The sequence below is a fragment of the Arthrobacter sp. zg-Y750 genome, from assembly GCF_020907365.1.
Lineage (GTDB): Bacteria > Actinomycetota > Actinomycetes > Actinomycetales > Micrococcaceae > Arthrobacter_B.
Window position 1 is genome coordinate 1 of sequence record NZ_JAJJOC010000022.1, and the last position, 56191, is coordinate 56191.

The 56191-nt window shown below is 66.7% G+C and carries 54 protein-coding genes (1 of these 54 cut by a window edge); 10 read left to right on the top strand and 44 right to left on the bottom strand.

The genetic code is table 11. The features are described from left to right. Positions 1-572: 572 nt before the first annotated feature. The 3 genes from tyrS to LOC57_RS14045 form a co-directional block, all read right to left on the bottom strand. Positions 573-1895, bottom strand: a complete 1323-nt coding sequence (gene tyrS, locus LOC57_RS14035; RefSeq protein ID WP_283998027.1) for a tyrosine--tRNA ligase — start codon at positions 1893-1895, stop codon at positions 573-575. 13 nt (positions 1896-1908) lie between these two features. Further along, on the bottom strand, positions 1909-4176 hold the full coding sequence (locus LOC57_RS14040; RefSeq protein WP_227927249.1) for a HelD family protein: 2268 nt from the start codon (positions 4174-4176) through the stop codon (positions 1909-1911). A gap of 140 nt (positions 4177-4316) precedes the next feature. Continuing rightward, entirely contained in the window at positions 4317-4871 is a 555-nt protein-coding gene (locus tag LOC57_RS14045) for an adenine phosphoribosyltransferase (protein WP_227927250.1), read from the bottom strand. A gap of 181 nt (positions 4872-5052) precedes the next feature. Between LOC57_RS14045 and LOC57_RS14050 the strand changes: the two genes are divergently transcribed. Then, positions 5053-6045: an aldo/keto reductase gene (locus tag LOC57_RS14050; RefSeq protein WP_229960503.1), complete on the top strand. Its 993-nt coding sequence runs from the start codon at positions 5053-5055 to the stop codon at positions 6043-6045. Positions 6046-6116: 71 nt separating this feature from the next. Here the strand turns inward: LOC57_RS14050 and LOC57_RS14055 are convergent, their stop codons facing one another. The 10 genes from LOC57_RS14055 to argC form a co-directional block, all read right to left on the bottom strand. After that, complete coding sequence (locus tag LOC57_RS14055) at positions 6117-6776, bottom strand: DNA-3-methyladenine glycosylase (RefSeq protein WP_229960505.1); 660 nt, start codon at positions 6774-6776, stop codon at positions 6117-6119. Positions 6777-6811: 35 nt separating this feature from the next. Next, complete coding sequence (locus LOC57_RS14060) at positions 6812-7330, bottom strand: pyridoxine/pyridoxamine 5'-phosphate oxidase (RefSeq protein WP_227914052.1); 519 nt, start codon at positions 7328-7330, stop codon at positions 6812-6814. Between the two features lie 23 nt (positions 7331-7353). Continuing rightward, positions 7354-8811, bottom strand: coding sequence for an argininosuccinate lyase (gene argH / locus LOC57_RS14065; protein ID WP_229960507.1), 1458 nt, complete (start codon positions 8809-8811; stop codon positions 7354-7356). Positions 8812-8815: 4 nt separating this feature from the next. Continuing rightward, complete coding sequence (locus tag LOC57_RS14070; RefSeq protein WP_227914050.1) at positions 8816-10024, bottom strand: argininosuccinate synthase; 1209 nt, start codon at positions 10022-10024, stop codon at positions 8816-8818. Between the two features lie 82 nt (positions 10025-10106). Continuing rightward, positions 10107-10643, bottom strand: coding sequence for an arginine repressor (locus LOC57_RS14075; protein ID WP_227914049.1), 537 nt, complete (start codon positions 10641-10643; stop codon positions 10107-10109). Beyond that, entirely contained in the window at positions 10640-11605 is a 966-nt protein-coding gene (argF, locus tag LOC57_RS14080; protein ID WP_227914048.1) for an ornithine carbamoyltransferase, read from the bottom strand. Before argF ends, LOC57_RS14075 begins: the two co-directional genes overlap by 4 nt. Next, positions 11602-12831, bottom strand: coding sequence for an acetylornithine transaminase (locus LOC57_RS14085; RefSeq protein WP_227927255.1), 1230 nt, complete (start codon positions 12829-12831; stop codon positions 11602-11604). The genes argF and LOC57_RS14085 overlap by 4 nt, the downstream gene beginning before the upstream one ends. Continuing rightward, complete coding sequence (gene argB / locus LOC57_RS14090; protein WP_229960512.1) at positions 12828-13751, bottom strand: acetylglutamate kinase; 924 nt, start codon at positions 13749-13751, stop codon at positions 12828-12830. The genes LOC57_RS14085 and argB overlap by 4 nt, the downstream gene beginning before the upstream one ends. A 13-nt stretch (positions 13752-13764) precedes the next feature. Then, entirely contained in the window at positions 13765-14970 is a 1206-nt protein-coding gene (gene argJ, locus LOC57_RS14095) for a bifunctional glutamate N-acetyltransferase/amino-acid acetyltransferase ArgJ (protein ID WP_229960514.1), read from the bottom strand. Next, positions 14970-16001 (bottom strand): N-acetyl-gamma-glutamyl-phosphate reductase, encoded by a 1032-nt coding sequence (gene argC, locus LOC57_RS14100; protein ID WP_227927258.1) that lies wholly within the window; start codon positions 15999-16001, stop codon positions 14970-14972. Before argC ends, argJ begins: the two co-directional genes overlap by 1 nt. Before the next feature lie 107 nt (positions 16002-16108). On the opposite strand from argC, the gene LOC57_RS14105 reads away from it, so the two are divergent. Next, positions 16109-17071, top strand: a complete 963-nt coding sequence (locus tag LOC57_RS14105) for a quinone oxidoreductase family protein (protein ID WP_229960516.1) — start codon at positions 16109-16111, stop codon at positions 17069-17071. A gap of 63 nt (positions 17072-17134) precedes the next feature. Here the strand turns inward: LOC57_RS14105 and pheT are convergent, their stop codons facing one another. Together pheT and pheS are read right to left on the bottom strand one after the other, a co-directional pair. Beyond that, complete coding sequence (pheT, locus tag LOC57_RS14110; RefSeq protein ID WP_229960519.1) at positions 17135-19672, bottom strand: phenylalanine--tRNA ligase subunit beta; 2538 nt, start codon at positions 19670-19672, stop codon at positions 17135-17137. Next, positions 19673-20770 carry a phenylalanine--tRNA ligase subunit alpha gene (gene pheS, locus LOC57_RS14115; protein ID WP_227927261.1) on the bottom strand — a complete coding sequence of 366 codons (1098 nt, stop codon included), beginning with the start codon at positions 20768-20770 and terminating at the stop codon, positions 19673-19675. It abuts the gene before it with no gap. A gap of 117 nt (positions 20771-20887) precedes the next feature. On the opposite strand from pheS, the gene LOC57_RS14120 reads away from it, so the two are divergent. Together LOC57_RS14120 and LOC57_RS14125 are read left to right on the top strand one after the other, a co-directional pair. Continuing rightward, a complete protein-coding gene (locus LOC57_RS14120) occupies positions 20888-21373 on the top strand; it encodes a hypothetical protein (protein ID WP_229960522.1) in 486 nt (161 codons plus the stop codon). A gap of 32 nt (positions 21374-21405) precedes the next feature. After that, a complete protein-coding gene (locus LOC57_RS14125; RefSeq protein ID WP_229960524.1) occupies positions 21406-22479 on the top strand; it encodes an Rv2578c family radical SAM protein in 1074 nt (357 codons plus the stop codon). Positions 22480-22483: 4 nt separating this feature from the next. Here the strand turns inward: LOC57_RS14125 and LOC57_RS14130 are convergent, their stop codons facing one another. Continuing rightward, on the bottom strand, positions 22484-22915 hold the full coding sequence (locus LOC57_RS14130) for a (deoxy)nucleoside triphosphate pyrophosphohydrolase (RefSeq protein WP_331460680.1): 432 nt from the start codon (positions 22913-22915) through the stop codon (positions 22484-22486). 302 nt (positions 22916-23217) lie between these two features. Here LOC57_RS14130 and LOC57_RS14135 point away from each other — a divergent pair, with 302 nt between their 5' ends. Next, positions 23218-24441 (top strand): MFS transporter, encoded by a 1224-nt coding sequence (locus LOC57_RS14135; RefSeq protein WP_227914069.1) that lies wholly within the window; start codon positions 23218-23220, stop codon positions 24439-24441. Here LOC57_RS14135 and LOC57_RS14140 read toward each other — a convergent pair. Beyond that, positions 24380-25321: a cation diffusion facilitator family transporter gene (locus tag LOC57_RS14140; RefSeq protein ID WP_227914038.1), complete on the bottom strand. Its 942-nt coding sequence runs from the start codon at positions 25319-25321 to the stop codon at positions 24380-24382. The two genes, LOC57_RS14135 and LOC57_RS14140, sit on opposite strands and share 62 nt — an antisense overlap. Positions 25322-25424: 103 nt before the next feature. Beyond that, entirely contained in the window at positions 25425-26105 is a 681-nt protein-coding gene (locus LOC57_RS14145; RefSeq protein ID WP_227914037.1) for a TetR/AcrR family transcriptional regulator, read from the bottom strand. Between the two features lie 129 nt (positions 26106-26234). Between LOC57_RS14145 and LOC57_RS14150 the strand changes: the two genes are divergently transcribed. Next, complete coding sequence (locus tag LOC57_RS14150; protein WP_229960526.1) at positions 26235-27161, top strand: NAD-dependent epimerase/dehydratase family protein; 927 nt, start codon at positions 26235-26237, stop codon at positions 27159-27161. Positions 27162-27202: 41 nt separating this feature from the next. On the opposite strand, the gene LOC57_RS14155 is transcribed toward LOC57_RS14150, so the two are convergent. From LOC57_RS14155 to infC, 4 genes are all read right to left on the bottom strand, one after another. After that, positions 27203-28111, bottom strand: coding sequence for a TrmH family RNA methyltransferase (locus LOC57_RS14155; protein WP_229960528.1), 909 nt, complete (start codon positions 28109-28111; stop codon positions 27203-27205). A 22-nt stretch (positions 28112-28133) separates the two neighbouring features. Next, positions 28134-28784 (bottom strand): 50S ribosomal protein L20, sunset domain variant, encoded by a 651-nt coding sequence (rplT, locus tag LOC57_RS14160; RefSeq protein ID WP_227914034.1) that lies wholly within the window; start codon positions 28782-28784, stop codon positions 28134-28136. Between the two features lie 121 nt (positions 28785-28905). After that, positions 28906-29100 carry a 50S ribosomal protein L35 gene (rpmI, locus tag LOC57_RS14165; RefSeq protein ID WP_146363238.1) on the bottom strand — a complete coding sequence of 65 codons (195 nt, stop codon included), beginning with the start codon at positions 29098-29100 and terminating at the stop codon, positions 28906-28908. 108 nt (positions 29101-29208) lie between these two features. Beyond that, positions 29209-30210 carry a translation initiation factor IF-3 gene (gene infC / locus LOC57_RS14170; protein WP_229960529.1) on the bottom strand — a complete coding sequence of 334 codons (1002 nt, stop codon included), beginning with the start codon at positions 30208-30210 and terminating at the stop codon, positions 29209-29211. A gap of 386 nt (positions 30211-30596) precedes the next feature. On the opposite strand from infC, the gene LOC57_RS14175 reads away from it, so the two are divergent. Further along, positions 30597-31025, top strand: coding sequence for a DUF1844 domain-containing protein (locus LOC57_RS14175; RefSeq protein WP_227914033.1), 429 nt, complete (start codon positions 30597-30599; stop codon positions 31023-31025). A gap of 70 nt (positions 31026-31095) precedes the next feature. Here LOC57_RS14175 and LOC57_RS14180 read toward each other — a convergent pair whose 3' ends face one another. From LOC57_RS14180 to LOC57_RS14215, 8 genes are all read right to left on the bottom strand, one after another. Beyond that, positions 31096-32406, bottom strand: coding sequence for an MFS transporter (locus LOC57_RS14180; protein ID WP_227927268.1), 1311 nt, complete (start codon positions 32404-32406; stop codon positions 31096-31098). Between the two features lie 34 nt (positions 32407-32440). Further along, positions 32441-33289 carry an SseB family protein gene (locus LOC57_RS14185; RefSeq protein ID WP_229960532.1) on the bottom strand — a complete coding sequence of 283 codons (849 nt, stop codon included), beginning with the start codon at positions 33287-33289 and terminating at the stop codon, positions 32441-32443. Positions 33290-33291: 2 nt separating this feature from the next. Beyond that, complete coding sequence (gene priA, locus LOC57_RS14190) at positions 33292-34041, bottom strand: bifunctional 1-(5-phosphoribosyl)-5-((5-phosphoribosylamino)methylideneamino)imidazole-4-carboxamide isomerase/phosphoribosylanthranilate isomerase PriA (RefSeq protein ID WP_227914030.1); 750 nt, start codon at positions 34039-34041, stop codon at positions 33292-33294. Between the two features lie 23 nt (positions 34042-34064). Further along, entirely contained in the window at positions 34065-34223 is a 159-nt protein-coding gene (locus tag LOC57_RS14195; protein WP_227914029.1) for a hypothetical protein, read from the bottom strand. 5 nt (positions 34224-34228) lie between these two features. Beyond that, positions 34229-34867 carry an imidazole glycerol phosphate synthase subunit HisH gene (gene hisH / locus LOC57_RS14200; protein ID WP_227914028.1) on the bottom strand — a complete coding sequence of 213 codons (639 nt, stop codon included), beginning with the start codon at positions 34865-34867 and terminating at the stop codon, positions 34229-34231. Continuing rightward, complete coding sequence (gene hisB / locus LOC57_RS14205; protein WP_227914027.1) at positions 34864-35481, bottom strand: imidazoleglycerol-phosphate dehydratase HisB; 618 nt, start codon at positions 35479-35481, stop codon at positions 34864-34866. The genes hisH and hisB overlap by 4 nt, the downstream gene beginning before the upstream one ends. A 133-nt stretch (positions 35482-35614) precedes the next feature. After that, a complete protein-coding gene (locus LOC57_RS14210) occupies positions 35615-36715 on the bottom strand; it encodes a histidinol-phosphate transaminase (RefSeq protein WP_229960534.1) in 1101 nt (366 codons plus the stop codon). Positions 36716-36779: 64 nt separating this feature from the next. After that, complete coding sequence (locus LOC57_RS14215) at positions 36780-37166, bottom strand: LysM peptidoglycan-binding domain-containing protein (RefSeq protein WP_227914025.1); 387 nt, start codon at positions 37164-37166, stop codon at positions 36780-36782. 435 nt (positions 37167-37601) lie between these two features. Between LOC57_RS14215 and lexA the strand changes: the two genes are divergently transcribed. Then, entirely contained in the window at positions 37602-38393 is a 792-nt protein-coding gene (gene lexA, locus LOC57_RS14220; RefSeq protein ID WP_442860342.1) for a transcriptional repressor LexA, read from the top strand. 105 nt (positions 38394-38498) lie between these two features. On the opposite strand, the gene LOC57_RS14225 is transcribed toward lexA, so the two are convergent. Both LOC57_RS14225 and hflX read right to left on the bottom strand, forming a co-directional pair. After that, positions 38499-40535 (bottom strand): ATP-dependent DNA helicase, encoded by a 2037-nt coding sequence (locus LOC57_RS14225; protein WP_227914024.1) that lies wholly within the window; start codon positions 40533-40535, stop codon positions 38499-38501. Next, on the bottom strand, positions 40528-42093 hold the full coding sequence (hflX, locus tag LOC57_RS14230) for a GTPase HflX (protein WP_442860734.1): 1566 nt from the start codon (positions 42091-42093) through the stop codon (positions 40528-40530). The genes LOC57_RS14225 and hflX overlap by 8 nt, the downstream gene beginning before the upstream one ends. A gap of 192 nt (positions 42094-42285) precedes the next feature. Here hflX and LOC57_RS14235 point away from each other — a divergent pair, with 192 nt between their 5' ends. Then, entirely contained in the window at positions 42286-42900 is a 615-nt protein-coding gene (locus LOC57_RS14235; protein WP_227927273.1) for a class I SAM-dependent methyltransferase, read from the top strand. 13 nt (positions 42901-42913) lie between these two features. Here the strand turns inward: LOC57_RS14235 and dapF are convergent, their stop codons facing one another. The 8 genes from dapF to LOC57_RS14275 form a co-directional block, all read right to left on the bottom strand. Next, entirely contained in the window at positions 42914-43840 is a 927-nt protein-coding gene (gene dapF, locus LOC57_RS14240; RefSeq protein WP_227914066.1) for a diaminopimelate epimerase, read from the bottom strand. Positions 43841-43875: 35 nt separating this feature from the next. Then, positions 43876-44811: a tRNA (adenosine(37)-N6)-dimethylallyltransferase MiaA gene (miaA, locus tag LOC57_RS14245; RefSeq protein WP_229960538.1), complete on the bottom strand. Its 936-nt coding sequence runs from the start codon at positions 44809-44811 to the stop codon at positions 43876-43878. Between the two features lie 12 nt (positions 44812-44823). Next, positions 44824-46338 carry a tRNA (N6-isopentenyl adenosine(37)-C2)-methylthiotransferase MiaB gene (miaB, locus tag LOC57_RS14250; RefSeq protein ID WP_229960540.1) on the bottom strand — a complete coding sequence of 505 codons (1515 nt, stop codon included), beginning with the start codon at positions 46336-46338 and terminating at the stop codon, positions 44824-44826. Positions 46339-46434: 96 nt separating this feature from the next. After that, positions 46435-47211 carry a hypothetical protein gene (locus LOC57_RS14255; protein ID WP_229960542.1) on the bottom strand — a complete coding sequence of 259 codons (777 nt, stop codon included), beginning with the start codon at positions 47209-47211 and terminating at the stop codon, positions 46435-46437. Positions 47212-47319: 108 nt separating this feature from the next. Continuing rightward, positions 47320-48603 (bottom strand): hypothetical protein, encoded by a 1284-nt coding sequence (locus LOC57_RS16540; protein ID WP_331460677.1) that lies wholly within the window; start codon positions 48601-48603, stop codon positions 47320-47322. 80 nt (positions 48604-48683) lie between these two features. Beyond that, positions 48684-49484: a regulatory protein RecX gene (locus tag LOC57_RS16545; protein ID WP_331460678.1), complete on the bottom strand. Its 801-nt coding sequence runs from the start codon at positions 49482-49484 to the stop codon at positions 48684-48686. Positions 49485-49596: 112 nt separating this feature from the next. After that, complete coding sequence (gene recA, locus LOC57_RS14270) at positions 49597-50649, bottom strand: recombinase RecA (RefSeq protein ID WP_227914019.1); 1053 nt, start codon at positions 50647-50649, stop codon at positions 49597-49599. A gap of 247 nt (positions 50650-50896) precedes the next feature. Beyond that, complete coding sequence (locus LOC57_RS14275) at positions 50897-51121, bottom strand: DUF3046 domain-containing protein (RefSeq protein ID WP_227914018.1); 225 nt, start codon at positions 51119-51121, stop codon at positions 50897-50899. 55 nt (positions 51122-51176) lie between these two features. Here LOC57_RS14275 and LOC57_RS14280 point away from each other — a divergent pair, with 55 nt between their 5' ends. Beyond that, positions 51177-51674, top strand: coding sequence for a MarR family winged helix-turn-helix transcriptional regulator (locus tag LOC57_RS14280; RefSeq protein ID WP_227914017.1), 498 nt, complete (start codon positions 51177-51179; stop codon positions 51672-51674). A 161-nt stretch (positions 51675-51835) separates the two neighbouring features. On the opposite strand, the gene LOC57_RS14285 is transcribed toward LOC57_RS14280, so the two are convergent. From LOC57_RS14285 to LOC57_RS14300, 4 genes are all read right to left on the bottom strand, one after another. Next, on the bottom strand, positions 51836-52261 hold the full coding sequence (locus LOC57_RS14285; protein ID WP_269437448.1) for a helix-turn-helix domain-containing protein: 426 nt from the start codon (positions 52259-52261) through the stop codon (positions 51836-51838). A gap of 141 nt (positions 52262-52402) precedes the next feature. Further along, the gene (locus LOC57_RS14290) at positions 52403-52930 is read right to left on the bottom strand and encodes a CinA family protein (protein ID WP_229960544.1); all 528 of its coding nucleotides are present in this window, start codon (positions 52928-52930) and stop codon (positions 52403-52405) included. Continuing rightward, on the bottom strand, positions 52927-53517 hold the full coding sequence (gene pgsA, locus LOC57_RS14295) for a CDP-diacylglycerol--glycerol-3-phosphate 3-phosphatidyltransferase (RefSeq protein WP_227914015.1): 591 nt from the start codon (positions 53515-53517) through the stop codon (positions 52927-52929). The genes LOC57_RS14290 and pgsA overlap by 4 nt, the downstream gene beginning before the upstream one ends. 20 nt (positions 53518-53537) lie before the next feature. After that, on the bottom strand, positions 53538-56191 hold the 3' portion of the coding sequence (locus LOC57_RS14300; protein ID WP_229960546.1) for an FtsK/SpoIIIE family DNA translocase. It continues 256 nt past the right edge of the window; the window shows 2654 of its 2910 coding nt (coding positions 257-2910); the start codon falls outside the window, past its right edge — the gene reads right to left on this strand; it ends in the stop codon at positions 53538-53540.

Genomic DNA, 56191 nt, shown 5'->3' on the forward strand with positions numbered 1-56191 from the left:
TGTTCATACAGACACAATGCCGGGGCCAAGGAAAATTGGCCGCCAGGCACTGCACTAAATTCGAAACCAGCTAAAAAAACCATTCCAGCCCACGGGGTGGGCGGAACAGTCGATTCAACCAATTAAAATAAATTGGTATCAATAAACTTGGCACACTATTGAGTTCTCAAACAACAGACGCAATCCGAAAATACTCGGGAAAACAATGTTTTCCTTTTCTTCTTCGCTGCAAGGTTTTCCATCTTATTCCATCCAGGCGTTTTCCGCAATTCCCGGTTTTCCTCATCGGAAGCCCGGGAAAGCGTGTCAACCGCCGTTCCGGCCCAGCAAAAAACCCGAGTCTTTCCTGCCGGCCCCGTGAAGGGCGCACCAGAGAAACTCTGTTTTTTGGTGGGTTTGGCCGCCATGCTTCGGGCGCTTATTTCAGCGTCCCGGCCGCGGCGACTCGTCTATCTTTGCATACCCGGCCCGGTCCTTGCAAACCGTTCCGAGGTGACCTGCCGCACGCTCCCCCGGCAGCTGCCGGGGGACACGAAGCGGAAGATCTTTGCCTCCCGAAGGAGGCAATAAAACTATACGGCGGTCACTTCAACCGTTGCAAGGTTCCGCTTGCCGCGCCGCAGCAGCAGGTACTTGCCGTGCAGCAGCTCAGCCGGGTCCACCACGGTGTCCGCATCGGCCACCTTGACGTTGTTGACATAGGCACCGCCTTCGGAAACGGTCCGGCGGGCTTCGGACTTGCTGCCTGAGAGGCCGGAGGCGACCAGCAGGTCGATGATCCCCAGCCCGTCCGCGGATACCGTCACGGCCGGCAGTTCAGCCGTGGCAGCCTTGAGGGTTGCCTCGTCCAGGTCTTTTACTTCGCCCTGGCCGAAGAGCGCGGCGGAAGCGGCAATAACCTTTTCGGTTGCCTCCGCTCCGTGGATCAGCGATGTCACGTCGAACGCCAGGGCACGCTGCGCTTCGCGCTTATGCGGCGCTTCGGCGACCGAGCGTTCCAGCTCCTCGATCCGGGACCGGCTCATGAAGGTGAAGACCTTCAGACGGTCCACCACGTCCTTGTCCGAGGTATTGAGCCAGAACTGGTACATGGCGTACGGGCTGGTCATTTCCCCGTCGAGCCACACTGCATTGCCCTCGCTCTTGCCGAACTTGGTGCCGTCGCTGTTGGTGACCAGCGGGGTGCCCAGTGCGTGGACAGTCTTACCCTCAACCTTGCGGACCAGTTCGGTTCCGCTGGTGAGGTTGCCCCACTGATCCGAGCCGCCGGTTTCCAGCACACAGTTGTAGTTGCGGAACAGCTCCAGGTAGTCCATCCCCTGCAGCACCTGGTAGCTGAACTCGGCGTAGCTGATGCCTTCATCGGAGTTCAGGCGGGAGGAGACGATTTCCTTTTTGATCATGGTGCCCACCCGGAAGTGCTTTCCGATGTCACGCAGGAAGTCGATGGCGCTCATTGGCGCCGTCCAGTCCAAGTTGTTCACCATGCGGGCGGCATTGTCACCCTCGAAGCTCAGGAAGCGCTGGACCTGGCCCTGCAGGTAGCCCACCCACTCGCTGACCGTTTCCTTGGTGTTCATGGTGCGCTCGGCCGTCGGCCGGGGATCCCCCACCAGCCCGGTGGATCCGCCCACCAGCGCCAGCGGCCGGTGTCCGGCCAACTGCAGGCGGCGCATGGTCAGCAGTTGCACCAGATTGCCCAGGTGCAGGCTCGGCGCCGTCGGGTCAAACCCGCAGTAATACGTGACGGGTCCCCCGGCGAGGAGCTTTTCCAGCTCCGCCTCATCGGTGGAGACCTGGACCAGGCCCCGCCACTTGAGCTCCTGCCAGATGTTGGCAAAGGACGGATCGTTCTGCTGGGCTACAAGGCCCCGGGAGTTCACGTTTTCTGACACGCTTTCTAAATTATCAGGATTCTTCTTCGGGAATGCCTGCGGGGATACCGTTGGCGGCGATCAGGCGCAGCCGCTGGGTGGGCCGGGTCATGGCCACGTAGAGGTCTCCGACCTTGCCGGCGGCAGCCGTCAGCAGTTCCGACGGCTCGAGGATCACAACGCCGTCGAACTCCAGGCCCTTGGCCTCCCGGGGCGACGTCACCACGATGTCCTGCTCCAGGCCACCGGCACCGGAACCCACGCGCGGACCGTAGGCTTCAGTCACCGCACGCCGTACCTCCGCGAGCCGGTGATCCTCGGCAATGATTGCCAGCAATCCGCCGTCGAGCGCTTCGAGGTCTGATGGGAGGGTTTCGAGCAGGCGCTCAATGAGCCCTCCGTGGGGCACCTCATCAATGAACGGCGCCCAGCGTCCCTCACGGACGGCCTTGGGCGCGGACACCACCAGTCCGGCGGCGTTGGCCATGCGCACGGCAGCCTCGGCAATCTGCGCCGGGGTGCGGTAGTTGACCGTCAGCTCTTCCAGCGTCCACCGCTCCCCTACAAAGGGAGCCAGCGCTCCCTGCCAGGAGGTGGCGCCCGCAGCGGAGCTGGTCTGGGCGATGTCGCCCACGACGGTGAAGGACTTCAGCGGGCACCGGCGCATCAGCAGGCGCCACTGCATGGCGGACAGTTCCTGCGCCTCGTCCACCACTATGTGCCCGAAGGCCCAGGTGCGGTCGACGGCGGCACGGTCGGCGGCGGTGAGCCGCTGCTCCCCCACCGCGTTGTGGTCGGCGAGGTCCTCGGCGGACAGGATGCCATGGGCACCGGAGTCCTCGAGGAACCCCTCGGTATTGGCGATGGCGCTTTCGGCGTTGGCCAGGTCCCGCTTGCGCTGTTCTTCCCGCGCGGCGTTCTCCCGTCCGGCAGATGCGTCCAGCTCGCCCAGCAGTTCGGCGGCCTCATCCAGCAGCGGTACGTCGGACTCCGTCCACGGTGCATCCGCACTGCGGCGCAGCAGGTCCAGCTCAGCGTCGCTAAGGTCCGGTGCGGCGGCTTCGAGCTGGCCGGGCTTGCTGAACAGGTCAGAAATCAGCTTCTCCGGCGTCATGGGCATCCAGCACAGGTTCAGCGCCACGCGTACGTCGCGGGCGCTGCGCACGTCTTCGGCCAGGTACGCGCGGTCGGTGCTGTTGCCCGCTCCTGCGGACTCTTCGAGCTGTTCGGTCAGCTGCTCGGTGAGCTCACGCAGCAGGATCTTCACGAACGTTACGCGCGCCTCGTTGTGCGGCTTGCCGGTGGCACGGGCCTTGTCCCGGGCACGCTGGACCTGCCTGGGCGTCAGCGTAAGGATGGTGCCTTCGACATTGAGTTTCCGCGGACCCGCGGGCAGGCGCTGGCGGTTGGCCACCGCGCGGGCCACGACGTCGGCCATGTACAGCCGGCCCTTGACCTCCGCGGCAGCGGCGTCTTCCTCATGGGTGGCGCTGATGCCGGGCATCAGCTGGCCCAGGCTGGACATCACCACGCCGGTCTCGCCCAGCGAAGGCAGGACCCGCTCGATGTAGCGGATGAAGGCGTTGGAGGGGCCGACCAGCAGCACGCCGGCGGACTTCAGCCGTTCGCGGTGCGTGTACAGCAGGTACGCCGCACGGTGCAGCGCGACGGCGGTCTTGCCGGTGCCCGGCCCGCCCTGCACCACCAGCGTCCCGGCCAGGGGTGCACGGATGATGCGGTCCTGCTCGGCCTGGATGGTGCCGACGATGTCGGACATTTGGCCGGTCCGCTTGGAGTTCAGTGCCGCCAGCAGCGCGCCTTCGCCCTGCAGCGCCTGCTCGTCTTCCAGCATGGAGTAATCCAGCACATCGTCCTCGATGGCCTGCACATCGCGGCCCTTCAGGATCAGGTGCCGGCGCCGCCGGACGCCCTGGCGTTCAAATGCGGTGGCCTGGTAGAAGGTGCCTGCCTCAGGGGCACGCCAGTCCACCATCAGCCGCTGCAGGTCCTCCGTGGACAGACCGATGCGGCCGATGTAGCGCTTCTCGCCGTCGTCGAGGTCCAGGCGCCCGAACACCAGCCGTTCATCGACGGCGTTCAGTTGCGCCAGGCGGTCCTCGTACATAGTGGCGAAGGCGTCCCGCTCGGACCGGTTCTGGTGGGAACCCGCGGAGTGGCTGCGCCGGATCGCGGCGAGCTGCTCCATCTTTTCGGCGCGCAGTTCGTCCAGCCGGTGGTATAGACCGGCCACGTACTGACGCTCGTGTTCCAGCTCGTTTGAAGCTGAAGGTGTTTCAGGCATGTTCGCGTTCCCTCTCGCAAAGGCAGAGCGTCAATCTTACAGTGCATTTGGACTTTTGCAGGTCACTAATGTATGCGGTTTCTCTCTCAGCTGCTGCCTGCCCTCACGCGTGTCGTGCCGGCGGCCGCGCCGGGGCGCGGTTAGTAGCGGACGAGCGCGGTGACGGGGGTGTCACCCAGTCGTTCGCGGCCGCCCAGCTCGCCCAGTTCCAGCACGACGCCGAACCCGGCCACCTGCGCGCCGGCCTTGCGGATCAGGCGTGCCGCGGCACCCAGGGTTCCTCCGGTGGCCAGCACGTCATCGAGGATGAGGACGCGGGAGCCGGCGGGCATGTCGTCGCGGTGCAGTTCCAGGCTGCTCTCGCCGTACTCCATCGAGTAGCTCTCAGAGAAGACCTCGCGGGGCAGCTTCCCGGGCTTGCGGACGGTGATGACGCCCTTGCCCGAGGCATAGGCGGCAGCTGCGGCCAGGAGGAAGCCGCGCGCTTCAACGCCTGCCACGAAATCGAACTGGCCCTCGAACGGGGCGATCAGTGCGTCCACCACGCCGCGCAGCGCCGGACCGTCGGCAAACACCGGGGTGAGGTCGCGGAACACGACGCCGGGCTTGGGGTAATCGGGAATGACAGCGCCCAGGCGTTCGATGGTTTGTGCAATGGACTCGTTGTTTACCGGTTCTGCCGGGGCATCTTTCACGCGTCCACCTTACCCGCTCAGGCCCGGCGTCCCCTGACCGGACCGGCACGCTGTGGCACTTCTCTCGCGGGCATATCCGGGCAGGTTGCCGGAATAAAGGGTGCCTAAAGACAGTTGCCGACAGATAAGGGGCCCCTCACCGGGCCCCGGATTTTCGATAAGAAGTCAAGGATTGGAACATATGTCTAACCTGCACGAAGTGCTCAAGAACAAGATCGGATTCGGCACAGCCCCGCTGGGAAACATGTTCCGGGACATTCCCCAGGACGAAGCGTTGGCCACGGTTGAGGCCGCTTGGAACGCAGGCATACGTTACTTCGACACGGCCCCGTTCTACGGCGCCGGCCTCGCAGAATCCCGGCTGGGTGAGGTCATCTCGCAGCACAACCGCGATGAGTATGTGCTGAGCACCAAAGTGGGACGGCTGATCCTGGATGAAGAAGAGGAAAAGAGCGACGGCCTCTTCAACCACGGACGCTCGAACAAGATCGCCACGGACTACACCGCCGATGCCACGCTGCGCTCCATCGAGGAAAGCCTTGCACGGCTGAAGACCGACCGGCTGGACTTCGTGTTCATCCACGACACCTCCCGGGACTTCCTCGGTGATGAGTGGGTGGCCAAGTTCAACGAGGCTCGAACCGGCGCGTTCCGCGTCCTCGCCCGGCTGCAGGATGAGGGCGTCATCAACGGCTGGGGCCTGGGTGTAAACACCACCGAGCCCATCGAGCTGGCCATGGACATGGATGAGGCCGCACCGACGATGAGCCTTTCCGCCACCCAGTACACGCTGCTGCAGCACGACCGTGCCCTGCAGCGCATGATGCCCACGGCGCAGGAAAAGGGTGTGGGCATCGTCGTCGGCGGCCCCTTCAACTCCGGTGCCCTGCTGGGCGGCGACCACTTCGACTACGGAGACATCCCCCCGGTGATCAAGCAGAAGATCGCCGCGATGACTGAGATCGCCCGGCGGCACGACGTGAGTCTGAAGGCTGCTGCCCTGCAGTTCTCCACCGCCCACCCCGCCGTAACTGCGGTCATCCCGGGTTCCAGCCGGCCCGAACGGGTCTGGGAGGATATCGCCGCGATGAGGGCTGACATCCCGGGTGCGTTCTGGGACGAGCTGCTCGAGCAGAAGCTCATTTCCGCTCACGCTCCCCTGCCCCGCTCGTAGCGGGAAGCAGCTAACCCCCTAAGGGGCAGCACCGCCGAACGGCGTCCGGGATGATTCCATCCCGGACGCCGTTATGCGTTTTGCGGATTCCCGGCCGGCGCAGCTGCTGCCCGGCGGGGCCGGGGCACAGCCCGACGGTACTTCGAGACAGTTGGATCCCCGGTCAGCCAGTACCGCCAGGGATACTCGTCTGTCCCCCCGGGGCCGCTGACGCCGACCCGCGGACCGGTGGATACCAGCTCGTCGGGCACGGGTTCGTCTGGCAGCGTGAGCCGCAGCGGATCGGCGAAGACATCTGCACCGTCCAGTGGCCGTGCTATCCCCAGGGCCTGGGCGAGCCGGGCCGGGCCGCGCGCCAGATCCAGGTGCGTGCGCGGGTTCCCGCGCCGCAGCGCCGCCGCCTCGGCCCCCTCGACCACCTCACCGGCACGCAGCAGCAGCCCGGTCGCGAAGCCTTCGGTGCCGCAGACCACGTTGGCGCAGTAATGCATGCCGTAGGTGAAGTAGACGTACAGGTGCCCGGCCGGCCCGAACATGGTGGCGTTCCGTGCGGTCTGTCCACGGAAGGCGTGCGAGCCGGGGTCCACGTCGCCCATGTAGGCCTCAACCTCGGTAATGCGCACGCTCACGCGCTCTCCGTCGACGTCGTGGGTCAGCACCGCCCCCAGCAGGTGGCGTGCCGCTTCGGTGGCCGGCACGGCCAGCCGTTCTCTTTCACTCGCATAAGCCATACTCCGACGTTAGCAAGATCGGCACGGCAGCAAGATCAGCGGGCCAAGCGGTGCCGGATATGGTGCCGGTCGGCGCGGGCCTGCCAGAACTCGATTTCCCGCGGCTGCAACGCGTACAGCTGCCAGTTCGGATTCGGGCTGCCGTCCGCCGCCGGCCGCGCCTGCCAGTCGGCAGCCGAGGCCTGCGCGGAGAGCAGCACTACGCCGCCGGCCACCCGCACCTGCCGGCCCAGTTCGGGCCAGTAGAAATTCATGGCGGCGTTCGGGTTCTCCGCCAGTTCCCCGCCCTTGCGCGAGGTGCGTGCCGTGGCGAACTGCCAGCCGTCGTCGTTAATGTCCTTGAGGATCAGCATCCGTGCCGAGGGGTGCCCGGCAGCGTCGGCCGTGGCCAGCGAAAAGGCGTGCGGTTGCCGCACTCCGGCCGCCAGTGCATCGGCCAGCCAGCTCCGGAAAAGTTCCGCGGGATCCCCGGGCGCCGTCTGCGGATCGAAGGACGGCATATCGTCTGGAAAGTCCGGCAGGGCACGCAGCTGGGCGCGGAAGTCGCTGATCATGGGCCGAGCGTAGCCTGTCAGCGTCAGCCGGCGTAGCCGCGCACTGCCTCCAGCTGCCGGTGGAGCTCAGCAAGCTGCGCTTCGACGGCGGACCGCGCGGTGCCGCCCTGGGAGCTGCGGCTGTCGAGTGAGCCTTCGGTGCTGAGCACGGTACGCACCTCCGGTGTCAGGTGGGGCGAGATCCCGGCGTAATCCTCGTCGGTCAGGTCCCACAGTTCGACGCCGCGTCCCTCGGCCAGCTGCACGGCCGCACCGGATAGTTCATGTGCCTGGCGGAAGGGGACGCCCTGGCGGACCAGCCACTCGGCAATGTCCGTAGCCAGGGCAAAGCCCTGCGGGGCCAGCGACTGCATCCGGCCGGTTTTGAACTTGAGCGTGGCGATCATGCCGGAGACGGCGGGCAGCAGCAGTTCCAGGGTGTCCGCCGCGTCGAAGACCGGTTCCTTGTCTTCCTGCAGGTCGCGGTTGTAGGCCAGCGGCAGTCCCTTGAGGGTGGCTAGGAGCCCGGTCAGGTCGCCGATCAGGCGTCCCGCCTTGCCGCGGGCCAGTTCGGCCACGTCCGGGTTCTTCTTCTGCGGCATGATGGACGAGCCGGTGGAGTAGGCGTCATCCAGGGTGACGAAGGAGAATTCCTTCGTGGCCCAGAGAATGACTTCCTCGCTGATCCGGGACAGATCCACGCCGATCATAGCCGCCACCCAGGAAAATTCCGCGTACACGTCGCGCGAGGCGGTGCCGTCAATGGAGTTCCACACCGCGGAGTCGAACCCGAGGTCCGCGGCGACGGCGTTCGGATCCAGGCCCAGGGAGGAACCGGCCAGGGCGCCGGAACCGTAGGGAGATACCGCGGCACGCTTGTCCCAGTCCGCCAGCCGCTGCACATCACGCAGCAGGGCCCACGCGTGGGCCAGCAGGTGGTGGCTGAGCAGGATGGGCTGGGCATGCTGCAGATGCGTGCGGCCCGGCATGGCCACCCCGAGGTGCGCCTGCGCCTGGCCCACCAGGGCATCGATCACGGACAGCACCCCGGCGCCGATGATCCGTGCGTGGTCCCGCAGGTACATCCGGCCGAGCGTGGCGATCTGGTCATTGCGGGACCGTCCGGCCCGCAGTTTGCCGCCCAGCTGGGCACCGGCGCGCTCAATCAGGCCGCGCTCCAGGGATCCGTGCACATCCTCGTCGGACGCGGCCGGGACATACGCGCCGGACTTCACGTCGGCGTCGAGCTGGTCCAGGGCTGCGAGCATCCCCGCCAGCTCGCCGTCGTCGAGCAGGCCGGCTTTGTGCAGCACGCGGGCGTGGGCACGGGAACCGGCGATGTCATAGCCGGCAAGCCGCCAGTCGAAGTGGGTGGATTTGCTCAGCGCGGCAAGGGCGTCCGCCGGACCGCCGGCGAACCGGCCGCCCCACAGCGCGCCCTGGACGGTTGATCCGGCGGACCCGGAACCCGTTGCTTCTTCTGGCGACTTGCCGTCTGTCATCTTCTTACTTACCTTCTGCTAGGCGCTGGTCGCGGCCGGAGGCCACCTTGGAGGACATGCCGAACAGCTCAATGAAGCCGCGGGCCATGGACTGGTCGAAGCTGTCACCGGTGTCGTAGGTGGCCAGGTTGAAGTCATACAGCGAGGAATCCGAACGCCGGCCGGTCACTACCGGGCGGCCGGCATCCAGCGTCATGCGGATGTCGCCGGAAACGTACTTCTGGGTGTCGCCGATGAAGGCATCCAGGGACTGCTTCAGCGGGGAGAACCACTGGCCGTCGTAAACCAGTTCGGTCCAGCGCTGGCCAACCGTCTTCTTGAAGCGGGCCTGCTCGCGCTCCACCGTGACGTTTTCCAGTTCGCGGTGCGCGGCCATCAGTGCCATGGCGCCGGGCGCTTCGTAGATTTCGCGGCTCTTGATGCCCACCAGGCGGTCCTCGACGATGTCGATCCGGCCGATGCCCTGTGCGCCGGCACGGCGGTTCATTTCCTCGATGGCCTGCAACGGAGTGACGGGCTTGCCGTCGATGGCCACCGGCACACCTTCCTTGAACGTGATGACCACTTCGTCGGGCGCCGGAGCGGACGCCGGGTCCGAGGTGTACTCGTAGACGTCCGGCGTGGGGCCGTTCCAGATGTCTTCCAGGAAGCCGGTCTCCACGGCGCGCCCCCAGACGTTGGCATCGATGGAGAACGGGTTCTTCTTGGTGGTGACGATCGGCAGGTTCTTCTCCTCGGCAAAGGCAATGGCCTTGTCGCGGGTCAGCGCGAGGTCACGGACCGGGGCGATGCACTTCAGGTCCGGCCCCAGCGTCTGGATGCCAACTTCGAAGCGGACCTGGTCGTTGCCCTTGCCGGTGCAGCCGTGGGAAACGGTGGTGGCGCCGAACTGGCGGGCTGCAGCAACCAGGTGCTTGACGATCACCGGGCGGGACAGCGCGGAGACCAGCGGGTAGGCGTCCATGTACAGGGCGTTGGCCTTCAGTGCCGGCATGCAGTATTCGCTGGCAAACTCTTCGCGGGCGTCCGCCACGTAGGCTTCCACGGCACCGCAGTCCAGGGCGCGCTGGCGGATGGTTTCCAAGGACTCGCCGCCCTGTCCCACGTCCACCGCCACGGCGATGACTTCGGCGCCGGTTGCCTCGGCAATCCAGCCGATGGCCACTGACGTATCCAGGCCACCTGAGTAGGCCAGAACAATACGTTCGCTCACGAAATGCTCCTCTTGCATTGGTTCGCGGCCCGCGGGGCCGCTGGTTGGTTGAAGTATGGGGGTTGCAGCTGCCGGGAAGCAGCTACAGGATCCGGCTCTCGGGTGCCGAGCCGTTGTTGCTGGCTTCGTCGGCTATCCGCAGGAAGCGGGCCGCCAGATCCGGTCCGCCGTCGGGGTCACGCGTCACCATCATGACGGTGTCGTCGCCGGCAATGGTGCCCAGGACCGACGGAAGCACGGAGTGGTCGATTGCCAGGGCCAGGAAGTTGGCCGCTCCCGGCGGGGTGCGCAGCACCACGATGTTCGCGGACGCTTCGGCGGTGACCAGCAGTTCCCCGCATAGCCGGGCCAACCGGGCGTCCAGCACCTCCTGGGTGACCCCGGACTTCGGGGCCCGCTCCCCGCCCTCGGACGGGACGGCGTACACCAGGGCGCCGTCCTTGCCGCGCATGCGCACGGCGCCCAGTTCCACGAGGTCGCGGGACAGCGTCGCCTGCGTGACCTGCACGCCGTCGTCGGCAAGCAGCGCGGCGAGTTCGGCCTGGGACCGGACCGAAAGCCCGGTCAGCAGCGTGCGGATGCGCGCCTGGCGCGCAGTCTTTGTGGCTGGCATGGTCATGCGCGTGCCTCCGGGGTTCCGGTCAGGCCCGAACGCGCCATCAACCAGACCATCAGGGCCTTCTGCGCGTGCAGGCGGTTTTCGGCCTCTTCCCACACCAGGGACTGCGGCCCGTCAATCACGTCTGCGGAGATCTCGTAACCGCGGTAGGCGGGCAGGCAGTGCAGGACGACGGCGTCGTCCGCGGCCTGTGCCATGGCCTCGCCGTCCACGGCGTAGCTGCGGAACAGTTCCTGCCGGGCAGCCTTTTCGGCTTCCTGGCCCATGGACACCCACGTGTCGGTGGCGACGACGTCGGCTCCCGCCAGCGCTTCGGCGGCGTCGGTGGTGATCATCACCGATCCGCCGGTCTCTTCGGCGCGGGCGGCTGCGGCGTCGACAATCTTGGGATCCGGCAGGTAGCCCAGCGGCCCGGCCACCCGCACGTGCATGCCGGCGGTGACACCGGCGAGCAGGTAGGAGTTGGCCATGTTGTTGGCGCAGTCGCCCAGGTAGGTCAGGGTCAGTCCGGCGAGGGTGCCCTTGTGCTCGCGGATGGTCAGCAGGTCCGCAAGCAGCTGGCAGGGGTGGTAGTCGTCGGAAAGCGCGTTGATGACGGGCACCGCGGAGTTCGCGGCCATTTCCTCCAGGCCGGACTGCGCGTAGGTGCGCCAGACGATGGTGGAGACCATGCGGTCGAGCACCTTGGTGGTGTCCGCCACGCTTTCCTTGTGCCCCAGCTGGGAATCCCCCGCGCCGATGATCAGGGGTACGCCGCCCAAGTCCGAAATGCCGGCGGCAAAGGAGACCCGGGTGCGGGTGGACGTTTTGTCGAAGATGACGGCCACGGTCTTCCGGCCGGTGGACTCGCCGGCGAACGGCTGGTACTTGTAACGGTCCTTTTTCAGGACGGCAGCCAGATCGAGGACCTCGGCCTGCTCCGCCTGGGTGAGGTCGGTGTCGACCAGGAAATGACGGGTCATGGTTTTCCTTCAGGGGTTGTGCCGGACGGGCCGGGGACGGTGGCGGCGCGGTGCAGGATGCCGGGCAGTGCGGCCAGGAAGGTCCCGGCCTGCTCGGCGGTGAGGATCAGCGGCGGTGCCAGGCGCAGCGTTGCCGGTCCGGTGCTGTTAATGATGAACCCGGCTTCCAGTGCCGCTGCAACTGCAGCCGGAGCAATCGGGGCATCCAGGTCGATGCCGATCAGGAACCCATCGCCGCGCACCTGAGCCACACCGTCCAGTGCGGCCAGTTCCCGGCGCAGGTACTTGCCGGTGGCCGCGGTGTTGGCCAGCAGTTCCTCCGACTCCAGGACCGAGAGCGTGGCCAGCGCAGCTGCGGCTGCTACGGGGTTTCCGCCGAACGTGGTCCCGTGCATGCCGGGGCTGAGCAGGCCGGAAACCTGTTCACCGAAGGTCAGCAGCGCCCCCACGGGGAATCCGCCGCCCAGCCCCTTGGCCAGGGTCATCGCGTCCGGCTGGACGCCCTCGGAGGCGAACCACTTGCCGGTCCGGCCGATACCGGTCTGCACCTCGTCGATGATCAGCAGCGCGCCGGCGGCGCGGGTGGCCTCACGTGCCGCCTGCAGGTAGCCGTCGGGGAGCATCCGTACGCCGGCCTCGCCCTGAATGGGTTCCAGGAACACCGCCGCGACGGTGGAATCCACCGCGTTGACCAGGGCGTCGGTGTCACCGAAGGGAAGGTGCTCCACTCCCCCGGGCAGCGGTTCGAACGGCTCGCGGTAGGCCGGCTTGGCGGTGAGTGCCAGTGCCCCCATGGTCCTGCCGTGGAATGCGCCCTCCAGGGCAAGGATGCGGGTCCGGCCGGCCGCGGGGTCCGCGTTGCGGCGGGCCAGCTTGAAGGCCGCCTCGTTGGCCTCGGTGCCGGAGTTCACGAAGAACGCCTTGGAGCCCTCCGGTGCGCCGGCCAGTTCCAGCAGGCGCTCGGCCAGGAGCACCTGGGCCGGGCTGGTGAAGAAGTTGGAGACGTGTCCGAGTGTTCCCAGCTGCCCGGAGACGGCCGACACCAGGGCCGGATGGGCGTGCCCGAGGGCGTTGACCGCTATCCCTGCAAGCAGGTCCAGGTACTGCTTTCCGTCGGCGTCCTCCACGTAGCAGCCGCTGCCGCGCACCAGGACGCGCTGCGGGGCACCGAAGACGCCCATCAGGGCCGTGTCGTAGCGGTGCAGCCAGTCTGCGGAGCTGCTCATTTCGCCTCCTCGGGGACAACCTGGGTGCCGATTCCGGCCTCGGTGAAGATTTCCAGCAGCATCGAGTGCGCCATCCGCCCGTCCACGACGGCGGCGCGCTCCACCCCGCCGTCCACGGCGGCCAGACAGGCCTGCATCTTGGGGATCATCCCGGATTCGAGCGACGGCAGCATGGCCCGCAGTTCCCCGGTGGTCAGCGAGGAGATGAGCGAGGATTTGTCCGGCCACTGCTCGTACAGCCCTTCCACATCGGTGAGCACCACCAGGCGGGAGGCCCGCAGGGCAACGGCCAGTGCCGAAGCGGCGGTATCGGCGTTGACGTTGAGCACCTGGCCGGTGGGTTCGCCGTCGGCGTTGACCTCGGGAGCCACGGTGCTGATGACCGGGATGCGTCCGGCGGCCAGGAGGTCCAGGATGGACCCCGGGTTGACGCCCACCACCTCCCCGACCAGGCCGAGGTCGACTTCTTCTCCGTCAATCACCACGCCGGTCCGTGTTGCCTGCAGCAGTGCGGCGTCTTCCCCGGACAGCCCAACGGCGTAGGGGCCGTGGGAATTGATCAGTCCCACCAGTTCCCGCCCCACCTGGCCGGTCAACACCATCCGGACAGCGTCCATCGCTTCAGGAGTGGTCACGCGCAGGCCGCCGCGGAACTCGGATTCGATTCCGAGCCGCTCCAGGAAGGCGTTGATCTGCGGACCGCCGCCGTGCACCACCACCGGGTGCACACCGGCATGGTGCAGGAAAACAATGTCCTCGGCGAAGGCACGGCGCAGCTCCTCGTTGACCATGGCGTTGCCGCCGTATTTGATCACCATGGTGGTGCCGGCGAACCGCTGGATCCAAGGCAGTGCCTCGATCAGCGTTGCCGCCTTGTCCTGTGCATGCAGCCGTTCCCCGGCTGCTGCTGGTGTGCTCATGGTTCTCCCCCGCTCAGCTGCTGTAGGCCGAATTCTCGTGGACGTAGTCCGTGGTCAGGTCGTTCGTCCAGATGGTGGCGCTTTCCGTGCCGGCGTGCAGGTCGATCTGCACGCTCACGGCACGCGGCGCCAGGTCTACACCCTCGCGGGGTTCGCCGATCCCGCCGTCGCGGCAGACCTGCACCCCGTTGATGCTTACATCGATCCGGTCCGGTTCGAATGCAGCGTCGGTTGTACCCACAGCGGAGAGCACACGTCCCCAGTTCGGGTCGTTGCCGAAGATGGCGGTCTTGAAGAGGTTGGAGCGGGCGACGGCGCGGGAGGCCGTTTCGGCATCGGCCACGGTGGCCGCGTTGACCGTGGTGATCGCGATGTCGTGGCTGGCGCCCTCGGCGTCGGTGATCAGCTGCTGCGCCAGGGAATGGCACACCTCGGTCAGTCCGGCCATGAACGCTTCCCGGTCCGGCACGGCACCGGACGCGCCGGAGCCCATCAGGACCACGGTGTCATTGGTGGACATGCAGCCGTCGGAGTCGGTGCGGTCGAACGTGACGGCGGTGGCGGCACGGAGCGCGGCGTCCAGCTCTTCAGCGGCAAGTTCCGCGTCGGTGGTCAGCACCACCAGCATGGTGGCCAGCCCCGGGGCGAGCATGCCGGCGCCCTTGGCCATTCCGCCAATGCTGTAGCCGCGGCCGGAGCTGTCCGTGCCGGTGAAGACGGCCTGCTTGGCCACGGTGTCGGTGGTCATGATGGCGTGCGCGGCGTCCGCCCCGCCGTCGGCGTCCAGTTCCGTCACGGCGGCCTGGACACCGGGCAGGAGCCGGTCCATCGGCAGCTGCACGCCGATCAGCCCGGTGGAGCAGACCAGTACATCCGAGGCGCTGATCCCGAGCAGTTCAGCGGTTTTCTCGGCGGTGGCGTGGGTGTTCCGGAACCCCTCGGCGCCGGTGCAGGCGTTGGCCCCGCCGGAGTTCAGGATGACGGCGTCGGCCCGTCCGTCGGAGACGGCCTGCCGGGACCACAGCACGGGGGCCGCGGCTACCCGGTTGCGGGTGAACACTGCTGCGGCGGACTTCACCGGTCCGTCGTTGACCACCAGGGCGACGTCGCGTCCGCCGGAGTCCTTCAGGCCGGCGGTCACGCCGGCGGCACGGAACCCGGCCGGGGCGGTGACTCCGGTGGCCCGGCCGGTGCTGGTTGCTGTTGCTGCGGCACTCATTACGGAGCCACCCCCTGCTGCGTCAGTCCCGCGGCTTCATCCAGGCCGAGGGCTATGTTCATGGACTGCACGGCACCGCCGGCAGTTCCCTTGGTGAGGTTGTCGATGACGCAGCTAACCACCACGCGGTTGGCGTGCGGATCATAGGCCAACTGCAGCGCGGCATAGTTGGAGCCCACCACCATTTTGGTGGCCGGCCACTGCCCTTCCGGCAGCACGCGGACAAACTGCTCGCCGGCGTAGGCCGCTTCCCAGGCCGTGCGCAGCGCTGCCGGGTCGACGCCGGGGCGGACCTTGGCGGTGGCGGTGGTCAGGATGCCGCGGGCCATCGGTGCCAGGGTGGGCGTAAAGGACACTGCCACGGCAACACCTGCGGCTGCGGAAAGGCCCTGTTCAATTTCCGGGGTGTGCCGGTGCCCGCCGCCTACGCCGTACGGGCTCATGCCGCCTAGGACTTCGGAGCCGAGCAGGTGCGGTTTGGCGGCTTTGCCGGCGCCTGAGGTGCCGGACGCGGCAACGATCACGACGTCGTCGGGCTCCAGCAGCCCGGCGGCGAAACCAGGTGCCAGGGCCAGCAGTGAACTGGTCGGATAGCAGCCGGGAACGGCAATCCGGCGTGCACCCTTGAGCCGGTCGCGGTGCCCGGGCAGTTCCGGCAGGCCGTAGGGCCAGGTGCCGGCATGCGCGGAGCCGTAGAACTTTTCCCAGGCCTGCGGATCCTCCAGCCGGTGGTCAGCGCCGGCATCGATCACCAGGGTGTCCGGATCCAGCTGCGCGGCAATGGCGGCGCTGGCACCGTGCGGCAGGGCCAGGAACACGACGTCGTGGCCGGCAAGGTTCTCCACGGTGGTTTCTGCCAGTACACGGTCGGCCAGCGAATGCAGGTGCGGCTGGAGCTCGCCCAGCCGGGTGCCGGCATTGCTGTGCGCGGTGATGGCGCCGATGCTTACCTCCGGGTGGCCGGCCAGCAGGCGCAGCACTTCCCCGCCGGCATAGCCGCTGGCGCCGGATACTGCTACGGAAATCGTCATGCCATCACCCTACAGCACATTTATGCATGACTCCCAATAATTATGCAAACCGTATGATAGGAAGCACATCAAGCCAGCCCGTACGAGCCAAGCAAAGAGGTTCTGCCATGCACAAAGCCATTGTTGTCCCGCGGGCCGGCGGGCCCGAAATCCTGCGCTATGAGGACGTTGACCTGCCCGAACCGGGGCCGCGCGAGGTCCTGGTGAAGGTGGCCGCCGCCGGTGTGAACTTCATCGACACCTATAAGCGCGGCGGCGTCTATCCGATGTCATATCCCTTCATACCGGGTGCCGAGGCGGCAGGAACGGTTGTTTCCGCAGGTCTGGAATCCGGGTTCCGGGAAGGGAACCGGGTGGCCACGGCCGAGGGCGGCGGGACCTACGCCCAGTACACCCTGATGGACGCCGACGCCGCGCTGCCCGTCCCCGCCGGCGTGGATGACGAGACGGCGGCCGCCCTGATGATGCAGGGCATGACGGCGCATTACCTGTGCAACTCCACCTTTCCCGTGCAGGTAGGGCAAACGGTACTGGTGCATGCCGGCGCCGGCGGGGTGGGCCTGCTGCTGATCCAGCTGCTCAAGGCCAAGGGTGCCACCGTGATCACCACGGTCTCCACCGAGGAGAAGGAAGCCCTGGCGCGCGGCGCCGGGGCGGACCATGTGCTGCGCTATGACGGATTCCCCGGCCAGGTCCGTGCGCTGACCGGCGGCACCGGCGTGGATGTGGTGTTCGACGGCGTCGGCGCGGCAACGTTCGACGGCTCCCTGGCCAGCCTGCGCCCCCGCGGCATGCTGGTGCTCTTCGGCGGTGCGTCCGGGCAGGTGCCCCCGTTCGACATCCAGCGGCTGAATTCCTCCGGCTCCCTGTTCCTGACCCGTCCCACGCTGGCGCACTATCTCCTGACCACGGAAGAACGGCAGTGGCGGGCGCGGGAGCTTTTCGAGGCGGTGCTGGCCGGATCGCTGAAGGTACGGATCGGCCAAACGTACCCGCTGGCCGAAGCGGCACGCGCCCAGGCTGATCTGGAGGGCCGGAAGACCACCGGAAAGGTGATCCTGGTGCCCTAGCTAAACAGCGAAGGGCCCCGCCGGAGTGCTCCGGCGGGGCCCTTCTAGGCGGTGCGGCTGCGGCTAGCGCTGGACGGCGCCGAAGCGTTCGGCCGCCAGGGCGACGGCGGCAGCACGTGCCTCCGAGGCCTCATCGGCGGTCAGCGTCCGGTCAGCAGCGCGGAAGCGCAGTGCGAACGCCAGCGACTTATGCCCGGGCTCGATGCCGGAGCCGGCGTAAACGTCGAACAGCGCCACGTCTTCGAGCAGCTCGCCGGCACCTTCACGCAGGGCCTCGCGGACGTGCTCGGCGGGAACATCCTCAGCCACCACAAGCGCCACGTCCTGCGTGGAGATGGGGAAGCTGGAGATCGGCCGCGCCACAATGACGTCCGGCGCGGCATCAAAGAGAGCGTCGACATCCAGCTCAGCAGCAACCGTCCGGGCCGGCATGTCCCGCTCTGCGAGCAGCTTCGGGTGCAGCTCGCCGGCGTAGCCCACGGTTTCACCGCTGCGCAGCGCAATGCGGGCGGTGCGGCCGGGGTGGAAGGCCTGGTGGCTGCCCTGCTCCACCACCAGCTCCACACCCAGGACATCGCCCATCAGCCGGGCGAAGTCGACGGCGTCGGCCCAGTCCCAGGTGCGCGGCGTGTTGCCGGCGCCCGGGGCGGACTCGTGTCCGGCGAGCAGGACACCCACGTGCAGCGGCTGGTCGGGGATGCCGGCGTACAGCTCGTCCAGGACCTCTTCGGACGGCTTGGCCCCCAGCGGCGGGATGCTCTTGGTGCCCAGGTGTTCGCCCGGCAGGAAGACCGTGCCGGATTCAAACAGGGCCAAGTCGCGGAAGCCGCGCGACATGTTGCGCTTGGCCACCTCGAACAGGCCCGGCAGCACCGAGGTGCGCAGGTAGCCGTATTCGGCGCTGAGCGGGTTGGCCAGCTTCAGTGCCTGCACACCGCCCTCCGGCGTACCGAAGGTGTTGTTGTCCGCTTCGGTGACGAACGGGTAGGACAGCACTTCGGTGAGCCCGGCGGCCGCCAGGGACTGCATCAACCGGCGGCGCTGCTGTTGCAGCCGGGTCAGTCCCCGCCCGGGAGGGGCCACGGGCAGGGTGGAAGGAATCTTGTCGTAACCGACCAGCCGGATAATTTCCTCGGTCAGGTCCTCGCGGGTCTCCAGGTCGGGGCGCCAGCTCGGCGGTGTGACCAGGTAACCGGCGTCGGTCTTCTCCACGGAGGCGCCCAGGTCTTCCAGCGTGCCGGTGATCTGGGATTCGGTGAAGTCCAGTCCGATCAAGCGGGACGGGAAGTCCGCCGGCAGCTCGATGCGGCGCGGCGCCGGAGCGGCGCCGACGTCGGTAATGGACTCATCGGCGGTGCCCCCTGCCAGTTCCACCAGCAGGTCCACCGCGCGCTGGGCGGCGACGTCGGCCACGTTCCAGTCCACGCCGCGTTCGAAGCGCTTGGACGCTTCGGAGGGCAGCCGATGACGGCGGCGGGAGCGGGCAATGCTCACTTCCTCGAAGTGCGCAGCCTCGATCAGGACGTTCTGGGTGCTGCCGGACACCTCCGTGGTCGCTCCGCCCATCACACCTGCAATGCCGATGGCACCGGAGCCGTCGGTGATGAGCAGGTCCTCCGGAGATAGCCGGCGCTCCTTCTCATCCAGGGTCTTCAGGGTTTCACCGTCGGCGGCGCGGCGGACCACGATTTCGCCGGTGAGCTTATCCAGATCGTAGAAGTGCAGCGGCTGGCCGAGCTCGAGCATCACGTAGTTGGAAATGTCCACCACCAGGGAGATGGAGCGCATGCCGGCCAGGCGCAGGCGGGAGGACATCCACGGCGGGGTGGGCCGGGACGGATCCACACCGCGCACAGTACGGGCCACGAACCGGTCGCAGCCAGGCTTGCCATATATGGGCGCCTCATCCTGCAGGCGGACGGGGTAGCCCATGCCGTCGGCGATGGGCACGGCGACGGCGGCGGCCGGGTCGGTGAACTTGGTGCCGGTGGCGTGCGCGTATTCGCGTGCGGCGCCGCGGATGGAGAAGACGTAGCCGCGGTCCGGGGTGACGTTGATTTCCGCGGCCTGGTCATACAGGCCCAGCAGCTCCATGGCGTCGGTGCCCACCTCGGGATCAAGCCCCAGGGTGGAAAGAACCAGGATGCCGTCGTGGTCATCACCAATACCCAGTTCACGCACGGAGGCGATCATGCCGGCGGAAACGTGGCCGTAGGTCTTGCGCGGGCTGATCCTGAAGTCTCCGGGCAGCACGGCGCCGGGCAGGGTGACTACAACCTTGTCCCCCACCTTGAAGTTGTGCGCGCCGCAAACGATGCCCTGTACACCGGTAGGCTCAATGCCCTTGCCGGTCAGGCTCTGTTCGGCGCCTTCGGGGACCACGCGGACCGAGCACCAGTTAATGGTCTTGCCGTTGCTCTGGGGCTCGGGCTCCATACTGAGCACCTGGCCCACCACAATGGGACCCTGCAGCTCGTCGGTGGGACGGTGGACGTCCTCTTCCTCCAGGCCAACCTTCACCAGGTCTTCCATGATGTCTTCGGCGGTTGCGTCCGCCGGAACCTGGGCATACTCGCGCAGCCAGGAAAGTGGGATTCTCACTTAGATCTCCATCCCGAAGTGTTCGCTGAAACGTACGTCGCCTTCGATCATTTCGTGCATGTCCGAAACTTCGTTGCGGAACATGAGGGCACGGTCAATGCCCATGCCGAAGGCAAAACCTGAGTAGACCTCGGGATCGATCCCGGCGGCGCGGAGCACGTTGGGGTTGACCATGCCGCAGCCGCCCCACTCGATCCAGCGCGGGCCGCCCTTGGCACCGGGGTGCCAGATGTCCAGCTCGGCGCTGGGCTCGGTGAAGGGGAAGTAGTTCGGCCGCAACCGAACCTTCGCCTCGTCGCCGAACAGCACACGGGTGAAGTGCTCCAGGGTGCCCACCAGATCCGCCATGGTCAGCCCCTTGTCGATGGCCAGGCCCTCGAACTGGTGGAAGACCGGGGTGTGCGTGGCATCGAGCTCGTCGGTGCGGAACACCTTGCCCGGGCACAGCACGTAGATCGGCAGGTCGCGTTCCAGCATGGACCGGACCTGGACCGGCGAGGTGTGCGTGCGCATCACCAGGTGGGCTTCCGGCGGCTCAACGAAGAAGGTGTCCTGCATTTCGCGTGCGGGGTGGTCCGGCTTGAAGTTCAGGGCATCGAAGTTGAACCACTCGGATTCCACCTCGGGGCCTTCGGCGATCTCCCAGCCCATCCCCACAAACACATCCGCCACACGGTCCTGCAGCGTGGAGATGGGGTGGCGGCCGCCGATGCGGCGGCGGCGCGGGGCGGCCGTGACGTCAACGGCCTCTTCCACAAGGATCCGCGCATCACGCTCGGCTTCGAGTTCAACGGTCCGGGCGGCGAGCGCCGCATTGATCCGGCCGCGTGCCGGGCCTACCAGCTTTCCGGCTGCCGCCTTCTGGTCCTTGGGCAGCTTGCCGATGGTCCGGTTGGCGAGGCTGAGCGGAGACTTTTCGCCGGTGACGGCAATACGGACTTCCTTCAGGCCGTCGAGGTCCGCGGCAGCGGCAATGGCGGCGAGCGCCTGCTCGACGGCAGCAGCAATTGCGGCTTCATCCAGCGGATTCGGCGGCTCGGGCAGGGCGCCCTCAGGGGAGGTGTCTGGGGAACCAGTCCCCGGTGTGGAGTTAGACATGTACGGTTCTTACCTGTTTCCGGCCCTAGTTGGGTTCTGGCTTATCATGGCAAGTCTAGTAGACGCCCCCTGCGGGGGCCGTCATGCAACCGGTCCGGGTGCCATTGAGGAGGTCCCGTGTCTGAATCTATGCCGCGTTTTCGACTGCATTCGGCTCGTCCCCGCCGCACCGGACCGCGGAGCAGGGCGCTGCGGGTTCGCCGCTGGGCCAATATCGTGAACCTCTCCACGCCTGCCGGTCTGGCCCTGGCCCGGTTCACCGGCTGCCGGGTACGGCCCGGGCCCAATGGAGTACTGCTCGCCGAAGGATATCCGCTTGCCCTTCCCCGAGCCGCCGCCTTCACGGTTGGCAACGTGATCCTCTACCCCGGGTCCACGGCCCGGCGCATCACCGCGGACAACAGCCCCCTGCTCCGCCACGAGATGCGGCACAGCACGCAGTATGCCCTGCTGGGCCCGTTCTTCCTGCCCCTGTATGCCGCCGCGTCGGTCCTCTCGCGCGCGGCAGCCGGCGATCCGGCGTCGGCGAATCCCTTTGAACGGTTGGCAGGCCTTCATGACGGCGGCTACCGCCCGGAAGGTATCCGGGGCCACAAAGGGTAGCCCGGCATTAGAACGTATGTTCTAATGAGGGAATGAGGTGGCAAGGCCAGGAACTGAACGCTCCAACTACAGCACCGGCGGAGGAACCCGCCCCGCAGCTCCTACCGGCGCGTGCCGATGCGCTGATCCCGCTGCAGGGACTCGTCCGCACAGTCCGCACTCCCGACTTCGCCGGCGTGACCTTCCATGAGGTGGCCGCCAAATCGGTGCTGAACAAGGTGGGCGGCGGCTCCAACATGCCGTTTGAGTGGACGGTGAACCCGTACCGGGGCTGCAGCCACGGGTGCGTATATTGTTTCGCCCGCAAGACCCACACGTACCTGGATCTGGACAGCGGTGCCGATTTCGACAGCCAGCTGGTGGTCAAGGTCAATGCGGCAGAGGTTCTGCGCCGGGAACTTGCCCGCCCGTCCTGGCAGCACCACCACGTGGCAATGGGCACCAACACCGACCCCTATCAGCGGGCCGAGGGCCGCTACAAGCTGATGCCCGGAATTATCCGCGCCCTGGCGGACAGCGGCACCCCCTTCTCCATCCTGACCAAGGGGACCCTGCTGGCGCGCGACATCCCGCTGCTCAAGGAAGCCTCTGCGTCCACGGAAATCGGCATGGGCATCTCGCTGGCACTGGTTGACCCCGCACTGGCCAAGGTGGCCGAACCCGGAACACCCACGCCCCGTGCCCGGTTGGACCTGATTCGGCGCCTCCGCGACGCCGGACTGCCCTGCTCGGTCATGGCCATGCCCATCCTGCCGTGGCTGACGGACGGCGATGAGTCCCTGGACGCACTGTTCTCGGCCCTCGCCGAGGCGGGAGCCACCGGCGTCACCGCCGGAGCCCTGCACCTGCGCCCCGGCGCGCGGGAGTGGTACATGGAGTTCCTGGCACGCCACTACCCGGACCTCACCGCCCGGTACCAACGCCTGTACGGGAAGGGAACCTATGCGTCCCAGGAATACCGGGACTGGCTGGCCGGACGCATCCGCTTCTTTAAGGCCAAGTACGGCTTTACCGGCGGAGCCCGGTTCCTGCGGCCCGCGGCAGCGAAAGCCTCGCCGGCTGCCCCGGCAGGTGTAGCGGCCGCCGACCAGGCCGCCCTGTTCTAGGAACCTAGTCCTGCCGGGCGGCAACTGCATCCAGCAGCGCACCCACGATCGGCAGGTCGGCGGGTATCCACTCCAGTCGGCTCAACGCGCCGCGCTCCAGCTCCACCCACCGCAGCTCATCGTGGTCCTCCAACGGCTCCGGGGACCCGTGCGTAACTTCGGCCAGCCACACCCGCATGGCAGCGTTCCGGTTGAGCTGCCAGCCCTGGACCAGCGGCCCCTCGACTTCCGCACCCAGCCGAACCCGGATACCCAGCTCCTCCGCCAGCTCGCGGTGCAGGGCTTCAGTGCATCCTTCACCGGGTTCGACCTTGCCGCCGGGGAATTCCCACAGTCCGGCAAGGGCGACAGGAGCGCTGCGGCGTGCTGCCAGCAGCAGGGAGGGCGATTCGAGGCGGTCCACCACGGCCGCCCCCACCACCTGCTTGAGGCCCACCTGGTGTTGATCCGGGTGTTCCTGTACTGCGGGGATAACCGTCTGCTGGTCCTGCGCTGGTTTGTTGGCCACGGGAAAAGTCTATGTGCACTCCGGGTCGTTTCCTCCAGGCCCCGCGCGGTTCGGCCCTGCACTAGGCTGGAGGGGACAATGCCGTCCCGGCCTTCGGCCCGTGCGGATCATTTCCCCGGGCCGGCTGCTCCGCAACGCCGCATCCGCAGCTGTACCACGTCGCTGCAGCTGCACTCCACAGCCGCACCCCACTTGAAAGCGAAGCCTTGACCCGCAGCACCTCCGCGCCCATGCCACTGTCCAACCAGCGTTTCTCCGGTTCCCGCCGCACCACTGTTGCCAAGGCCATTACTGCCCTGGCCGTGGGCGGGTTTGCCATCGGCACCACGGAATTCAGCATCATGGGCCTGCTCCAGGAAATGGTCGACGACCTCGGCATTTCCGTACCCTCCGGCGGCCACGTGATTTCCGCCTACGCGCTTGGCGTCGTTGTCGGAGCCCCCGTGCTCGCCGCCCTGGGCGCGCGCATGCCCCGGAAGCTGCTGGTGATGGGGCTGATGGCGTTCTTCGCCCTGAGCAACCTCTCGTCCTTCCTCGCCCCGGACTATTCCTGGCTGCTGTTCACGCGCTTCCTGTCCGGGCTGCCGCACGGCGCCTTCTTTGGTGTGGCCGCGGTCATTGCCGCCTCCTTGGTGGCACCTACCCGCAGGGCGTGGGCCATCTCCATGGTGATGCTGGGGCTGAGCATCGCCAATGTGGTGGGTGTTCCTTTTGCCACCTGGCTGGGCCAGCAGGCCGGTTGGCGTTGGATGTTCGTCCTCGTGGGGGCGCTTGCACTGCTGACAGTGGCACTCGTGGCACGGTTTGTTCCCTACCAGCCCGCCCTGGCGGAAGCCAGCATCAAATCGGAGCTGAGCGCGCTGGGACGGGTTCAGGTCTGGCTGGCACTGCTGGTGGGAACGGTAGGGTTCGGCGGGTTCTTCGCCGTTTACACCTACATTGCACCCACTATGACCGAAGTAGCAGGCATATCGGAGAACGTCCTGCCCGTCGTCGTCGGCCTCTACGGTGTGGGACAGGTGATCGGCAACGTTGCCGGCGGACGGATTGCGGACATCAACGTCATGGGCAGCATTTACGCGGTCCTGGGCGGGACGGTAGTGGTCCTGCTCGCCTACGCGTGGGCGGTGCAGTACGCCGCGACCGCCATGGTGCTGGTGTTCCTGGTCGGCCTGATCGGTTCCATGCTCACCCCGCCGCTGCAGACCCGGCTGCTGGACGTGTCGCCCGGCGCGCAGTCGCTGGCTTCGTCGCTGAACCATGCCGCGTTGAACCTTGCCAACGCGCTGGGCGCCCTGCTGGGCGGCGTCGTCATTGCCTGGGGCTGGGGGTACCGCTCCCCCGCTGTGGTGGGAGCGGTACTCGCCCTGCTTGGTTTGGCAGTTGCCCTGATCAGCGGGGTGCTGGATCGCCGGCCTTCTTCGCCGAAAACACATCCGGCTCCAGGTAAATAGAGCGCGCGATCGGGACCGCTGCACGGATCCGTTCCTCCGCAGCGTTGATGCCGTCGGCAATCTCCTGTCCGGTCTCGCACTTGGGGATGGCGATCTTCGCCGCTACCAGCAGCTCCTCCGGACCCAGGTGCATGGTCTTGAGGTGGATGATGCGGGTGTCGGGGTCGGCCTGGATGGCCTCTTCGATCCGGCGCACATCAGCCTGCGTTGCGGATTCCCCGAGCAGCAGCGACTTGGTCTCCACCGCCAGGACAGCGGCAATGGCCACCAGCAGGATGCCGATCATGGCGGTGCCGAAGGCGTCCCAAACGCCGTTTCCGGTCAAGAGGGTCATGCTGACGCCGAACAGGGCGAAGAGCAGGCCGAGCAGGGCCCCGAAATCCTCGAGCAGGACAACGGGCAGTTCAGGGGCCTTGGCGGTCCGAACGAACTGCACCCACCCCTGCTTGCCGCGGGTGTGGTTGGACTCGCGGACTGCGGTACGGAGGGAGGAGCCCTCCGCGATCATGGCGCCCACAAGCACGGCAAGAGGCACCCACCACCACTGGCCCTCGATCGGGTGCGGGTCCTGGTACTTGTGGTAGGCCTCATACAGCGCGAAGAGTCCGCCGACGCTGAACAGGACAATGGAAACAATGAAAGCGTAAATGTAGCGCTCACGGCCATAGCCGAAGGGGTGCTCCGGGCTGGCCTGGCGCCTGGACCGTTTGCCGCCCAAAAGCAGCAGCACCTGGTTGCCTGAGTCGGCAACGGAGTGGATGGCCTCAGCGAGCATCGATGAGGAGCGCGTTAAGGCGAAAGCAATGAACTTCAAGGCCGCGATGGCCAGATTGGCGCTCAGTGCCGCGACAACCGCCTTATTACCGCCGCTGGCAGACATGTAAAACCCGTTTCTCTTTGGTGTAGTGGACCGGCTCGCCGAAAGCGGCCGTTACCAATACGCTACATCCGCCGCAGGGGCCGTACGTGCCGCAGGCCGGCAGTCAGCCGTTCATCCGGAGGTAGGCCGCCCGCAGGGTGTCATCAAAAAAGGACCTTTGTGCCGCGACCACATTGCGGAAGTGGCCAAACAGCTCAAAGTTGACCAGCCCGAAGAGCTGGCTCCAGACGGCTACCCCGGCAGGCAGCTGCCGGGGGTCGGCTCCGATGCCCTCGGCCAGGGCAACGAGTCCCGGATCCAGCAGGTCGAGCCCGTTGGCTCCGGCTTGGCCGCTTGCCGGCGGCAGCAGCCGCAGGAGCGCCACCGGCACCCGGGCGGCCTGTTCCACCGTGGATTCGGGCGCGTGGTAATCCGGAACCGGTGAGCCGTAGATCAGCGCATATCGGTGGGGTTGGGCCAGTGCCCAGTCCCGCACTGCGTGGCAGACGGCCATAAACCCCTTCTCGCCTGGCGCCGCATTCGATGCAGCGCGTTCGGCGGCGTCGCCCAGGTCCGAATAGGCGCGAAGGATAAGCGCTGTGAGCAGTTCGTCTGCGCTGGCGAAGTAACGGTAGATGGCAGACGAAGCCATCCCCTGGCCGCGGGCGATGGCCCGGAGGGAAAGATTTGCCGGACCGCCCTCGGCCAGCTGTTGTTCAGCGGCGTCGAGGATACGGGCGGTATGCAGCCGCCGGGCCATGGCCCGGGGCCCCTCCCCCGATTGGGGCGAAGTGGAACTCGTCATCCACTCATCCTGCCTCAAGTAATCAGTGCACACAATTGTGAGCAGTGCTCTTGTTTTTGACTGCATGGCGGTCTAGCGTCGAGCCGGTAAGCAACACGCACTGACCAACAGACTGGAAAAGGACGAAACATGGCGGTATCACTCATCATTGGCGCTGGCGCCGTCGGCCGGGCCTTGGCCGCCCATCTCACCGAACGGGACCAGCGCGTCCTGGTGGGCACCCGTTCCGGAACCGAGGTGCCAGGCACCGAGGCCGTGCGCCTGCAGGCGTCGGACGCCGAAGCCCTCACGCGGGCAGCGCGCGGCGTGGAAGCGCTGTACGTTTGCAGCAATCCGCCTTACCCAGCCTGGGAGCGCGAGTGGCCACCCATCACTGCGGCCGTCATTTCCGCGGCGGAGGCCACCGGCGCCCGGGTCGTCCTGATGGGAAACCTCTACGCTTACGGCCGCGCGCACATGCCCATGCGGGAAGACAGTCCGCTGAATCCGGCCGACCGGAAGGGTGAAGTGCGCCGGCGCATGTGGGAGGAACTGCTGGCGGCGCATACGGCAGGACGCATCCAGGCAACGGAGGTGCGGGCCAGCGACTACTTCGGGCCGGGCGCCGGTGCCAACGCCCATCTGGGTCCGCGTTTCCTCAAGCCGCTGGCGGCTTCGAAAACTGCCTGGGTAGTGGGGAATCCGTCGCTGGCGCATAGCTGGGCTTATCTGCCGGACATCGCGGCAACGCTGGCCGCTGCGTCAGCTGACGGCGCGTCCGGGACCGCCTGGCATGTTCCGCATTCCTCGCACCTGGACCGGCTCACCATTGCGCGCCGGGTCAACGAACTGCTGGGTTCCGCGGGCAGGGTACGCACCTATCCCGCCGCGCTGTTCCGAATCGGCGGGAAGTTCCTGCCCGAAGTACGGGAGATCAGTGCTTCGTCCTATCAGTTCACGTCGTCGTTCACTGCAGATTCCGCCCGGACCGAAGCAGCCCTGGGCGTTCGGGCTACGCCCTTTGACGTTGCGTTGGAGTCGACGCTGCGCAATTCGGCGGGGTTGAAGATCCGCTAACTGCGGGGTGTGCGCTGCGGCAGCGACGGCGGCAGCCGGTCCTACCGGTTCTGGGCGCGGGCGGAGGCGTACAGGCAAACAGTCGCCGCTGTGCCCACGTTCAGGCTCTCGGCGCTGCCGTACAGAGGGACCGCCACACGGTGGTGGGCGGCGGCAAGTTCGGCGTCGGAAAGCCCCTGGGCCTCGTTGCCGAACAGCCAGGCGGTAGGAGCCTCCAGCTGCGGCAGGCCGGCGTCGTCGTTGTGGCGGTCAGCGGCAGGAGCAAGCCTGCGCACCGCACTGAGGTCCTGCAGGCGGTCGAGGTTCACGCTGCCGTAGCCGTCGGCCGCGAGGACCGTCACTCCGGCTGTGCCCAGGGCCTCGATGACGGCGCCGAAGTCGGCTCCGGTGACCACCGGCAGGTGGAACAAGGACCCTGCCGTGGAGCGAACGGCTTTGGGGTTGTAGATGTCCACGCTGGAAGCGGTCAGCACCACCGCGTCGGCGCCGGCGGAATCAGCGGCGCGCAGCACGGTCCCGGCGTTGCCGGGGTCCCGGACCTCGCACAGGACGGCCACCAGTTTTGCTCCGCCGGCCAGGACATCCTGGAGGCGCGCTGTGGACATGTTGCAGACGGCGACGACGCCCTGCGGGGACACGGTGTCTGCCATAGCAGCCAGGACTTCGTCGGTGGCCAGGCGCAACGTCAGGCCGCGGGCCAGATCAGCCAGCTCGGGCAGCCGGTCCAGGCACGCCTGGGTGGCATAAACCTCGTGCACGACGGCGGAGCCGCCGTTGGCCGCGGCCGCTCGGTGTGCGCTCAGCGCCTCCCGGACGGCCTGCGGCCCCTCGGCCAGGAAACGGCCGGATTTTAAGCGCGAAGAGCGCCCGGCAAGTCTCGCAACATCACGGACCCGATCAGCTCGGGGGTTGGACATCAGCGGTGCCTGCGGGCGCCCTTCAAGGTTCATCGTCTTTTAGAGACCGATTCCCTTAGCCCTGGAACTTCTGGCGGGATTCTCCGCCAGCGGGTTCCAGACCGGCAGCCTTGGCTGCTTCAACGGAATCGAACCAGTACTCAGCAACAGTCTGCTCGTACCAGGTGGAACCGGGCACGTGGTACTTGCCCGAGCCCAGGTTGCCCTTGATAACGAAACCTTCGGGGGCGTCGCCCTCGGAAGCCTTGAAGCCACCCTTGGCGGTGGCAACGGCAGCAGCCGGCTTGGTGTCAGCAACGGGAGCAGCCTTGGCGGCCGGAGCAGCCTGGACAGCCGGAGCGGAGGTGTCGGACGGCAGGGCATCCTTGGCGATCTGGACCAGTGCGGCGAACGCAGCGGCGTCGTTGACGGCCAGTTCGGCCAGCATGCGGCGGTCAACCTGGATCTCGGCCAGCTTGAGGCCCTGGATCAGGCGGTTGTAGGTCAGGCCGTTGGCGCGGGAAGCAGCGTTGATGCGCTGGATCCAGAGGCGGCGGAAATCGCCCTTGCGCTTGCGGCGGTCACCGTAGCTGTACACAAACGAGTGCAGCAGCTGCTCTTTGGCCTTACGGACCAGGCGCGAACGCTGTCCGCGGTAACCCTTGGCGCGCTCGAGAATAACCCGACGCTTCTTGTGGGCGTTAAGCGCCCGCTTCACACGTGCCACGTGCGTACTCCTTTTGGTAAATCTCCCCGACTTGGTAAGTCACTGCGCCTGGAAGGCCCAGGAGCGGGGAAAGCTTTGATGGGTGAGACCGGCCCGGACGGGACGGCCATCAGGGAATTAGTTAGATGCCCAGCATCTTCTTGATGACCTTGGCGTCTGCCGGTGCCACGAGCTTGTCGTTGGCCAGGCGGCGCGTCAGCGTGGAGGGCTTGTGCTCCAGGTAGTGGCGGCGGTTAGCCTGCTGGCGCTTGAGCTTGCCGGTACCGGTCAGCTTGAAGCGCTTCTTGGCGCCACTGTGGGTCTTCATCTTCGGCATGTCTACCGATCTCCTTTAGGTTTCCGCGGGCAGGCCCGCGGGGCTTCAGGCACCCGTTGGGTGCCAGGGCATTGTTACTGGACGCCGGGGCGTCGCAGTGCAGTGGAACTACTCTGCGGTTCCGGGCTTGGGCTGGCCGGACGTTCCCCGAGGGGTGGACGGCTTGCCGGCAGGCTTCGGTGCCGCGGCCGGCTTGGGCCGGGCAGCGGGCTTGGGTGCAGCAGTCGGCTTCGGAACCGCGGCCGGCTTGGGTGCAGACACCGGCTTCGGTGCTGCGGCCGGTGCGGCTGCCTCGGCAGGCTTGGCAGGCTGAGCCGGTGCGGCAGGCGCAGCGGCCGGCTTGCTGGCTGCAGCCACACGGCGTGCTTCGGTTGCGGCCTTTTCAGCAGCCGCAGCCTTGGCCCGCTTTGCGGCCTGTTCCTTCTCTGCCTGTTCCTGCTCTGCACGGGCCTTATCGGCTTCGGCAGCGGAGGAACCCAAACGCAGGCCGTCCGGCAGCAGATCCGCCAGGCTCTGCGTCATGGGAGCCTTGTCCGCCGAGGTATCCACCCGAGCAGGTGCCTCGCCGTTCTTGATCGCCTCGTTAGCAGCCTTGGCATCTGCCCGCTGCGTTGCGCGGCGGGCTTCGGCCTTGGCCTCAGCCTTGTTCTTCAGCGGACCGATGACCATCACCATGTTGCGGCCGTCGATGCGCGGCGTGGACTCAACCACACCCACCTCGGCTACATCCTCAGCGAACTTGTTCAGCAGCCGCATACCCATTTCAGGACGCTGCTGCTCACGGCCGCGGAACTGGATCATGGCCTTGACCTTGTCCCCGGCGGCGAGGAAGCGCATGGCGTGGCCGCGCTTGGTCTCGTAGTCGTGGGTGTCGATCTTCAGGCGGAAGCGGATTTCCTTCAGAACGGTGTTCGTCTGGTTCTTCCGTGCTTCACGTGCCTTGACGGCGGCTTCGTACTTGTACTTGCCGAAGTCCATTAGTTTGCACACCGGCGGCTTCGCCTGCGGTGCTACCTCAACAAGATCCAGGTCCGACTCAGCAGCCAGTCGAAGCGCGTCCTCAATACGGACAACTCCTACCTGCTCACCTGCCGGACCTACCAGCCGCACCTCAGGGACGCGGATTCGATCATTGATTCTTGGCTCGCTAATGTTGCAGCTCCTGTGTTCTTCAAAACGGCTACCGCCTGCAAATGAAGAAGGCCTCCAATTGCAAGCGCAATCGAAGGCCCGTGAGGGGTCGGCATCAACTGCCCGTAGGCAGTTAGCTCCCGGCAGTGCTGGCAGGCGCGGAATATTCGTGCTGCTGGCCCGCCGGGGCCGACCTGAACCCGGCAACTCTGCCGCCACAATGGCAGTCAGGCTGACGCGGGTGGGAGGGGTCTCCGCTTGCATACCGGTGACGCCGCCTTCAGGAGGAAAGTGTGATTTTCATCCTGCCCGCAAGGGGCATTGAAAGTAACGACAACCAGTCGGTCTGTGACAAGCTTACCAGTATGAGTACCCCACAGAGCAATCCGGCAGGCGAGGCAACCCGCCACTCCTTCCCGGGAACACCCGCAGAGACCGAATCCGCCGCTGCAGCGCAGCAGGAAGTCGCCGAGCAGATGCGCGACATTGCCGAGGTGCCGGCCATCGAGGTCATCACCACCGCTGCCGTCCACCTGATGAGCGCCGCCGCCGTTAAGTGCGGCCTGGCTGAAGGCGACGACGCCGAAGAGCTGAAGGACCTGGACGAAGCACGCAAGCTGATCACCGCCCTGGCCGGCTTCGTTACCGCCGCAGCCCCCGAGATCGGCAGCCAGCACGCCGGGCCGTTGCGCGACGGCCTGCGTTCGCTGCAGCTGGCTTTCCGGGAAGCATCCGTCATTCAGGACGCCCCCGGCAAGGGTCCGGGCGAGAAGTTCACCGGCCCCGTCAGCTAGAGGCCCGGCTACCGCTACAGACCCGGAGCGCCTGCCCCTGCGGCAGGCGCTCCGGGTCTTTTTGTCTTCGCTAGAGGGCGGCCGGCCGGCGAACGAGCCGGCGAACCGAGAGCGTCACCAGGACAAGCACCCCGGCCGCGCCGCCCGCCATCAGGAAACCGGCCCACGGACCGATCACGTCGATGGCCAGTCCGGCCACCGGGGCGCCCAGTGCGGTTCCGGCGGTCATCGCCGAACCGTACCAGCCCATGGCTTCCCCTCGACGGTCCTCGGACACCAGGTCCGCGACCCGTTCGGATGCCGAGGACAGCACGGGCGCGCAGAGCAACCCGGCCGGAATGGAGAGCAATGCGAGGCTGAGGGTGCCGGTCGCCAACCCCATCGGCATGGTCAGCACCGCCATGGCCAGCAGGAGCACCATGGGTGAAATCCGCTTGTTCATGGCGCCGTACACGACGCCGCCCACGGCCGAGGCAGCGCACCAGGCCACAAACACAATGCCGACCTCGGACGGGTTGCCGCCGGCTTCCACGAGGGCCACAATCCCGACGTCGGTGCTGGAGAGCAGCAGCCCGGCACCCACGGCGACGGCGAACACCACGGCCACACTGGCGGTTAGCCAGCCGAAGTTGCCGGCCAGTCCCCTGCCCAGCCGGGTCAGGAGGTTCTGCGGTCCGCCGGGGAGGCCGGCTCCGGTGAGCTCCATGGGAGCGTCCTGCACATTTGCGGGTGCGACGTTGATGACGGCGGAGGCCGCGGCCTCCTGCTCGTCGACGGCGGTCACGGCGTCCTTCGGTTCGGCAGTCCGCGTTGGCGGGTTGAACCAGATGAGCAGGAGTCCGGATACCGCAGCGGACAGACCTACCGCGGTGAGGCCCACCACGGAGGAGATCTGTGTGGCGATGACGGCTCCGAGGGCAGGACCCACCATAAAGACGAGCTCGGTGGCAATTGAATCCAGGGCGAAGGCTGTGCGCCGCTGCTCGCCGGTGGCCAGCACGCCCAGGGACTGCCGCACCACGCTGAAGACCGGCAGGGTAAAGACGCCGCCGATCAGCGCGAGTACCAGCAGCCATTCGAAACTGGCGTGCGGCGCGATGCTCCAGATGGTTGCCTCGGCGATCACTGACGGGATCAGCGCCCGGCGCAGCCCCACGGTATCCACGCGTCGCCCGCGCCACGGCGCACCCACGGCAATGCCGATGGTCACCACCGCGGCCACCGCGCCGGCTGCCGCGTAGCCCTTGTCCATGGTGTTCACCACGTGCAGCGTCAGCAGCACGCCTGCGGCGGAATGCGGGAACCTCGCCACCATTCCCACCAGCAAAAGTCGGCGGATGGGGGCAATCCGCAGCATCTCGCGGTACAGGCCAAAATTCACGGCGGTTCTCTTCTGGCGGGCTACGCCTGACGGGTCAGCGCGTGGTCAACAGATCCAGTGAATCCACACGCTCAACAAACTCGGGGTTGGCAGTCAGGCGCTCCTGCAGGACTGCCATCAGGGCAGAGACGTCCTGCGGACCAAGTCCGGGCGCAAGCTGAACGACCATTGTAAGCTCAGGACCGGCGCCTCCCCCGCCCACCGGCTCACCGGCGGCTGTACGTGACGCGGTGCCCTGGCCCTGCTGGAGGGTAATGCCCAGGATCCGCGGGTCCGCTTCCGCGGCGGCCCGGGCAAAGTCCACCAGTTCCGCGTCGGCGTAGGAGGGCACCCATTCCCGCTGCTGGGCCAGCGCCCACATGGCCGGCCGGCGCACCACAAAAGTGAAATCGGCGCCGGGATCGATGACCAGCAGCTGCGCGTCCTCGGAAACGGCGGACAGTGCGGCGCGTGGTGTGTAAACGGCCACGGGCCGTGCTTCCGGATGCCACTTTTCCAGGGCGTCCACCGAGGTGAACACCGGCAGCGCCTTCCGCCCGTCCGGCGCCGTCAGCGACACGAGCGCCATGTCCGCCTGTTTGTCGGCAGTCAGGCCGTGGTTGGATTCGGCTTCCTCCCCCAGCACGGCGACGATGGGCACGAACACGCGGGCGGTGGCCAGGGCGGCCACAACCTCCGATTCGCTGCCGGTCCCGGCAACGAGGCGCGCGACGGCGGCGACGTAGCCGGCGTCGGCCCGACCGTCGTCGCTGTCAAAGTTATGCAGCGGATTCCCGTCGCCGGTCAGGTCCCGTCCGGACCAGGACCGGCCGGCTGAGTCCGCGGGACCGCCGGCTCCTGCCAGGGCGGCGGCAATGTGGCCCGGGAGTTCGCGCGATGCCATGGTCAGCGGGCCGGGTGTCCGGCGACGTCGAAGGCCTGGGGCAGCGTGAAGGCGCCGGCATAGAGGGCCTTGCCCACAATGGTTCCTTCCAGCCCCAGCGGAACCAGCTCGCGCAGGGCGGCGAGGTCGTCCAGGCTGGAAATTCCGCCGGAAGCCACCACCGGACGGTCGGTGCGTTTGAGCACTTCCCGCAGCAGGTCCACGTTCGGTCCGCGCAGGGTGCCGTCCTTGGTGACATCGGTGACTACGTAGCGGGGGCAACCGGCCTCTTCGAGCCGGGCGAGCACCTCCCACAGGTCGCCGCCCTCCTTGGTCCAGCCGCGGGCCGCCAGGGTGGTTCCGCGCACGTCCAGGCCCACGGCGATTGCCTGCCCGTAGCGGGCAATCGCGCTGGCGGTCCATTCCGGGTTCTCCAGTGCCGCAGTGCCCAGGTTCACGCGTTCTGCGCCGAGCTCCAACGCCTTGTCCAGCGACTCGTCGTCACGGATGCCGCCGGAAAGCTCCACTTTGATATCGAGGGACTTCACCACGCGGCTGAGCAGGTCAAGGTTCGAGCCGCGGCCAAACGCGGCGTCCAGGTCCACCAGGTGGACCCACTCGGCGCCGTCGTTCTGCCAGGCCAGGGCCGCCTCCAGCGGATCGCCGTAGCTGGTCTCGCTGCCGGCTTCACCCTGGACCAGGCGCACGGCCTGTCCGTCGGCCACATCCACGGCGGGCAGCAGTTCTAGGACGGGTGTTTCGCTGAAGGGCATCTCTTGTGCTTTCGGTGGTGGGGTCAGGAAAGGTCGAGGGTCAGCAGGTAGGCGCCCAGCAGGGCCATTCCGGCCAGGACCCAGAAGCTGATGACAATGATTTTGGACATGCCCTGGCTGCGGAAAGACACCGCGCCGCCAATGAGGAGACCGGCCAGGCCCATCAGAAGAATGCTCCACATAGCGCTCAGCCCAGCGTCTTCAGCCAGTTGTTCAGCAGTGCTGCGCCGGCGTCGCCGGACTTCTCCGGGTGGAACTGGGTAGCCGACAACGCACCGTTCTCCACCGCGGCAATAAACGGGCCGCCGTGGTCCGCCCAGGTGACCTGGGGCGGGCGCATGGCCGGCTGGGTGACGTCGAAGTCCCACTTCTGCACGCCGTAGCTGTGCACGAAGTAGAACCGCTCGTCCTCGATACCGTCGAAGAGGGCCGAACCCGCCGGGGGCTTTACGGTGTTCCAGCCCATGTGCGGCACGACGTCGGCCGCGAGCCGTTCAACCACGCCGGGCCACTCGCCCATCCCCTTGGTCCGGACCCCGTGCTCCACGCCCTCATCAAAGAGCACCTGCAGGCCTACGCAGATACCCAGCACCGGGCGGCCGCCGGCCACGCGGCGGCCGATCATGCGGAGGGCATCCACGTCCTTGAGGCCCTGCATCACGGCGGCGAACGCGCCGACGCCGGGGACCACGAGCCCGTCGGCGTTCAGGACGTCATCCGGCTTGGCGCTAAGCGTGACGTTGGCGCCGGCGTGCTCAAGGGCGCGCACGGCGGAGCGGATGTTGCCGGAACCGTAGTCCAGGACGGTGACGTTGCGGGGACTCACAGTGCTCCCTTCGTGGAGGGGATGCCCTCAACGCGCGGATCGGATTCAACCGCTGCGCGCAGGGCGCGGGCGAAGGCCTTGAACTGGGCCTCGACAATGTGGTGCGGATCCCGTCCGGACAGCACGCGCATGTGCAGGCAGATCTGCGCGTGGAGCGTGATCGCTTCGAAGACATGCCGCGTCAGGGATCCGGTGAAATGCCCGCCGATCAGGTGGTATTCCTGCCCCGCGGGCTCCCCGGAGTGCACCAGGTAGGGGCGGCCGGAGATATCGACGACCGCCTGCGCCAGTGCTTCGTCCAGCGGAACGGTGGCTTCGCCGAAACGGCGGATGCCGGCCTTGGTGCCGAGCGCGGTCTTCAGCGCCTCGCCGATGCTGATGGCGATGTCCTCTACCGTGTGGTGGACATCGATGTGGGTGTCCCCCGTGGCCCGGACGGTGAGGTCCATCAGTGAGTGCTTGGCCAGCGCGGTCAGCATGTGGTCGTAGAACGGCACCGAGGTGCTGATATCCGCGCGGCCCGTGCCGTCCAGATCAAGTTCGACGACGACGGACGATTCGCTGGTGGTCCGCTCAAGGCGGGCGGTGCGTCCGGTGGCGGTCTCCACAGTCATGAGGTTCCTTCGCGAAGGTTGGAGCCGAAGCAATAGGCAAAGCCCCGGCAGGTCATCAGTTTAGTCCCGAAGCGGGCAACACCCGGAACTGGAACCGGGAGCCGGGAGGTGGATGCACCGCCGGACGGGCGGCTCAGGCGGCGAGCAGTTCCTGCAGCCGGGTCAGGAACGCCGTGGTTTCCGCTTCAGTACCGGCGGTAACCCGCAGGTGCCCCTCAATGCCGATGTCACGGACCAGGACACCGGCTTCCAGCAGCCCTTCCCAGACGGCCCGCGGGTTCTCCATCCCGCCGAACAGGACAAAGTTGGCGTCCGACGGCGCCGGGGCCAGTCCCATAATGGTGAGTTCCCGGACGATCCTGTCGCGCTGGGCCTTGATGTCCTCAACGTTGGACAGGAGGGCATCGGCGTGCGTCAGGGCTGCGTTGGCCGTGGCCTGGGTAATGGCGGAGAGGTGGTACGGCAGCCGGACCAGGCGCAGGGCGTCGGCGATCTGCGGCGCCGCGGCCAGGTAGCCGATCCGGGCCCCGGCCAGGGCGAAAGCCTTGGACATGGTCCGGGAGACGATCAGCCGCTCGCGTCCGGGCAGCAGCTGCAGGGCGCTGGGGGTTTCCGTGTGGGAGAACTCCGCGTAGGCCTCGTCCACCACGACAACTGCGTTGGAGGCGGCGCCGGCATCGTAGGCCGCCTCGATGGCGTCCAGTCCCAGGGCGGTGCCGGTGGGGTTGTTCGGGGTGCAGAGAATGATGATGGTAGGCGCCTGTGCCCGGACCTGCTCCGCCACGGACTGCGGGTCCAGGGTGAAGTCGGCTTCCCTTGTGCCGGTGACATAGGCGGTTCCCGTGCCGCTGGCGAGCAGCGGGTACATGGAGTAGGTGGGCGGGAAGCTCATGGCCTTCCGGCCGGGGCCCCCGAAGGCCTGCATAATCTGCTGCAGGACTTCGTTGGAGCCGTTGCCGGCCCAGATGTTTTCAGCGGTGAGACCGTGGCCGAGATAGTTCGCCAGGTTTTCCCGCAGCTGGGTGAACTCGCGGTCCGGGTACCGGTTCAGTCCGGCAACTGCCGCCTGGACCTCGGTAACGATCGCTTCCCTTACATGCCGGGGCAGCCCGTGGGTGTTTTCATTGACGTTCAGCAGGATCGGCACATCCAGCTGCGGAGCTCCGTACGGGCTCAGGCCGCGGAGGTCTTCCCGCAGGGGAAGTCGGTTCAGGTTTTCCAGCTGTTCACTCACCCGTACAGCTTAAGGCGCTGCGGCACCCGGCGCGGAATCCGGTGTCCCGGTATGAAGTTCCGGGCTAGGAGGCGACGGGGATGTAGAGCTGCCGGCCGGCCGGGACCGTGGCGTTTTCCAGGTTGTTCAGTTCCACGATGTCCGCAACGACGTCCCGGGGATCCCGCTCCGGTGCGTATTCGGTGGCGAGGGACCACAGTGAGTCGCCGGTGGAAACGGATACCTGCAGGGTGCGTGTAGTTTCCGGTGAGTTCCCGGTGGCCATGGCAGGGGCGGTGAAGAAACCCGCAAAGACCAGAAGTGCAGCGGTGGAGAACATCAGGGGTGCGCCCACCAGGACGAGCCGTCCGCGGCGGGTGAGGCGCAGCGGTGCCTGGCTGCGCGCGGCAGCGGAGGCGCCGGCCGGGGCACTGGGACGCACCGAAGCGTTGGGAAGTACGTGTACTGACATGTCAATACCTTTCCGGTCCGATGAGCAGCTCCCGCGCCGTCCGGACAATCCCCGGCAGGACCGGGTATTGCGCGGGGCTTAGAAACTGCATTCGAACATCTGCTGGATCCTGCGAGGTGTCACAGGACCATACTCGAACATACGTTCTAAGTTGTACTCGAACATTTCTAGCACTTATCTACGAACATTGTCGAGACTCGCTCGAATATATGTTTGAAAAACTTGCCGCGCTCCCTTAGCGTTGAACCTGTCGGGAAAGCGGTGATACCAACTAATCACCCGGCACTGACAAAACTGAGAAAACCGGGAAACCGGGACGCCCGGGAAACCGGGAAAAGCGACAAAACGGTACGGCCAGCACCGCAGGCACGGCCGGCACATAAAGAAGAAGCCATCGGGTCCGCATCCGCGGGCCTACCGTGAAGGGAAGCCGACGTGGCCCGTGTTACCAATGGCAGCACCCCCGCCCCTGCCGCGCCCGCTCCGGCAGTGCGCACCAAGGGCCTCACCGCCCGGCAGACTAAGATCCTCGAGACCATCCAGCGCTCGGTCAGTACCAACGGCTACCCGCCCTCTATGCGGGAAATCGGAGACATCGTCGGTCTGGCCAGCCTCTCGAGCGTTACCCACCAGCTGAGCCAGCTGGAAAAGCTGGGGTACATCCGCCGGGATCCTAAACGGCCCCGGGCCATGGAAATCCTGGTCCCCCTGCTGCTTCGCGACGCGCCTTCAACCCGCCGCAGCGCATCCGGTTCGCCGGACGGTTCAGCGGCGGAAACCGGCTCAGGGTCCACGGCGGGGGCAGCATCCGGCGCCGGCAGCTCACATGTCTCCGACCTCACCACCGCGATCGACACGGCCATGGTTCCGCTCGTGGGACGCATTGCGGCCGGCGGGCCCATCCTGGCGGATCAGCAGGTGGAGGAAGTCATTCCCCTGCCGCGCCAGCTTGTTGGCCACGGCGACCTGTTTATGCTCCGCGTGTCCGGCGACTCGATGGTGGACGCTGCCATTTGCGACGGAGACTGGGTGGTGGTGCGGCGCCAGCCCACGGCAGAGAACGGCGATATTGTTGCCGCACTGCTGGAGGACGAAGCGACGGTCAAGACCTTCCGCCAGCGCAACGGCCACACCTGGCTGCTGCCGCAGAACACCCGCTATGAGCCCATCCTCGGCGACGAAGCCACCATCATGGGCAAGGTCGTATCGGTCATGCGTTCTCTCTAGGGCCGCACGCACCAAAAACAGCGCCCATAAGTACAGCGCCGCCGGCTCCCTGCCGACGGCGCTGCTGCGTTCCTGCCTCGCGCTTCCCCCTGGACGGGGCCCGGCCTAGGTCCGGGTGCCTGCGGGCTGAGCTGAAAGGCGTTCAAGGGCCTGCAGCACCACGCCGCGGTCCGTGGTGGACCAGAACGGGGGCAGGGCAGCCCTCAGGAAGCTGCCGTAACGGGCGGTGGCGAGCCGGGAGTCCAGGACGGCCACCACCCCCTTATCACCGGAGGCCCGGATCAGCCGGCCAGCGCCCTGCGCCAGCCGGACGGCGGCGTGGGTTGCCGAAACACTCATAAAGCCGTTGCCGCCGGCCTTGGCCACCGCACGGGTGCGGGCCGTCATCAGCGGATCATCGGGACGCGGGAACGGAATCCGGTCCATGATGACCAGCCGGCACGAGGCACCAGGGACATCCACGCCCTGCCACAGGGACATGGTTCCGAAGAGGCAGGTCGCGTCGTCATCGGCGAACTGCTGTACCAATGCGGACATGGTGGACTCGCCCTGGCACAGGATCGGGAAGTCCACCCGTGTGCGCAGGGCATCAGCCGCTTCCTCGGCTGCACGCCGGGAAGAGAACAGACCCAGTGCGCCGCCGCCGGAGGCCTTGATCAGCGCCTCAATCTCGTCCAGTTGCTCCGGGGATGTCCCCCGCCCCGGTTTAGGCAGGTCCTTGGCTACGTAGAGGACACCCTGCCGGGGGTAGTCAAAGGGACTGCCGACGTCGGTGCCGTTCCATTTCGGGGCACCGCTGCCCAGGAGTCCCAGGGCGCCGGCCACCGGACCGAATTCTGCTCCGATGGCGAGGGTGGCGGAGGTCAGGACCACGGTGTGACCGTCGAAGAGCCCTTCGCGCAGCCGGCCGGCCACCGACAGTGGGGCCACGTTGATGGTGGGCGGTGAGTCTTCTTCGGGCGCCGTGTATCCGGCGCCGGGAGAGAACGTGCTGGGGCGCGATGCCCAGACCACTTCACCGGAGTTGCCGGCATCAAGAATGCGGTCGCACATTTCCTGCACGGCCATGAGCCGGGAACGGGCCATCTGGCGCCCGCCGTCCACGTTCTCGCCGTCGGGCTTGGAGTCTGACAGCGCTGTGCGGGCCGAGTCGCGTACGTGCCCCAGGACCATCTCCTGGTCCTCGGACAGTCCCGCGGCCAGCAGACCGGACGGGACCGGTGCGAAGACCTGGTCGAACGCGCGGCCGGCAGCGGCCAGCGGCTCCAGGGCGGCGGAAGTGTGTTTGCGGGCTGCGGACACGGCTGCGGAGATAACGGTCCCGGACAGCTGTCCGGTGACGGCGCCGGTGACGCGGTCCTGCAGCTCGTGGGCCTCGTCAATGACCACCACGTCGTAATCGGGCAGCACGGCCAGACCCTCAAAGGCGGCGATGGCCAGCATGGCGTGGTTGGTGATGACAAGGTCCGCCACGGCCGCTTTGGCCCGGGCCTGCTCGCTGAAGCACAGTTCCGCCACGGGACACTTCTGCGCCCCGAGGCACTCCATGGAGGTCACGGAGACTTGGCGCCAGGCCCGGTCGCTGACACCTGGCAGCAGTTCGTCGCGGTCCCCGGTTTCTGTTTCCTGTGCCCACTCCTGCAGGCGGACGACGTCGCGCCCCAGTGCCGAGGTGGGTCCCCCGGCGGGCGCTGGGTGGGACACCGCCTGCTCGTGCATAAACAGCGTTCCCGCCTCGTCTTCCTCGGGGAACCCGCCGCCGGTCTTGTGGACGCAGACGTAGTTGCTGCGGCCCTTGAGCAGGGCGACATCCACTTCCCGGGGCAGCTTGGGCGCCAGGGTCTTCAGCAGGCGCGGCAAGTCCCGGCCCACAATCTGGGACTGCAGGGCCAGGGTGGCCGTGGAGACCAGGGCAGGCTTGTCGCTGTCGAGGGCATGGGCAATCAGCGGAACCAGGTACGCCAATGACTTGCCGGTGCCGGTGCCGGCCTGGACCAGCAGGTGCTCGCCGGACTCGATCGCCTCGGCCACCTGCCGGGCCATCTCGTGCTGGCCCGGCCGGTTCTGTCCGCCCATGGACGTGACCGCCGTGTCCAGCAGCTCCAGTACCTGCTCCGGCACCTGCTGCGTCTTCCTACCCATGGGTTACGAACGGCTCCAGCTCTGCAGCGAGCCCTTCACGGACCTTCACGTGCAGCCGGGTACCGGTCTCCACATGGTCCGTGGACAGGATCTCTGCGTCCTGCTGGTGGAGCCGGGACACAATCTCGCCGCGCTCATACGGCACCAGCAGTTCCAGCTCCACTCCCGGGCGCGGAATGCCTTCGGAGATCGCCTGGAGCAGCTCCGGGATGCCTTCGCCCGTGCGGGCCGAAACCACCACATACCGGCTTTCGCGCTGGCGCAGCCGTTCCAGGACAAACGGATCCGCGGCGTCGGCCTTGTTCAGCACAATGATCTCAGGCACCTTGCGGGCGTCCACCTCGGCAAGGACGGTGCGGACGGCCGCAATCTGGCCTTCCGGGTCCGGGTGCGAGGCATCAACTACGTGCAGGATCAGGTCTGCGTCCGCTACTTCTTCCAGTGTGGAGCGGAAGGCCTCCACTAGCTGCGTGGGCAGGGAACGGACAAAGCCGACGGTGTCCGCCAGCGTGTAACCGATCCCGTCTTCCGTCTGTGCCTTGCGGATGGTGGGATCCAAGGTGGCGAACAGGGCGTTCTCCACCAGCACGCCGGCGTCGGTGAGCCGGTTCAGCAGGGAGGATTTGCCGGCATTTGTATAGCCGGCAATGGCTACCGAGGGCACGGCGTTGCGCTGCCGGTTGGCACGCTTGGTCTCACGCGCCGGCTTCATGCCCGCAATTTCGCGGCGCAGCTTGGCCATGCGGGTGCGGATCTTCCGGCGGTCCAGCTCGATCTTGGTTTCACCGGGACCGCGCGAGCCCATGCCCGCGCTGGCGCTGCCCACCTGGCCGCCGGCCTGGCGGGACATGGATTCACCCCAGCCGCGCAGGCGCGGGAGGAGGTATTCCAGCTGCGCGAGCTCAACCTGGGCCTTGCCTTCACGGGACTTGGCGTGCTGGGCAAAGATGTCCAGGATCAGGGCCGTACGGTCAATGACCTTGACCTTGACAATGTCTTCCAGTCCGCGGCGCTGGGACGGAGCGAGCTCGCTGTCCACGATCACTGTGTCAGCGCCGGTCGCCGTGACAATGTCCTTCAGTTCCTGGGCCTTGCCGGAGCCGAGGAAGGTGCCGGGATCCGGCTTGAGGCGGCGCTGGATGATTCCGTCCAGGACTTCCGATCCGGCGGTCTCCGCCAGCGCGGCCAGTTCCTTCAGGGAGTTTTCGGCATCTTCTGCGGTGCCTTCGCTCCACAGTCCCGCGAGGACAACCCGTTCCAGGCGCAGCTGGCGGTACTCAACCTCGGTGACGTCTTCGAGTTCGGTGGACAGGCCGGCGACGCGGCGCAGCGCGCGCCGCTCCTCGAGGTCCTGCTGCTCGCCGTCGTGGACGGAATGCTCAGTGTTGTTGGACAGCGCCTGGGCGCGTCCGTTGTTGACTCCGGTGCGGGTCAGCGGCTTGGTCTCCACCGTTTTGGCTTCAACTGCGCTGTCCTTCGCAAGGATCCGGTCGATGACCCCTTGGATGTCCGAAGCGCTGAGCTCCGAAGCGGAGCCGGCACCGTTGACGGAACCCATGGGACGGGAGTTGTTGATGGTCATAATCTCCTTATGAGAACGTACTTAACATGGTAGGCCAGTGAACTGACATTCTCCGGCGAGACCGACCGTCTGCGCAATGGATTCCTGTCCCGACTTCCACCTGTTCCAACCCCGCAGGCACCGCTTAAATTCCTGTCCGCGCCCGGGTTCCGGCTAATCTGGACTGTTATGGGTTCAGACCACTATTTCTCTTCCACACCTTCCGGACCCGAGGTCCGACGGCCGCTGCGCGTCACGCTCAACGGCTCCGAACGGACGCTCCAGACCGCGGGCGGCATCTTCAGCCCGGACGGCATCGACAAGGGCACCGCAGTACTGCTGGACGAAGTTCCCGCCCCGCCCGCAACCGGTAATCTTCTGGACATCGGCTGCGGTTGGGGCCCGGTGGCCCTCACCCTGGCGCTGAAGTCCCCCGCCGCACAGGTTTACGCCGTGGACGTCAACGAGCGCTCCCTTGCCCTGACCCGCGACAACGCCGCTTCGCTGGGATGCGCCAACGTTAGTGCTGCCCGGCCCGAGGACGTGGATCCGGAGCTGCGCTTTGACGCCATCTGGTCCAACCCGCCCATCCGCATCGGCAAGGATGAACTGCACGCCCTGCTGCTGCTCTGGCTGCCGCGCTTGGCTCCGGGCGGCACCGCGTGGCTGGTGGTCCAGAAGAACCTCGGATCGGATTCGCTGCAGCGCTGGCTGGCCGGAGAACTGCCCGCCGGCTTTGCGGTGTCCCGCCACAGCACCGCCAAGTCCTTCCGGATCCTGAAGGTGGAACGGGCGCACTCCTAGCCCGGGCCTTCTCCTACAGCAGGATGCCGCGGGCCACCAGCACGGCCGGTCCGCTGAGTTCGACGTGTTCGCGGCCTTCGGGACCGGTCAGGAACCGGACGCCGACGACGCCGCCGGGCACCGTCACGGCCCACGCATCGGGCGCACCGGCACCGGCCCAGAAACGCGTGGCGACGGCGGCGGCGCATGCGCCGGTACCGCAGGACAGGGTCTCCCCCACGCCGCGCTCGTGCACACGCATGGTCACCAGTCCCACCCCGTCCTCCACGAGCGGCTCGGCCGGGACAACGAACTCGACATTCGTTCCGTTGGAGGGTTCGGGCTGCACCGACGGCGCGGTGGTGAGATTGGTTGCGGCCAGTTCGTCCAGCTCGGCCAGGGCAACCACCGTGTGCGGGTTGCCCATGCTGACCGACAGCCCGGGACGGGGCACTTCCAGGCCCCCGGCGTTCACCACGGTGTCCATGGACTTGGCGGCAGCGTGGTCCGGGTAGATGAACTCCCACGGGCCCATGTCCACCGCATAGCCTCCGGGCGTGCGGGTGACGGTCTTCAGCCCGGCCCGGGTGCCGATAACCAGGCTTTCACCCTCTCCCAGTTCCACCAGGTGCTCTTCAAGCAGGAAATGCACAAAGACCCGCACACCGTTGCCGCACATTTCGGAAACGCTTCCGTCTCCGTTCCGGTAGTCCATGAACCATTCGGCTTCCGGTGCGTTCTGCAGCAGTGCACGGCCTTCGGGGACGTACTCGGAGCGGACGGCGCGGATGAATCCGTCCGCACCTATTCCGCGGTGCCGGTCACATACAGCTGCCACGTCTGCGGCAGCCAGGTCATGGGATCCGTCCGTATCGGCCAGCAGCACAAAGTCATTGCCGGTGCCGTGGCCCTTGGCGAAGGGCAGGCCGGCAACGGCAGCGGGCAGGCCGGAGGCGGGCAGGGACGCGGCAGATGCCGTCGAAGCAGAAGTGTTGGTCACCCTTCAAGGATACTGGGCCGCACGGCGGCACGGACGGCATCGGCCGCTCGGGTAACCAGGGCGGGATCGTCAAAGCCCAGCCAAGTGATCCGCGGGTCGGCGCGGAACCAGGTCAGCTGGCGGCGGGCGAACTGCCGGGTGGCAACAACGGTGGCCTCCGCGGCCTCACGCACCGAGGACTTCCCGTCCAGGACCGCAAGGAACTGGGCGTAGCCCAACGCACGCGAGGCGGTACGGCCGGTCCGCAGTCCGGCCGGTTCCAGCCGCCGTACTTCCTCGAGCAGGCCCTGTTCCACCATGGCGTCAACACGGCCGGCCAGGCGCTGGTGCAGCACGGGACGGTCCACCTCCAGGCCGATCTGCACGGCAGGCTGGAAGTACTGGCGGACGGGCATAAAGGAGCTGAACGGCCGTCCCGTCAGTTCGAGGACTTCAAGGGCCCGCACCACGCGGCGGGCATCTGAAATCCGTTCTGCCGAGACCGGGTCCGCGGCCCGCAGGCGGGCCATCAGCGCGGGCAGCCCGGCGGTTTCCAGTTCGGCTTCAAGTGCCGCGCGGACAGCGGGGTCGGTGCCGGGGAATTCCAGTACGTCCAGCGCGGCCCGCATGTACAGCCCCGAACCGCCCACGAGGATGGGGAACATGCCCCTGCCCCGGATGTCCTCGACCAGTGCCCTGGCCCGGGTCTGGAACGCCGAGACGCTGGCCTCTTCGGTAACGTCCATGATGTCCAGCAGGTGGTGCGGAACGCCGCGGCGTTCGGCAACCGGGATCTTCGCCGTGCCGATGTCCATGCCGCGGTAGAACTGCATGGAATCCGCGTTGATGACTTCCCCGCCCAGTTCCAGGGCAAGGTTTACGCCGAGGTCCGACTTGCCGGATCCGGTAGGCCCGACGACGGCAATCACCGGACGCTCAGGTGCAGGGTTCATGCTGCAGCGCCCTTAGGAACGCGGGGGCAGCGCGGGCATGCCCAGCGAAACACCCGTGCGGGTGCCGGCCGGTGCGGCAGGCACGCCGCAGGATTCAGCCTGCGAACGGTCCCAGGCATCTCCGGCGCGGGACCGGCGCAGCGAATAGTCAGCGGCTGTGGCGGGATCGGAAATCAGGTGGAAGGCGGCGGCAGCGGTGACCGGGACGGTGACGAGGTCGCCCGGCCGCGGTGCGGGGGCGCCGTCGGGCACCGAGAAGTGCACCAGCCGCTGGTCCCGGGAACGCCCGGAGAGCCGGCCGGTCTCTTCAGCCTTCCGGCCCGAACCGGCAGTAACCATGACTTCTACGGTGGTGCCCACCTGCTTGGCGTTCTCCTCGGCGGCAATCCGGTCCTGGAGGGCAGTGAGCCGCTCATAGCGTTCCTGCACCACGGCCTTGGGCAGCTGGCCGGGCAGGTCGGCGGCGGGGGTGCCGGGGCGCTTGGAGTACTGGAAGGTGAAGGCGCTGGCGAAGCGGGCCTTTTCCACGACGTCGAGGGTGGCGGCGAAATCCTCCTCGGTCTCGCCCGGGAATCCGACAATGATGTCCGTGGAGATGGCGGCGTGCGGCATCCGTTCCCTCACCCGGTCCAGGATCCCCAGGAACTTCTTGGAGCGGTAGGAGCGGCGCATGTCCTTGAGGACCTTGTCCGAGCCCGACTGCAGCGGCATGTGCAGCTGCGGCATCACGTTGGGGGTTTCCGCCATGGCGTCAATGACGTCGTCAGTGAAGGCCGCCGGGTGCGGGCTGGTGAAGCGGACCCGTTCCAGGCCCTCGATGTCGCCGCAAGCGCGCAGCAGCTTGGCGAAGGCACCGCGGTCGCCGAACTCCACGCCGTAGGAGTTCACATTCTGGCCCAGCAGCGTGACCTCGATGGCGCCGTCATCGACCAGTGCTTTGATTTCGGCCAGGATCTCCCCCGGGCGCCGGTCGCGTTCCTTGCCGCGCAGCGACGGGACGATGCAGAAGGTACAGGTGTTGTTGCAGCCGACGGAGATGGACACCCATCCCGAGTACACCGAGTCCCGTTTGGTGGGCAGCGTGGACGGGAACACGTCCAATGACTCCAGGATTTCCAACTCGGCCTTGGCATTGTGCCGCGCGCGTTCAAGCAGCGCGGGCAGGGACCCGATGTTGTGGGTGCCGAAGACGGCGTCCACCCAGGGCGCCTTGCGCAGGATGGTTTCCCGGTCCTTCTGTGCCAGGCAACCGCCCACGGCAATCTGCATCCCCGGGCGGCGTTCCTTGATGGGCGCGAGCAGGCCCAGGTTGCCGTACAGCTTGTTGTCCGCGTTCTCCCGGACCGCGCAGGTATTAAAGACAACGATGTCCGCCTGCTCGCCGTCGGCCTCCACATATCCGGCGTCCTGGAGCAGGCCCGAAATGCGTTCGGAGTCGTGTACGTTCATCTGGCAGCCGAACGTCCGGACCTGATAGGTACGCGGTGTTGCCTCGGAGGCCACGGGGGAAGGAGAGGAAACAGTCATGCTCACCCTCCTAGGGTACGTCAGCCGCCGTCCCCCACTAGGCCCAATCCCTCACCGAGGCGCAATTCCGCTGCCGCCCTTAGTACCAGTTCTTGGCTAGTACCAGTTATTGGCGTGGTGGAAACTCAGTGCGTTGCAGGGGCTGCCGTAACGCGATGAGATGTACTGAAGTCCCCAGTCGATCTGCGTGCGGTAGTTCACCGCCCAGTCAGCTCCGGTTGCCGCCATTTTTTCGGCGGGAAGGGACTGTGCAATCCCGTAGGCTCCGCTGCTGGAGTTGGTGGCGCTGGTCAGCCATTCCGATTCTTTGGTCCAAAGCCGGTCCAGGCACGTCAGCTGGGATGCTTCCCACCCCCGGGAGGCGAGCATGGAAGCAGCGTAGGCCTTGGCCGCCGCAGGGTCATCCACAGGCACGGCCGCACGCGCGGCCTCGACTGCTTCCTCTGCGGCCTGCATGGCCGCGGCCTCATCCGCCGCGCGGGCCGCAGCCTGCTCCGCGGCGGCTTGCTCTGCTGCAGCCTGCTCGTCGGATTCCCGGGCGGGCGGCTGCTCCGCGGGCTGCTGTTCTGCGGGGTGCTGCCCTGCGGGGTGCTGTTCAGCTGTTGAACCCTTGGTTTCCGCGACATTCCCGGTTGTGGCACCGTCCCGGACGGGTTCTTGCGTGGCGAGCAGCGGCACCGCCATATTGACCAGCTGCAGTCCGGCGGCGGCGCGCAGGTCCTCACCTGCCGCAGTGCCGACCGCGGCGCCGGATACACCGAGCATTGCCAGGGAGCCCAGTGCTGCCGAGGCACCCATTCGCAGCCTTCGGCGGCGGCGCAGGGCGCGTCGGATACGGGTCTGTTCGCGGCGTGATGAGTCAAGTGAAGTCACAAGCGCAGGACGCTACCGGAGTTTTCTGGGAAAAGTCTCAAAAAGGTAACGACGACGTTGACTCCCCCGACATCGCGTGCAGCCGCAAACCGTTGCCCCCCAGGAAAGCTAATACCAGTTGACCTCTTCGGAATGCTGCCAGGCGCCGCAGGGTGTGCCGTACCGCCAGGAGATGTATTCGAGCCCCCAGTTAATCTGGGTCCGGTAGTTTGTCTGCCAGTCGCTGCCGTGGCTGGCCATTTTGCTACCGGGCAGCGACTGCGGGATTCCGTAGGCGCCGCTGGACGGATTGGCCGCCGAAGTGCGCCAGTTGGACTCCCGGTTCCAGAGGCTGACCAGGCAGCGGAATTCGTTGCCGTCCCAGCCGTAGGCACCCATCATGCCGGCGGCATAGTTCTGGGCCCCGGCCGGATCGTCCACCGGTTGGGCGGGCGGCGGCGGAAGCGGAACGGGTGCCGGGCCAGGCGCCGGCGCAGGTGCGGGAGCAGGTGCCGGCACAGGTGCTATGGGGAGGGTCACGGCCGGAACCCCTGTTTCCGGCGCGCCGGGAGCAACGGGTGAGCCGACCGCAGGCCGCGTCACGGTACCGGCGTTCCGTGCCGCCCGTTCCGCTGCCGCCTGCTGTTCCTGGAAGGCCTGCTCAGCGGCAATTCCGCGCAGCCGTGCGTTTTCCACGTCGGCGGTGGTCCCGTGCAAATCGGCCAGTTGGGCCAGCAAAACGGCTTTCCGGGCTTCCTCCTCCCGGACCGCTTCATCCGCCGCGGTGGCAGAGGCGCCGGCTTCGTCAAGATACCGTTTGGCCTCGGCCAGCAGGTCTGCACGGGCATCGCGGGCCTGCTGTTCCTGATCGGCAAGGCCGGCCGCTACCCGTTCGGATGCCGTCGCTGCTGCATACAGGGTTCCGGCCCGCGAGGAAACGCGGTCCATCAGGTCCGCCCCGTGCAGGGCGTCGGCAGACGCTTCCGTATCCAAGAGCAAAAGTCCCAAGCCGTCCGCTGCGGCACCTCCGGACTTGTACGTCTGCGCGGCCAATGCGGCCACACGCTGCAGCGTTTCATCCGCCTGCGCCTCGGCGGCCTCCCGCTGTGCGGATAGCGAGGCCAGGAGCTTCTCATTTTCTGCCAGGGCATCCCTCGCTGCGTTGTAGCGGCTGGTGGCTTTAACCGCAGCGTCGCCCAGTTGCCCGGCGTCGGTGCGCAGCTCCGTGAGCAGCCCTTCGAGCTTGTCAGCCTCAGCGGCTTTGGCGGCCTCGGAGGACTTGGCCTGCTGGATATCTTCCCAGGACGGGTACGGGTCCGCAGCCGAGACAGGTCCGGCGGTCAGCACGGCCGAGGCCAGGATTCCGGTAAACACCACGGCAAACAGCGGGGAACGCCTTAACTTGGGCCCCACCAAGCTCATCTTTAACATAGTTGGCACAGCATACGACACGGCGCGGCGAATTGACACCGGCCCTTCGAGGGTGTGCGCTTTTAGACGCTGTCGCCTCTGGCCTCGCGTGCTTCGCTGATAATTTCTCCGGCCACGCGGAAACCCAGCGACGGCGAGTAACCCTTGCGGGCCAGCATGCCCACGAGCCGCCGCGTTTGTTTGTCCCTTGCCGTGCGGTCTGCGAGATCCGCGGAGGACTGCAGCTTTTTCCGGGCCAGGGTCCTGGCGGCCTCAAGTTCGTCATCGGCGCTGACCTGTTCGAGGGCATCCTCGGCCAGATCCGGCGCAATCCCCTTTTCGGCTAGTTCGCGGCGCAGTGCGCCGCGGGCCAGTGATTTGCCCTGCGACCTGCTCTGGACCCACAACCGGGCGAACTCGGCGTCGTCCACGAGCTGCACTTCCTCGAAACGGTCCAGGACTGCTGCGGCCGCATCCGCCGGAATCTCGCGTTCGGCCAGCTTCGCTTCCAGCTGGTGCCGGCTTTTGGGTGATGCCGTGAGTTGGCGCAGCACAATGGCTTTCGCCTCCGAGTAGGCTTCCTCAGGTGTCAGCTCGGGCGCCGGCCCGGAAACGGAGTCCGCCTCCCCCGCGCTGTTCCTCCGGCGCTTCTTTTTCTTGGTGCCGCTTCCGGCGCCTGGTTCTGCCCACGGTTCATCTGCCGGGGCTTCCTCGCCAAAACCGCCTTCTTGGAAGGTATCCCCTGCATCCTTCGGCTTCCGGCGGGAGCGCGCACGGGAGGCCGGAGGCACATCTGCCGGCGTCGTATCCGAAGGCACGGCAGTACCCGCCTGGATGTCGGCGAGCCGCTGCTTCAGTTGTTCGAGCGTTTCTTGGGATGCCATAGCTGTTCCGGTTGAATGAGTCAGTGTTGAATGAGCTGCTGCCTGGATGGCCAAACCCCAAGGGCAGCACCTCCTGAGGAGGCGCTGCCCTTGTTGCCTGAGGGGGTAAGCCCTAGGAGTCCTTGGCTACAGCCTTAAGCTTGGGTGCGGCCGGTTCCTCTGCGGCCGGAACGCCGATGCCCAGCTTTTCGCGGATGCGGCGGTCCAGCTCGTCGGCCAGGTCGGGATTGTCCTTCAGGAAGTTGCGGGCGTTCTCCTTGCCCTGGCCCAGCTGGTCTCCGTCGTAGGTGAACCAGGCACCGGACTTCTTGACCAGCCCGTGCTCCACGCCCATGTCGATCAAGCCGCCTTCGCGGGAGATGCCGACGCCGTACATGATGTCGAATTCCGCCTGCTTGAAGGGCGGTGCCATCTTGTTCTTGACGATCTTGGCGCGGGTGCGGTTGCCAACCGGGTTGGTGCCTTCCTTGAGCGTTTCAATGCGGCGGACGTCGATGCGTACGGACGCGTAGAACTTCAAGGCCTTGCCGCCGGTGGTGGTTTCCGGGCTGCCGAAGAAGACGCCGATCTTTTCACGCAGCTGGTTGATGAAGATGGCGGTGGTGTTGGTGTGGCTCAGCCGGCCGGCGATCTTTCGCAGCGCCTGGCTCATGAGGCGGGCCTGCAGGCCGACGTGGCTGTCTCCCATGTCGCCTTCGATTTCGGCCCGCGGCACCAGTGCGGCAACGGAGTCAATGACGACGACGTCGACGGACCCGGAGCCAATCAGCATGTCCATGATTTCCAGGGCCTGCTCGCCGGTATCCGGCTGGGACACCAGCAGCGAGTCCGTATCAACGCCGAGCTTGGCGGCGTAGATGGGGTCCAGGGCGTGCTCCGCGTCGATGAATGCGGCGATGCCGCCGTTCTTCTGCGCATTGGCCACAACATGGAGGGCCAGCGTGGTCTTACCGGAAGATTCCGGACCGTAGATTTCCACCACGCGTCCGCGCGGGAGCCCGCCAATGCCCAGGGCAACGTCCAGAGCGACGGAGCTGGTTGAGATGGTCTCTGCGGGGGCGCGCACCTCATCGCCCAGACGCATGATCGATCCCTTGCCATACTGCTTGTCAATCTGGGCCAGCGCTGCCTCAAGTGCTTTTGCGCGGTCGGCTGGAGCAGCCATTCTTCACCTCGTGTTGTGGTTGTGAGTGGCCCGTAGGCCTGTCGTCCATTGCTTAGTAACGACCCTATCCGGCGGCACTGACAAAACGGCTGACCGGACCTTGTTGCTCATTATCTTGTGGATATCCCGGGCCGCGCCTGCTGTGGCCGACCCCTGTGTAGGAGCATATCTTTATCCGAACAAAGATTCGAATATTCACCCCGGCGTGTTCCGTTCCGGCTGTCCGGGCTCCCGGGCGTTCCCGCCGCTACGTTGCCTTCGGTTTGATGTCCCGGCCAAGCCTGCGGTCAGCCGGCACGTCCTGGATCTCGCACACGGCCAGCCATACCGCTTTTGGTTCCACGCCTTTCCGGAGCGCTTCCGCAGCGGTAACCCCGCCCAGCTGGCCGAGGACCAGATCCGCGGCCAAGACCCGGGAATAGGCCGAACCGAACTCGTCATCCATGAGCCGCCAGAAGTCACTGATACGCATCGCTTAATTCTCGCACGCACGCAGCGCCCCGCAGTAACCAACCTAGAATGGAGACATGACCGAGACCACCGGTCCCGCGGACCGGCCCGATGGCGGGGACCCGGACAACGATGCCGCCATTGAGGACCTGGAACAGGAACTGAGTGTCCTGTGGCGCCGCGCGCGCTCCGTCTCCCACCAGATAGCCCGCGAAGTCCACCCCGACATGGAACCGTCGGCCTACGGCCTCATGGTGCTGCTCCACCAGCAGGGTCCCATGCGCCTGACGGACCTGGCCGCGGCGGTGGGGGTGGGTAAGCCCTCGTTGAGCCGTCAGGTTGCGATGCTGCAAAGCCTGGGTCTGGTGGAGAAACATACGGACCCGGTGGACGGGCGGGCCCAACCCATCAACCTCACCGACGTGGGGGCGGCACAGTTGGAAGGCACGGCAACGGCCCGAAAGGAGCACTTCCGCCGGACATGGACCGGATGGGAGGCCGAAGAGCTGCGCGCCCTGGTTCGGCTGCTGCACAAGCTGAATGCCTCCGTCCGTCCGGCCGGGGACAGTCTTTGAAACCGGGGACAGTCTTTGAACCGGGGACAGTCTTTGAAATCAGCCCCGGACAGAACAAACCCCCGCAGGCACCGCACCTGCGGGGGTCACTAGCTGTTCAGCTGGTAAATCTTGGGGGCAACGCATCCGTCGCCTGAAGCGAAGGGGCGCTGCCGGGGTTCCTAGGATGTGCGGGCCAGGTCCCGGGCCAGGTCTTCGGGAAATTCACGTGCGAATTCCCGCGAAAACTCAGAGGGCACGGTATCTGGAATGGCAACGCCTTCAGCGCTGGCCACCCGGTCACTGACTTCACGGAGCATCAGGGACAGGGGCACATCGAGGGCCGTGCAGATTGAAGACAGGAGTTCCGATGATGCTTCCTTCTGTCCGCGTTCAACCTCGCTGAGGTAGCCGAGGGATACACGGGCACTGTGCGACACCTCGCGCAGGGTACGGCCCTGGCGCTGGCGCACGTCGCGGAGGACATCACCAATCTCGTGACGAAGAACTACCATCTTGCGCTCCTTAGGCTCCCGGTGTGCGTCTTCCGCCAACCCTACATCCCGCCAGCGGATCACGCCGTTCACGGATACGGGTTGTTTAACCATGTGTATCGTCCTGCTCCCTATGAGTACGGGCTGCGGCGAGTTGCCGCAGACTGTTCAAAGATCGTACTGAAAGAACCTTGGCGGTTCCTGATACTAACAACTGATGCCCTGACGGTTTTGTTCCCGCGGCGGATGGGGCTGTTACTGTACGTCTCCAACGGGACCGGCGGTCTCCAGTTCTGCGGCCAGCATCGCGAGTGCCTCGCGGCAGGCAGCGGCACGGATGGCGGTGCGGTCTCCGGGGAACAGGAACTCCCGGAAGTAAGATCCTCCGGCAGAGGCGATCCCTACGAAGACTGTTCCCACCGGTTTGCCGTCGTGGGCCGCAGGCCCGGCCGCCCCGGTGGTTGATACTGCGACGTCGGCGTCCAGGGCCTTGCGCGCCCCGACCGCCATAAGCTCCGCCACCCTTCCATCCACGGACCCGGCTTCGGCCAGGAGCGCGGCCGGAACCCCGAGGACGGAATGCTTGATCCCATTTTGGTACGCGACCACGCCACCCTGCAAAACTGTGGACGCTCCCGGCACGGATCCAAGCTCCGCGCAGAGCATTCCCGCGGTCAGGGACTCGGCAGTGGCTACGGTTTTGCCGGCCCGGTTCGCGGCGCGCAGGACACGGGCGGCCGAGCTCTCCTCCACAGGGGCGCCCGCCCCGGTCTCCGGGCTCATACGCTCTTTGCGCTGCGGCGCAGGCGGACGGCCTGCAGGACGTAGTCGATGCCTGTCACCACGGTGATCACCAGTGCGGCGGCCATAAAGACGGCGCCGATCCACCAGGCCCAGCTGCCCAGCCAACTGCCCAGCGGCAGCAGGAACACGAAGATGGCGAAGGTCTGTACCACCGTCTTGAGCTTGCCCCCTCGGGAGGCTGCCATCACGCCGTAGCGGATCACCACGAAGCGCATCAGGGTAATACCCAGTTCGCGGACCAGGATCACAATGGTCACCCACCACCACAGTTCGCCCAGCAGCGACAGCATCACCAGTGCGGAACCGATCAGCAGCTTGTCCGCGATCGGATCGGCGATTTTGCCGAAGTCGGTGATCAGGCCGCGGCTGCGGGCTATGTCGCCGTCGAGCTTGTCCGTGTAGATGGCGACGGCGAATGTTGCCACCGCCAGCCATCGGTAGAGCCCGCCGCGGCCGTCGTCGGCAGCGAGGAACCAGATGAAGAGCGGAACCATCAGGATCCGCACCACCGTCAGTGCATTGGCGATATTGAGGGTAGGTACCCTCTCGCTAGGAGAATTGCTCACAGCTTCAGCCTAGCGAACATTCACCGGCCGGTGAGGTTCCATGCGTCCTCGGACTCCGGGTCGTCGGCGCCGTCGTGGTACTCCGCAGCCTGCGGCCGGCCATCCAGGTCGGCGGCAACCAGGTCCACGGGACCGCCGGCGTCGAACCCGTGGTTCACGTTGGCGTTCTCGGCCAGGGCTGCGGCGTCCGCTCCCCCGGACGGGGCAGGCGCTTCGTCGCCGCTGATGGCTGCCAAGGTGGCCGCCAGGTCGTCGGGCTTCACCAGCACATCGCGTGCCTTGGAACCTTCGGAGGGCCCGACGACGCCGCGGGACTCAAGCAGGTCCATCAGGCGTCCTGCCTTGGCGAAGCCCACGCGCAGCTTGCGCTGGAGCATGGAGGTGGAGCCGAATTGAGTGGTCACCACCAGTTCGGTGGCCTGCAGCAGCACGTCGAGGTCGTCTCCGATGTCGTCGTCGATCTGCTTCTTGGGCGCCGTGACCGCAACGTCTTCGCGGTAGACGGCCTGCAGCTGGTTCTTGACGTGCTCCACCACACGGTGGATTTCGGACTCGGTGACCCAGGCGCCCTGTACACGGATGGGCTTGTTGGAGCCCATCGGCAGGAACAGGGCGTCACCCTGGCCCAGCAGCTTTTCAGCGCCGGGCTGGTCCAGGACCACGCGGGAGTCGGTGACCGACGACGTCGCGAAGGCCATGCGGGAGGGCACGTTCGCCTTGATCAGGCCGGTCACCACGTCCACGGAAGGCCGCTGGGTGGCCAGCACCAGGTGGATGCCGGCGGCGCGGGCCAGCTGGGTGATGCGGACAATGGAGTCTTCCACGTCCCGCGGGGCGACCATCATCAGGTCGGCCAGCTCGTCCACGATCACCAGCAGGTACGGGTAGGCGCGGATAACCCGCTTGGATCCGACCGGGGGCACTACCTTGCCGTTGCGGACGGCCTTGTTGAAGTCGTCAATGTGCTTGAACCCGAAGTTGGCGAGGTCGTCATAGCGGGTGTCCATTTCCCGCACCACCCACTGCAGCGCTTCGGCAGCCTTCTTGGGGTTGGTGATGATGGGGGTGATCAGGTGCGGAACGCCCTCGTAGGCGGTCAGTTCCACGCGCTTGGGGTCCACCATGACCATGCGCACCTCATCCGGCGTGGAGCGCATCAGGATGGAGGTGATCATGGAGTTCACGAACGAGGACTTACCGGCGCCGGTGGCACCGGCCACGAGCAGGTGCGGCATCTTGGCCAGGTTGGCCACCACGAACCCGCCCTCAACGTCCTTGCCCACGCCCATCACCATGGGGTGTTCGGTCTTGCGGGCGGAGTTGGAGCGCAGCACGTCGCCCAGGGCCACGACTTCCTTGTCCGCGTTCGGGATTTCGATGCCGATGGCGGACTTGCCGGGAATGGGCGAAAGGATGCGCACGTCGGAGCTGGCCACGGCGTAGGCGATGTTTTTGGAAAGGGCCGTGACCCGTTCCACCTTGGTACCCTCGCCGAGTTCGATCTCGTACCGGGTAACCGTGGGGCCGCGGGAGAAGCCGGTGACCTTGGCGTCCACGTTGAACTGCTCCAGCGTGTGCGTCAGGGCCGCGACGACGGCGTCGTTCGCTTCGGAGCGTTCCTTGGCGGGCGGGCCCGGCGGCAGGAAGTCCGACGGCGGCAGCGTGTAGGTGATGTCGCCGGAAAGCTGCAGCTGCTCGGTCCGCTGCGGGATGGGGGTAGCCGGCGGGGTGTGCGCCACCGGGCGGGACGGGACCGGAGGAACGGCAGCGGCAGCCGCGGGAAGGTTCAGCACCTCGGTGGCGCCCGGGACCATGCTGATGGCTTCGGTGGGCGGTTCCGCGCTGTCCATGCCGCCGTCCAGGTCCCCGTCGACCGGCAGGCCCTGGTTGCGGCGGATCTTCTGCGTGGCCAGTTCGGCCTGGGTGGGACGGCGGACGCCCGGCGGGACGACGGGCGCTGCTGCTGCGGCAGCAGCCGCTTCTTCCTCTTCATCGGCCAACAGGGCGCGTTCAAAGGCTTCATCGCCGGCGAAACCGTCCTGCGCAGCGGCTGCGGCCGCCTCGGCTTCCTTCTCCCGGCGGGTCTTGCGCGGCTTTTTGACCTTCTCGGGCTTGGGGTTGCCGTAGAGGTAGCTCTGGTCATGCGCCTCGGGATCATCCGGGGCCAGGTCCTGGCCCATGAGGTGCTCGTACAGGGCGCGCAGGCGTGCGGGAATGTGGCGGAAGGGTGTGGCGGTGATGATCAGGACGCTCACGAACACCAGGAAGGACAGAAGGATGAGCACCGGCCACTTGGTCAACGCGGCGGAGAGCGGGCCGGATACAAGGAAGCCGACAATGCCGCCGGATACCCAGAGCCGTTCGAAGCCGTCCGTCAGGGAGGGCAGGCCGCCGACAATGTGGGTGATGCCCGACCCGGCGAGCAGCATGATCACCAGGCCGATGCTGATCCGGCTGTTGGCGCGGTGGCGTTCCGGGTATCGGAAGAGTCGCACGGCACCGGTGAAGAGCATGAACGGCAGCACCAGCGCCATCCAGCCGAACGTGCCGGCGGCGCCGGCGTGGATGACGTCGGCTACGGGACCGCGCAGGGCCCACCACTCCACCGTGGCGACGGCAAGGCCGAGCAGGGTAAGGAAGAAACCGGTTCCATCGCGGCGGATTTCGTAGTCCG

Bases quoted from the DNA above. Each gene is read 5' to 3' on its own strand.
- LOC57_RS14050 (WP_229960503.1), top strand. From the start codon at position 5,053: ATGTCTAACCTGCACGAAGTGCTCAAGAACAAGATCGGATTCGGCACA.
- LOC57_RS14135 (WP_227914069.1), top strand. From the start codon at position 23,218: ATGCCACTGTCCAACCAGCGTTTCTCCGGTTCCCGCCGCACCACTGTT.
- LOC57_RS14175 (WP_227914033.1), top strand. From the start codon at position 30,597: ATGAGTACCCCACAGAGCAATCCGGCAGGCGAGGCAACCCGCCACTCC.
- priA (WP_227914030.1), bottom strand. From the start codon at position 34,041: ATGCCCTTCAGCGAAACACCCGTCCTAGAACTGCTGCCCGCCGTGGAT.
- LOC57_RS14075 (WP_227914049.1), bottom strand. From the start codon at position 10,643: ATGACCATGCCAGCCACAAAGACTGCGCGCCAGGCGCGCATCCGCACG.
- argH (WP_229960507.1), bottom strand. From the start codon at position 8,811: ATGACAGACGGCAAGTCGCCAGAAGAAGCAACGGGTTCCGGGTCCGCC.
- hisB (WP_227914027.1), bottom strand. From the start codon at position 35,481: ATGACTGTGGAGACCGCCACCGGACGCACCGCCCGCCTTGAGCGGACC.
- LOC57_RS14140 (WP_227914038.1), bottom strand. From the start codon at position 25,321: ATGTCTGCCAGCGGCGGTAATAAGGCGGTTGTCGCGGCACTGAGCGCC.
- LOC57_RS14195 (WP_227914029.1), bottom strand. From the start codon at position 34,223: ATGTGGAGCATTCTTCTGATGGGCCTGGCCGGTCTCCTCATTGGCGGC.
- LOC57_RS14225 (WP_227914024.1), bottom strand. From the start codon at position 40,535: ATGGGTAGGAAGACGCAGCAGGTGCCGGAGCAGGTACTGGAGCTGCTG.
- LOC57_RS14040 (WP_227927249.1), bottom strand. From the start codon at position 4,176: ATGCCTGAAACACCTTCAGCTTCAAACGAGCTGGAACACGAGCGTCAG.
- LOC57_RS14215 (WP_227914025.1), bottom strand. From the start codon at position 37,166: ATGTCAGTACACGTACTTCCCAACGCTTCGGTGCGTCCCAGTGCCCCG.
- LOC57_RS14155 (WP_229960528.1), bottom strand. From the start codon at position 28,111: ATGAACCTTGAAGGGCGCCCGCAGGCACCGCTGATGTCCAACCCCCGA.
- LOC57_RS14235 (WP_227927273.1), top strand. From the start codon at position 42,286: ATGGGTTCAGACCACTATTTCTCTTCCACACCTTCCGGACCCGAGGTC.
- LOC57_RS14150 (WP_229960526.1), top strand. From the start codon at position 26,235: ATGGCGGTATCACTCATCATTGGCGCTGGCGCCGTCGGCCGGGCCTTG.
- miaA (WP_229960538.1), bottom strand. From the start codon at position 44,811: ATGAACCCTGCACCTGAGCGTCCGGTGATTGCCGTCGTCGGGCCTACC.
- LOC57_RS14125 (WP_229960524.1), top strand. From the start codon at position 21,406: ATGAGGTGGCAAGGCCAGGAACTGAACGCTCCAACTACAGCACCGGCG.
- LOC57_RS14290 (WP_229960544.1), bottom strand. From the start codon at position 52,930: ATGAGCCCGGAGACCGGGGCGGGCGCCCCTGTGGAGGAGAGCTCGGCC.
- rpmI (WP_146363238.1), bottom strand. From the start codon at position 29,100: ATGCCGAAGATGAAGACCCACAGTGGCGCCAAGAAGCGCTTCAAGCTG.
- LOC57_RS14285 (WP_269437448.1), bottom strand. From the start codon at position 52,261: ATGGTTAAACAACCCGTATCCGTGAACGGCGTGATCCGCTGGCGGGAT.
- LOC57_RS14055 (WP_229960505.1), bottom strand. From the start codon at position 6,776: ATGGCTTATGCGAGTGAAAGAGAACGGCTGGCCGTGCCGGCCACCGAA.
- pheS (WP_227927261.1), bottom strand. From the start codon at position 20,770: ATGTCTAACTCCACACCGGGGACTGGTTCCCCAGACACCTCCCCTGAG.
- recA (WP_227914019.1), bottom strand. From the start codon at position 50,649: ATGGCTGCTCCAGCCGACCGCGCAAAAGCACTTGAGGCAGCGCTGGCC.
- argJ (WP_229960514.1), bottom strand. From the start codon at position 14,970: ATGAGTGCCGCAGCAACAGCAACCAGCACCGGCCGGGCCACCGGAGTC.
- argC (WP_227927258.1), bottom strand. From the start codon at position 16,001: ATGACGATTTCCGTAGCAGTATCCGGCGCCAGCGGCTATGCCGGCGGG.
- LOC57_RS14105 (WP_229960516.1), top strand. From the start codon at position 16,109: ATGCACAAAGCCATTGTTGTCCCGCGGGCCGGCGGGCCCGAAATCCTG.
- LOC57_RS14060 (WP_227914052.1), bottom strand. From the start codon at position 7,330: ATGATCAGCGACTTCCGCGCCCAGCTGCGTGCCCTGCCGGACTTTCCA.
- miaB (WP_229960540.1), bottom strand. From the start codon at position 46,338: ATGACTGTTTCCTCTCCTTCCCCCGTGGCCTCCGAGGCAACACCGCGT.
- hflX (WP_442860734.1), bottom strand. From the start codon at position 42,093: ATGGGTTCCGTCAACGGTGCCGGCTCCGCTTCGGAGCTCAGCGCTTCG.
- LOC57_RS16545 (WP_331460678.1), bottom strand. From the start codon at position 49,484: ATGGCATCCCAAGAAACGCTCGAACAACTGAAGCAGCGGCTCGCCGAC.
- LOC57_RS14145 (WP_227914037.1), bottom strand. From the start codon at position 26,105: ATGACGAGTTCCACTTCGCCCCAATCGGGGGAGGGGCCCCGGGCCATG.
- LOC57_RS14085 (WP_227927255.1), bottom strand. From the start codon at position 12,831: ATGAGCAGCTCCGCAGACTGGCTGCACCGCTACGACACGGCCCTGATG.
- LOC57_RS14280 (WP_227914017.1), top strand. From the start codon at position 51,177: ATGACCGAGACCACCGGTCCCGCGGACCGGCCCGATGGCGGGGACCCG.
- argB (WP_229960512.1), bottom strand. From the start codon at position 13,751: ATGAGCACACCAGCAGCAGCCGGGGAACGGCTGCATGCACAGGACAAG.
- LOC57_RS14185 (WP_229960532.1), bottom strand. From the start codon at position 33,289: ATGGCATCGCGCGAACTCCCGGGCCACATTGCCGCCGCCCTGGCAGGA.
- LOC57_RS14275 (WP_227914018.1), bottom strand. From the start codon at position 51,121: ATGCGTATCAGTGACTTCTGGCGGCTCATGGATGACGAGTTCGGTTCG.
- argF (WP_227914048.1), bottom strand. From the start codon at position 11,605: ATGACCCGTCATTTCCTGGTCGACACCGACCTCACCCAGGCGGAGCAG.